We start from the raw sequence: 57,671 nt of genomic DNA on the forward strand, positions 1-57,671 counted from the left end.
GACCGGGCGGTGGCGGAATTGGAAAAAAAGCGTTGTCCGCGGCTCATTGGTGTTGCCTTCTCTTGCCAAGAGGTTGCATGTGTGCCACAGGAGACGCATGACAAGCGGTTGGACGGGGTTCTTTGTGAAACCGGTTATCGCGATTTTTCTGCTTAAGAGGACAATGGAATGAGGCTGCTTTTTCTGGGGGATCTGGTTGGTCGTGCGGGCCGCAATGCGGTTATAGAGCGTTTGCCAGAGCTTATTGAAGAAAACCGGCTGGATTTTGTTGTTGTTAATGGCGAGAATGCAGCCGCAGGTTTTGGTATTACCGAAGAAATACTGCAAGACTTACTTGATGCCGGTGCAGACGTTGTCACCACAGGCAACCATGCATGGGACCAACGCGATACGCTGGTGTATATTGAACGTCATGATGCATTGCTGCGTCCGGCCAATTATCCGGCGGGTTCACCTGGTCGCGGTGCGCACCTTTATCGGGCGCGCAATGGGGCGAACGTTCTGGTCGCCAATGTGATGGGCCGCGTTTACATGGACGCGCTCGACGATCCATTTGCCAGTGCTGAACGTATTCTAGACGAATGCCCCCTTGGTCAGGTAGCGGATGCAATCATTATTGATATGCACGCAGAAGCGACCAGCGAGAAACAAGCGATGGGTCATTTTTGCGATGGGCGGGCGTCGTTGGTTGTCGGCACACATACACATACTCCTACGGCTGACCATCAGATTCTGGACGGTGGAACGGCCTATTTGTCGGATGCCGGCATGTGCGGCGATTACAATTCCGTATTGGGAATGGACAAGGAAGAGCCGGTCAACCGTTTCTTGCGTAAAATTCCCGGTGGCCGCTACACACCTTCCCTAGGGCCTGCGACTATTTGTGGTGTTGCTGTTGAAACCGATGATGCCACAGGGCTTGCCCTACAGGTTTCTCCGGTGCGTATTGGTGGGCGGCTTGAGCAAGTTATCCCTAAATTCTGGCGCTAAATGCGTTTTTCTGGCGTTCGTCCCGTGACTACCTCGTAACCCGAAGAGTATTCACAGGCTCATTGGCGAAACCTAATGGGGAGCGCTTAATGGGCTTGGGGACTTTATTTTGTCCGCGTTGCCCACTATAAGCGGCAATCGATAGATTTTGTGTCGTGGTAGGCAGATGGTGAGACGCTTCGCTGGTGTTTCATGGAACCCAAGTCTTTACAAAGCCAAACTGTAAAGCTACGGCCGTTTCAACACAATGAGATACAAAGCCGGGAAGATCTATGGCAGGACATTCAAAATTCAAGAACATCATGCATCGCAAAGGGCGTCAGGACGCAGTTCGTTCCAAACTGTTTTCTCGCCTTTCTAAAGAAATTACTGTTGCTGCCAAAATGGGTGATCCTGATCCGGACAAAAACCCGCGCCTTCGTTTAGCGGTTCAAAACGCTAAAGGGCAATCTATGCCCAAGGATAACATCCAGCGGGCTATTGCCAAAGCAACCGGTGGCGATGCGGCTAACTACGATGAAATTCGCTACGAGGGCTATGGCCCGGCAGGTACGGCAATTATTGTGGAAGTGCTGACGGATAACAAAAACCGCTCGGCGGCAAATGTTCGCTCATACTTCACAAAATATGGCGGCTCTTTGGGGGAAACAGGTTCAGTTTCATTCATGTTCGACCGTGTGGGCGAGATTGTTTACAAGCTTGAGTCAGGGGACGCGGACAGCTTAATGGAAGCTGGTATTGAAGCGGGCGCTGATGATGTGGAAACCGATGAAGACAACCACACCATTACCTGTGCTTTTGAAGACCTTTCTGAAGTGAGTAAAGCGCTTGAAGCGTCCTTGGGTGAAGCGGAATCTGTGAAGACAATCTGGAAACCGCAAAACCTGATCGAAGTGAACGAAGAAAAAGCCGGCACCATCATGAAGTTGATGGACGCTTTTGAAGATGATGACGATGTGCAGAATGTTTACTCGAACTTCGATATTTCCGAGGAAGTTCTGGCCAAATTGGGCTAACAGCACAAATTGACTCCATAAAAAAGGCGGCTTCTGGTGAGGCCGCCTTTTTTGTTTCGCATGCTTGAGCAATACTATTAGCTGTCGCGTTCCAAGTCCTCTAAGTGTCCTAGGGGCAATGGTCCGTTGGATTTTACCGTGCGAATTGCAAAGTTGGAACGCACATCCTCAACGCCTTCAAGCGCCATGAGGAAGTCGGAGAGCAAGTGGTCATAGGCATCTAACGTTGGAACGACAACCTCGGCCAGAATGTCCGATTGCCCCGAGACTAAATGGCAAGAGACAACTTCTTCACGTGCCACGACACGCTCCAATATATTTTGAATGCGATTACGATTTTGTTTTGAAATGCGCATTTCAACGAAGATTGTCATTTCCAAACCAACAGCCTTGCGGTTTACCGCCGCCCGGTAGCCGGTGATGACTTCAGCTTCCTCAAGATTTTTGACACGTCGCAAGCAGGGGGAAGGCGATAGTGCTACATTATTGGCCAGCTCAACATTGGTGAGGCGACCGTCTTTTTGTAAGTTTTTGAGTATTTCAAAGTCGATTGTGTCAAGTGATGTCTTTGGCATGAATTCGCTGTTTCTCTGGTTTTATAGGTGTTTTATTGCGAACATCAAGGTGATTAGATGATAAAAAAGCAGGTGGCAAGGCGTCAAAGTGACATAGACTGGTTTCGAGGGGTTAAATCCGCAGATATTGTAAATAGCCATCAACTACAGGTAGGCTTGTGATGCCCGTAATCATTATAATTGTAAGGGCAATACCTTTGTAGATCTTGGGTGGTGCGAAGCGAAAACATTTGCTGCCTAGATATAAAGAGAGTGCATAAACGGGGATACCTAAAGTAAGTAAAGGAATGAGCTCGGCCGTGAAAAGGTTGTTGAGCCAAAATGAAACTATAGCGATACAGCTGGTGAGGGCAAAATAAATAATCAGATTGGCGCGAATGGTTTGCGGCTCATTTGGGCCTGAAAGCCAGAAGGATACGACGGGTGGTCCGGACATCTGGCAGAGCCCGCTTAAAAAGCCGGAGGTTAAGCCAACAGCATAAGATGCCATGGGTTTCGGGTGTTTTTTGTATGTCCAGCCTGAAACCAAGAGCATGACCAAAGCTAAAACAATAAGCGATACGGCCCAACGCACAGCAACTGGGTTGGAAATTGAAAGAATATAGTTGCCAAGAAAAACGGTAGGAATAGCGCCAACAAAAACATAGAAAACGGTTTTGGCCTCAAAGCTTTGATATGCTGTTTTGATTAGGGGGAGAGTGATTAGAGAGTCAAGAAGAAGAAAAAGAGTAGCAACGAGTGCCGGGGGCATAACGGTTGCAGCTGCTGGGATAAAGATCATGCCAGAGCCAAAACCTGCAAACCCACGGGTCAGCCCTGCAATGAAAAGAATGCAGAGCACAAAAATGCTATCTGTATTGACTGAGATTTCTGCCATGAAGCCCTGTAAAGATAAAAGTAATAATAATTGTGGGTATCACGGCGCTGGTGATAACACTAGTTCGACCAGTATATTTCTATCAAGGCTAGCATCTCGTGATAACTTTTGTTAGCGGTTTGTTCTTATGAAGCAACCGATTCGAATACTGGGTATTGACCCGGGTTTACGCCGTACGGGCTGGGGCGTGATTGATGCTGTTGGCAACAGAATGAGTTTTGTTGGCAGTGGTACTTTGACATCCAGCGCCGACAAATCTTTGGCCGAGCGTTTAAAGCAACTGCATGATGGCCTGCAAAATGTTATTGAGCGTATGCAGCCACATGAAACAGCTGTTGAGAATACGTTTGTCAACAAAGACGCCGGCGCAACGCTAAAACTGGGGCAAGCACGCGGCATTGCCTTGTTAGTACCATCACTTCATGAGCTGGCAGTAGCGGAATATGCCCCGAACCTGGTTAAGAAAACGGTGGTGGGTACAGGGCACGCGGATAAAGAGCAAATTCGTATGATGGTGAAGGTGCTTATGCCTCGAGCAACATTTAATTCGGATGATGCGGCAGATGCGCTGGCAATTGCCATTTGTCACGCACAGCACCGCGGGGCGGCATCATCACGGCTGGCAGAAGCGGGAGTGCGGACGAAATGATTGGTAAACTAAAAGGCATTGTTGATAGCTATGGTGATGATTACGTCCTGCTGGACGTGCAGGGTGTTTGTTACCAGGTGCATTGCCCCTCGCGTGTTCTGCAACATTTGCCTAGGGTCGGCGAAGCGGGGAGCGTTTCTATTGAAACGGTTGTGCGTGAAGATATGATCCGCCTTTATGGTTTTGCCAATGACAGCGAGCGCGAATGGTTTCGTCTGCTTACAACGGTGCAAGGGGTTGGTGCCAAGGTTGCGCTGGCCATTTTGGGTATTATGCCAGCAAATGAAGTTGCCAATGCCATTGCGCTGGGCGATAAGGCGAGTGTTATGCGCGCGCCGGGCGTGGGTAAGAAAGTTGCCGAGCGTATTGTGGCCGAGCTGAAGGATAAAGCACCTAACTTTGCCAGCGTTGATCAAGGTAGTATTGAGGTAGCGCAGGCCGCCCAAGCCGATCTTGGCTCCAGTGCAGTTGCTGACGCTGTTTCTGCCCTGAGCAACTTGGGCTATCAAAGCGCGCAGGCATCCGCTGCGGTGGCCGCAGCACTTAAAACAGCCGGAGAAGATGCCCCGGCCGAAAAATTAATTCGCCTTGGACTTAAGGAACTTGCACAATGACAACTGACGGCCAACGTCTGGTGACCCCTGAAATTCTCGGCGATGAAATTGACGGCAGCATGCGGCCGCAAACACTGGATGATTTTACCGGTCAAAAGCTGGCGCGAGAGAATCTTAAGGTATTTATTGGTGCAGCCAAAGCCCGACAGGAAGCGTTAGACCACGTTTTGTTTGTAGGGCCTCCGGGGTTGGGGAAAACCACTTTGGCGCAGATTATGGCGCGTGAATTGGGTGTTAACTTCCGTGCTACATCCGGTCCGGTGATTGCCAAGTCTGGTGACCTTGCCGCCCTGTTGACCAATCTGGAAGATCGGGATGTGTTGTTCATTGACGAGATTCACCGTTTGAACCCCGCTGTTGAAGAAGTCCTTTATCCGGCGATGGAAGATTATCAGCTGGACTTGATTATTGGCGAGGGACCTGCGGCGCGATCTGTCAAAATCGATCTGGCCAAGTTCACGCTTGTGGCGGCAACAACGCGTTTGGGACTGCTGACAACCCCTTTGCGCGACCGTTTTGGCATTCCTGTGCGGTTGGAGTTTTATACGCCGGAAGAACTGGAGCTGATTGTCAAGCGTGGGGCGCGTTTGTTGGGCATTGGTATGAGCGAAGAGGGTGCGCGGGAAATTGCCAAACGCTCACGAGGGACACCGCGTATTGCCGGGCGACTTTTGCGCCGGGTCCGTGATTTTGCCATCGTGGCAGGAGACGCAGAAATTGATAGAGGTTTGGCGGACCGTGCATTGGGACAGCTTGAAGTAGATAAAGCGGGCCTTGATAGTTTGGACCGTCGTTATTTGAATCAGGTCGCGCGCAACTTCGGTGGAGGACCAGTGGGAATTGAAACCATCGCCGCTGCACTTTCCGAACCGCGTGATGCTATTGAAGAAATTGTCGAGCCGTACCTTATTCAAAATGGCTTTTTACAACGCACTCCGCGCGGCAGGATTTTAACGCGTATTGCCTTTGCCCATTTAGGGCTTGCTGTTCCAGATGACGTGTCCATACCACAAATGCAATTATTTGGTGACGAGGATACAAATTTATAATGAGCGATATTAAAGAGTTTGAATGCAATAAAACGCAGAATATTGGCGGGGGATTCGAAGGCAAAATCCACAAGCTTCCGATACGGGTTTATTATGAAGATACCGATTTTACCGGCATCGTTTACCATGCCGCTTTTTTGCGGTTTATCGAACGTGGGCGTACTGAGTTCCTGCGTTTAAGCGGGGTACATCACCATGAGCTTGATGCAGGTGTCCATGGAGAAAAGCTGGCATTTGCTGTGCGTCATATGGATATTAATTACATTAGCCCCGCGAAAATAGATGATTTGCTTGAAGTGCATACTTCTATGACCCTACTTAAAGGTGCGCGTATTGTTATGGAGCAGTGCATTAAGCGCCAAGATACAACGCTGTTTACGGCTGTGGTAACGATAGCAGTAATAAACGAGGACGCACGCCCCAGACGTTTACCAGCAGAGTTGGTGGCACTACTACCAGAGGTGCATTCGCAATTTTAGCGTCCCTTTGACACCAAATTAATGAACTCTAGAGAGTCGCTTCTAAAAAATAGTTGGTCATTAAGTATTCAGTAACCTTAACGGGTTCTTTTTATTTGTAAGTTATTTGTTGGTTAAGTCGAAGTTTTGCCAAATTCGGCAGGCAGATAGGCAACAACTCAATAATTCATGCGTATTGCAAAAGTGGTTTGCAATACCAACGTGCTTTTTCGGGCGAAAGGTCCTTTGTCAATGGGTTCTGATGGAGTTGCACAAGTTGCGCTGAGTGCACCAGTTGAAGGGGTGTCTTACCTCTCGCTGTTTTTCGAAGCGGATATTGTGGTCAAGGTGGTTATGCTCGGGCTTATGGCTGCATCCATTTGGAGCTGGGCGATTATTTTTGACAAGGTGATTTTATATCGACGCACCAAGCGGCAAATGGATCGCTTTGAAAATGTGTTTTGGTCCGGTCAGTCTCTTGAAGAGCTTTACAAGTCCTTATCAACTCGGGCCAATGATGGCATGGCGGCATTGTTTGTAGCTGCCATGCGTGAATGGAAACGCTCACTGGAAGGGCAAAAGCCCGCAATTGCCAGTTTGCAACAACGTATTGACAGGGTGATGGATTTAACCATTTCCCGCGAAGTGGAAGCTTTGGAAAAACGGTTGTTGTTCTTGGCGACAATCGGTAGCGCTGCCCCGTTTATTGGGCTGTTTGGAACCGTTTGGGGCATTATGGGGTCTTTCACCTCTATTGCTGCTTCTAAAAACACCAGTCTGGCCGTTGTTGCGCCGGGTATTGCTGAGGCACTATTCGCCACCGGTATTGGTCTCGTGGCCGCTATTCCGGCGGTTATCGCCTACAATAAATTGCAGTCTGATGCGGGTAAACTTGGAGCTCGTATGGAGGGGTTTGCCGACGAGTTTTCGGCTATTCTTTCGCGCCGTATTGATGAGCGGGTGTCGTAAATGGGCATGGCAGCAGGGACAAACTCAAGCGGGCCCAAAAAGCGGCGGGGGCGTTCTCGCCATGCGCATGCGCCCATGAGCGAGATAAACGTTACACCCATGGTGGATGTGATGTTGGTTCTCCTGATTATTTTCATGGTTTCTGCGCCGCTATTAACCGTGGGCGTGCCAATTGACCTGCCTGAAACGCGGGCCAAACAGCTTGACGGTGATACCGAGCCCATAGCCATTTCTGTCAATAGCTCGGGGCAGGTGTTTATTCAAGATACCGAAATTCCGCTTGATGAACTGATTCCAAAACTGACAGCGATTGCCAAGGGGGGATATGACGAGCGCATTTATGTGCGCGGTGATCAAGATGCCGACTATGGCGTTATCATGAAGGTGATGGGGCGTATCAACGCGGCTGGTTTTAAGCGTATTGGTATGGTGACGCGGGAAGAGCAGGGCGGTTCTTAGATGCGCAAGGCTTTGATCGCTTCTGTTTCAGCTCACGTTTTATTGTTAGGCGCAGGGTTTATTGCGCTGCCGGATGTGGATAGTCTAACGGCTGAGCCAGTGGAATCGCTACCTGTTGATTTGGTGAGTATAGAAGAGCTGACCAAGCTGCAACAAGGTGCTGCCCAAGCGAAAAAAGTAAAAGAATCATCAATTGCACCGGCGAAAAAGCCGCGCCCTCCTGTCAAAAAAGAGCAGCCCAAAGGGCAAAGTAACAACGATAATAATAAAAACGCCCCGCAAAAGAAGGCTCGAAACGAGAATGCAAGAGCTCCCGAACCGCAACCCGCACCTCCTCAAAAAATTGAGCCAAAGCAACCAAGTCCGAAGTTAGAAACGGCTGATAGTCAGGCGGAAGTTGGGCCGGAAGCAAAAAAAGAAGATAAACCGAAGCAGCTTGTCAAAGTTCGGCCACGGGTTAAGCCTAGATTCCAACCGCAAAAGCAAGAGAAGCCGAAGAAAAATAACTTCGACCCAAATAAAATTGCAGCTCTATTGAACAAAACGACCCCAAGTGGTGGCGGGGTGGCACAAGATACCACGCCGACCTCGTTGGGCGTGCAGAGCGGACAGCAAAACGTGAAGTTATCTCTATCCGAGCTAGATGCTTTACGTGGCCAGATTGCCCGTTGTTGGAACCCGCCCGTCGGTGCTGTTGGTGCTGAAACTTTGATTGTGAGTTTGCAATTTGATCTGTCCAGAAATGGCGAAGTTCAAGGTTCGCCAATGGTGTTGAATTCGATATCGCATCCGGCTTTCGGGGCTGCCGCACAAAGTGCGATACGAGCTGTTTATCGCTGTGCCCCCTATAATTTGCCAGTGGCTAAATATCAGTCGTGGCAGACCGTGAAAATTAATTTTGATCCAAGAGCAATGCTTGGTTACTAGGAATTGGAAAGGGAACCCTAGAATATGTCAAAGGCCTTTTCGCTGATAAAAGCGCAAAGTTCAAAGCGCTTGTTTTATAAAATGCGCTGTTTTGCTGGTGGTGCCCTTGCTTTGCTTGCAAGTAGTTTTGTCACGCAGCCCGCATTTGCGTTGTTAGAACTGGATATTACACAGGGTAATGTTCAGCCTATGCCTATTGCACTCCCCTTTTTGGCGGGCGTAGGTACTCAGACAGGTATGGCTGAAGATATCAGCAATGTAATCTGGGCGGATTTGCAACGTTCCGGCTTATTTGCACCCATTGATCGCCAAGCCTACATTCAAAAGGGCATGAATGCCAATAGCATGCCACGATTTGGCGACTGGCGTACCATTGGCTCGCAAGCCTTGGTGAGTGGCTCGATTGTGGCACAGCCTGACGGGCAAATTAAAGCCGAGTTTCGCCTTTGGGATGTATTTGCAGGACAACAGCTGATTGGTCAGCAGTTTTTTACGCGGCCGGATAACTGGCGCCGCCTTGCGCACATCATAGCTGATTCCATTTATCAACGGTTGACGGGGGAAAAAGGGTATTTCGATACCCGCATTGTGTTCATTGATGAAACGGGGCCTAAAGACAAACGCCGCAAAAGGTTGGCGATTATGGATCAGGACGGGGCCAATGTGCGCTACCTCACACGCGGGGATAACCTTGTGCTCACGCCGCGGTTTTCGCCAGTGCGCCAAGAAGTGACGTACATGTCCTATCAAGGGCAGAATCCGCAGGTGTATCTGTTTAATATTGAAACTGGACAGCGGGAAATGCTGGGCCATTTTCCCGGTATGACATTTGCGCCGCGATTCTCGCCAGATGGGCAAAGCGTGATTATGAGTTTGCAGCAGGGCAGTAATGCCAATCTGTTTTTAATGGATTTGCGCTCACGGCGGACAACACGGCTCACCAATACACCGGCCATTGACACCAGTCCCTCTTTCTCTCCTGATGGCCGGCAAGTGGTCTTTGAGAGCGATCGTGGGGGAACACAGCAGCTTTACGTGATGAACTCGGATGGTAGCAATGCACATCGCATTAGCTTTGGGCCAGGGCGATATTCAACGCCGGTATGGTCTCCACGTGGTGACTTGATTGCTTTTACCAAGGTGAATCAAGGGCGTTTTATGATTGGAGTTATGCGCCCTGATGGTAAGGGTGAGCGAATCTTGACCGAGGGCTACCATAATGAAGGCCCGGCATGGGCACCGAATGGGCGGGTGCTTATCTTTTTCCGCGATACACCGGGAGAAAAAGGCGGGCCAAAGGTTTGGACTGTGGACTTAACAGGGTACAATGAGCGCGAATTGCAAACACCGGGATTCGCCTCTGATCCGGCGTGGTCACCTGTACTTGAGTGATAAGAGGATAAACAGTACTCGCAGATTGCCAATCTGCTAGGGGAAGCGAGTGCTGAGTTGATAAATCGTCTGAAAAGACAGTGAATTGGACAAACGCGTATTCTATCCCCTTTAAAGGGGGATATTTCAGCGTTTCGCACTGAGGATTTTAGGAGTTTAAAATGTTGAAAAAAAGTTGGCAGGGCAAACAGTTAAAAATAGCTGGAGTTATTGCCTTTGGTTTGTTGGCAACAGCTTGTTCGCAAACGCGGCCGGAACTTGCCGCGAGTGCGAATGGTAGCGTTGCAGCGGGGACAAGTCAGGACTTTGTTGTCAATGTGGGCGATCGAATTTACTTCCTCAATGACCAGACTGCTTTAAGCGGTGAAGCGCGGATGGTATTGGATAAGCAAGCCATGTGGTTGAACAATTACGGTGCATACACTGTAACAATTGAAGGCCATGCGGATGAGCGCGGTACACGCCAATACAATATTGCATTGGGTGCACGCCGTGCAGCGGCAACCAAAGACTATTTAGTATCGCGCGGCGTGAGTCCTTCGCGAATTAAAACAATATCTTATGGTAAAGAGCGGCCTGTTGCTGTTTGTAATGCAGAAAGCTGCTGGAGCCAGAATCGCCGTGCTGTAACTGTTTTGAATGGCGCTGGTAGTTAATTATCACTACTTAATGTAGTGTTTAGATTGTCTGGCCTGCGGTTTTAGGCACAGGAGTTTAATTATGGCATTTGGCCTGAAAAAAGTAAGTGTTGCCTTGTTGGTGAGCACTTGTCTTGCTTGTTCAGTTGCACCGGCATCGGCGCAACTGTTTGGAAAGTCTAATGAAGAGACGGCCCAAAATACGGCCCGTCTGGTTCAGCTTGAAGATCAAGTGCGCCAGTTAACGGGGCGGATTGAAGAGATGGGACACCAGATTCGAACTCTTGAAGACCAAAACCGCCGTATGCAGGAAGATAATGAATACCGTTTGCAACAGTTGGAGGAAAAAGCGGGGATAAGCCCGCCTGTTGCTTTAAAACAGCCTGAAGCAACGGCCGTTTCTCCAGGCCCTAATGGGCAATCCCAAGCAAATTCAGGGGCTGCTTTAAAGCAAAATCCAGCTGTAAACACGCAGGGCCAAGGTGGTAACGGCGGACCGCTTGATCTTTCGGCACTGGGAGGACAGGCTAATGTGGCGGTACAGGGTGGACAGAGCGATGTTGCGAGCGGTCAATTCAGCGGTGACGTGAATAGTTTGCTCACCGGAGATGCCAAAGCCGATTATAATGCCATCTACGGCTTGTTGGTTGACGGGCATTATGCGGCAGCAGCTAAGGGTTTTGATACATATTTGGGAATGTATCCCGATTTCGAAATGGCCCCCAACGCACAGCATTGGCTCGGGGAAAGCTATTTGGCACAAAAGAACTATCAAAAAGCTGCGGAAGCATTTTTGAAAAGCTACACGGACTACCCCGAGAGCGAGCTTGCGCCAAATAGCCTGTTAAAGCTGGGTAACTCATTGATTGCTTTGGGTAATAAAGATACAGCATGTGCGACCTTTGACGAGCTGCTGAAAGTTTACCCCTTTGCGCAGCCGAATATTTTACAGCGCACTAAAGAAGAGAAAAAACAAGCACAATGCTCCTAGGAGAATTGTGCTTAAGATATTGAAAGATAAGCCCCCTTTGGGGAGATATGATGGAAAACACTGCCTTGTCCGCACAAGAGGTTGATGCGTTATTCGCGCCTTTAAAGGGTGAACAACGCATTGCTATTGGTGTGTCTGGTGGGGGCGATTCCCTAGCACTTCTCATATTATGTTATGAATGGTCTAACCGGTTGAAAACCGGTCCAGAAATAGTTGTTTTCACCGTTGACCATGGATTACGTCAAGAGGCAGCACAAGAGGCAAAAGGGGTTGCCGATCTATGCAATACGCTTGGTATCACGCATAGGACTTTGATCTGGCAGCATAATAATGACATTGGTAGTGTGCAAACCAGTGCACGTGAAGCACGTTTGAACCTTTTGGAAAATGCGGCCTTTGATGCCGGGTGTGCACGGTTGTTATTGGCGCATCACCTTGAAGATCAAGCAGAAACTTTCCTTTCGCGTTTGGCGCGTGGCAGTGGCGTTTATGGGCTGAGCGCTATGGCATTTGAGCGCGACGGAGCGCTTGTTAAAATAACAAGGCCTTTACTCAAAATATCAAAAGATAAACTATTACAGTGCCTTAGGGAACGCGGAGTTGATTGGGTGGAAGACCCTAGCAATCAAGACAGGGCTTATTCACGGGTGCGGATTCGCCAGCTACAGCCAAAACTGGATGAAATCGGGCTCAGCGTTGCACGGGTTACAGCGACTGCAAAAGCGATGAATCGTGTACGAGAAACGGTTCAATACTATGTCAAAAAGCACCTAAATGATTGTACGGTGGTGCATGCTAGTGGGGCGGTGCGTGTCGAATTGCCAACGCTGATGCAAGCGCCGCTTGAAATACAGTTGCGCTCCTTGGCGCAATTACTACAAGGTGTGAGTGGTGCAACCTTTACCGCAAGGCTTGAATCATTGGAGCGCACCCTTGAAGAGATTGCTCACCCCTCATTTAGAGGAGGGACACTTTCCGGGGTACAAATCAAGCGCGGACGCGCGAAAAAAAATATGGCTGCCTTAAAAACTGACCCTGCGAAATATTTGTACTTTTACAAAGAGCGGGGGCGTGTCGAAATTCCATCGCTATATTTTAACAGATGTGAAGATATAGTCGCTTTAACTCCTGGCAGGAATTTGGTTTGGGATAAGCGATTTTCTATCAATAATAATAGTGAAGCGCACATTTGCAGATACATGAATGCTGACCCTAAGCAAGCGCAGTGCGATATGATTCGTGCCTTGGGCGAGGAGGATTGGGTAAAGTTTGGGCTAAAAGCCCCAGAAGAATGGCCTCGAGAAGCTTTTTTTACAGCTCCTCTTGTTGTTTTTGCAGGACAACTACCCTACATCCCATGGGATAAAGAGTTTGATAGGCAATTGCGCAATTCCTTAAGCGAGGAAGAGTTGCAATTGCGAGAGTTGAGAGTTGAAGAGGGGCTTACACTGGAGCTTATAAAAAGGTTTTAAATTATCGCTGGTTCGCTTTGAGTATTTAAAGTTGCTACTGCGCTTATTTACAGTCGGATTAAGATCTACAGAAGTGCTTTTTAAATTCAATTAGAATGCGCCTCGGTTTACGGCTGGAAAACCAAATCACGTTAGAATGCCAGACTAAGACTTTTCTCTTTTATAGTGGACACCTTGGCAGATGCGACAATGCTGCCTATGTTAGTGTTCAGTAAACTAGGACGTGAAGACTGCCGCCCATAGCGGTAAAGGGATCGAAATGAACACAAATTTCCGGAATTTTGCCCTATGGGTGATTATCGGTCTGTTATTAATCGCATTATTCCAAATGATGCAGGGAGCAGGTTCGAACCGTGCTTCTGATGAAGTTGCATTCTCGCAGTTCCTGTCGCAGGTTGAAGGCAGCGAAGTACGCGATGTAACCATTCAGGAACAGAAAATAACCGGCACTTATAACACCGGAGGCAAGTTCCAGACTTATGCGCCTCAAGGTGCGCAATATGTTGAATTGCTGCGGGCCAAAAATGTTATTGTTAAAGCGGAGCCACCCGCTGAAAACTCTACACTGGTAAATGTGCTCATTTCCTGGTTCCCGATGCTGCTTATTCTGGCTATCTGGATTTTTGTCATGCGCCAGATGCAAGGTTCCGGTGGCAAGGCGATGGGCTTTGGTAAATCCAAGGCCAAGCTACTCACCGAAACCGCTGGTAAGGTGACGTTTGAAGATGTTGCCGGTATTGACGAAGCCAAAGAAGACCTACAAGAAATTGTCGAGTTCTTGCGTGATCCGCAAAAATTCCAACGTCTTGGTGGCCGCATTCCACGTGGTGTTTTGCTGGTTGGCCCTCCAGGTACTGGTAAAACCCTGACAGCACGCGCTGTTGCCGGTGAAGCGGAAGTACCCTTCTTTACGATCTCCGGTTCTGACTTTGTTGAGATGTTTGTGGGTGTTGGTGCTTCTCGCGTGCGCGATATGTTCGAGCAAGCCAAGAAAAACTCGCCCTGCATTATCTTTATTGACGAGATTGACGCCGTGGGCCGCCATCGTGGTGCCGGCCTTGGCGGTGGTAACGACGAGCGCGAGCAAACCTTGAACCAGTTGCTGGTTGAAATGGATGGTTTTGAGGCGAACGAAGGCGTTATCATTATTGCTGCGACCAACCGTCCTGATGTTCTGGACCCTGCATTGCTGCGTCCGGGCCGTTTTGACCGTCAAATCGTGGTGCCTAATCCGGATATCATGGGCCGTGAAAAAATCTTGAAAGTGCACATGCGTAAAGTGCCGTTGGCACCGGACGTTGACGTACACACCTTGGCGCGCGGTACGCCGGGCTTCTCGGGTGCTGATTTGATGAACCTCGTGAACGAGGCCGCACTACTGGCCGCACGCCGTAACAAGCGCCTTGTTACCATGAGCGAATTTGAGGACGCTAAAGATAAGGTAATGATGGGTGCGGAGCGGCGTACATTGGTGATGAGCGAAGAAGAGAAAAAACTGACCGCTTATCACGAGGCTGGCCATGCTTTGGTGGCCAAACATATGCCAGCGTCTGACCCGATTCACAAAGCAACTATCATTCCGCGTGGCCGTGCACTGGGTATGGTGATGCGTTTGCCGGAGAAAGACCAGGTTTCCCTGACACGCGCCAAGTGCCGCGCTGATTTGGCGGTGGCAATGGGTGGCCGTGTGGCAGAAGAAATGATTTTTGGTTACGAAAAAGTGACTTCTGGTGCGGGTGGTGACATTCAGATGGCGACCCGCCTCGCCAAAGCCATGGCGACGCAATACGGTATGTCTGACGCGTTGGGGCCACTTTTGTATGGTGAAAACCAAGAGGAAGTCTTCTTGGGGCACTCTGTAGCCAAGAACCAGAATATTTCCGATGAAACACAAAAGCTTGTTGATTCAGAAGTGAAGCGGTTTGTGACTGAAGGGCTTGAGAAAGCCGAGCAGATTTTGAAAGATCACGAAGACCAGCTACACGCTATTGCACAAGGGTTGCTTGAATATGAAACCCTAAGCGGCGATGAAATTGACAAGCTGCTGCAAGGTGAGCAACCGGTGCGTGATATGGGGGAAAGTGTTAAAACTTCCCGCCCTGCCTCCGGTGTGCCGAATGCGGGTGCAAAAGCTTCTGAAGGAGATAGCGAGCAACCGGCAACGGAAGCGCCGAAGACCGAGGATAGCGAGGGTGAGGCTCCCAAGCCGCAACCTGAGAGCTAACGCGCTTTTAAAAACGTGATTTAAAAAACCCGGCCAATGTGCCGGGTTTTTTGTGCCGTGTAACATATAAACATAAAATTTGAGAGGAAACCGACAATAAGAAGGGGAATTGCAAGGAGTTTCAGTGTAAGAAATGCACAAAACGAGGCAAGGGTTTACCCTTCACAAGCATTGTATGACTGCGAGTAAAACGTAAGGAAAATGAATGACACGGGCGTATTTTGGAACCGATGGAATCCGTGGCAAGGCAAACAGTTGGCCCATAACGCCTGAGGTTGCTTTAAAGCTCGGGATGGCAGCCGGTATAGTGTTTCGCCGTGGCAAACATCAGCACCGTGTCGTGATTGGTAAAGATACCCGCCTCTCTGGTTATATGATTGAAAATGCACTCGTGGCCGGTTTTACAGCCGTTGGCGTTGACGCTTATGTGCTAGGCCCCATGCCAACACCGGGCGTTGCCATGTTGACTCAATCGTTACGTGCCGATTTGGGCGTGATGATTTCGGCAAGCCATAACCCGTTTTATGACAATGGTATCAAGTTTTTTGGACCAGACGGCTTTAAGCTTTCCGATGCGGTTGAGCTGGAAATCGAACGCTTGTTGGAAACCGATTTGGCCTCCCAATTGGCAGGCTCTGAGGGACTGGGCCGCGCAACCCGTATTGAAGGTATGCGTGATCGTTATATGGAATTTGCCAAGCGCACCATGCCGCGTGGTATATCGTTGGAAGGGATGCGCATTGTTATCGATTGCGCCCATGGCGCGGCTTACAAAGTAGCCCCTGATGTATTGTGGGAGCTGGGTGCAGAAGTCTTCCCGATGGGGGTGGAGCCAAACGGCTTCAACATCAACCGCGACTGCGGCTCGACATCGCCACAAGCCCTTTGCGACAAGGTGCATGAAGTGCGTGCGGATATTGGTATCGCCCTTGATGGTGACGCCGACCGGGTGATTATTGTTGACGAGAACAGCAAGATTATTGATGGCGACCAGCTCATGGCTGCCATTGCCCAATCGTGGAAACAGGATGAGCGCTTGTCGGCTCCCGGTATTGTGGCCACTGTCATGTCGAACCTTGGGCTTGAACGCTTTTTACAAGGCGAAGGCTTGCATCTGGCGCGGACAAAAGTGGGCGATCGTTATGTGGTCGAACATATGCGGGCGCATGGCTATAATGTGGGCGGCGAGCAGTCTGGCCATATTGTGATGTCTGATTTTGCAACAACGGGTGACGGCCTTGTTGCCGCGTTGCAATTGCTTGCTTGTGTGAAGCGCATGAACAAGCCGGTTTCGCAAGTATGTAAACGCTTTGAACCGGTGCCGCAGATTCTCAAAAACGTGCGTTATGCCGGTGGCAAACCTTTGGAGCACAAAAAGGTGCAGGAAGCGATTAAAGCCGGTGAAGAAAAACTGGGCGAAAATGGCCGTCTTGTTATCCGTGCTTCTGGTACAGAGCCACTTATTCGCGTGATGGGTGAAGCAGATAACCGCGATACGCTGGTATCGGTAATAGACGATATTGTCGGGGCCGTTGAAAAAGCGAGCGTTTAAAATACTTTAGCGCTGTAAATATTACGCTCAAAAAATAGTAATGTTGAAACGGGGTGTTGCGTGCGATGCCCCGTTTTATATGCAATGGAGCAATTGCTTATAAAACAGTTTGCGATTTCATAGAAGCATACAAACTGCTTTAGTTTATTATTTTGACGCGTATTCTTAACCGAAAACCGGTATCCACTTTTCGGGAATACGCTCTAGTGTAACGATTGCTGGTATTGGCTTTGCGTTATTTATGGTTAAGAAACTCCTAGTTGGTTAACATCTAGGTAATCTAATATTGTTAGAAATACCTTGAGCTACTGTAGGTCATGCAGTAATTGAGGTTAATATATGCGTTTTAATTTGGGCTATTTATTTGGATTCCTAGGCTTTTTGGTGAGTCAGCATGCGCTGGCTGTGGATTTGCCCGAGCCTATGATTGCGCATGACCCGATACTGCCGCAGGTGAATACAAGTGGTTGGTATTTGCGTGGCGATATCGGCTTTGCAAAACAGACTGGTCCGCGTATCTCTTCGCTAACACGCCATGTTGATGCTGACAGCCAATTAACTGCCAGCGGTAATTTTGGCGTGGGCTACCGGCTTGGCGAGAGTTTTCGTGTCGATTTAGGTGTGCAAGCCTTATTTCCCCGTGAGGTTTCGGCATTACAGCCGTGCGCGTTGGCTTGCGCGCGGACCTCTAAAGATCATCTGCAGGTCAGTGCGGTTGCTTCGCTGGTTAACATTTATGCTGATTTAGGAAACTATGGCGGCTTTACCCCATATGTGGGGGCGGGGCTTGGTGCTGCTTATGTGCGTACTGCGGATGTGCTTGCGCATAACAGCGATAATAGTGAGGTCCGGGCGCGCGGTGCTGGCAAATGGAATTTTGCTTATGCGCTGATGGCGGGGACCAGCTATGAAATAGATCAGGCATGGTCCGTTGATGCCGGTTACCAGTATCTTGCACTTGGAAGCGGTGAAACCGAGGCCTACACACTGGACGGACAGCAGACACGAATGCAGCTGAAAAATTTAAACACCCATAACGTGCGGTTGGGGCTGCGCTATCAATTTGGCGGCAGTGAGGTTCATCAGCCCGGTGTGTTCCCCAATAGCTATATGCCAGTGCGTTAAGCTGTAATTGCAGCCGATCTGCAATTACCCACAGCGTGTAAACCGGCAAATCCTGTCGTGATTACTGCTTTACGCCCCAATGTTTTGAGGGGCTTATGTATTACTTAAAAATATTTCGTGGTTTTGAAAATATAATCGCATTCGAGTTGCACTTTTTTAGTTGACCTCACTTCAAGTTTGGCCTAGTTCTGTTGGTGGGACACCCCTCCCCAACGAGGGGCGCCTATCTGTGAGGGTAGCTACATGGCTAATATTGAAGTACCGGCTGTTAAGCCGATGAATCCGCATTTCTCTTCGGGTCCGTGCGCGAAGCGTCCGGGTTGGGAACCTGCCATATTGGCAGACGCGCCTTTGGGCCGCTCCCACCGCGCTAAAATTGGTAAGGCGAAACTGCAAGAAGCAATCGACCTGACCCGCGAAGTTCTCGAAGTTCCTTCAGACTACAAAATCGGTATTGTTCCTGCATCCGACACTGGTGCCGTTGAAATGGCATTGTGGTCTTTGCTTGGCGCGCGCCCTGTCGATATGCTGGCATGGGAAAGCTTTGGCGCTGGCTGGGTGACAGATGTTGTTAAGCAGTTGAAGCTTGCCGATGTACGCCGCCTTGAAGCCGACTACGGTGTCTTGCCTGACCTGTCTCAGGTTAATTTTGACCATGATGTTGTATTTACTTGGAATGGCACAACTTCTGGCGTTCGTGTTCCTAACGCTGAGTGGATCCCGGCGGACCGTCAGGGCTTAACCATTTGTGATGCAACTTCCGCAGCATTCGCCCAAGAGCTGGACTTTGCCAAGCTTGATGTGGTTACTTTCTCTTGGCAGAAGGTACTTGGCGGTGAAGGCGCACACGGTATTATTATTCTCTCTCCGCGTGCTGTTGAACGCTTGGAAAGCTATACACCAGCGTGGCCGTTGCCGAAGATTTTCCGCCTGACCAAAGGTGGCAAGCTGATCGATGGTATCTTTACCGGTGCAACGATCAACACACCAAGCATGTTGTGTGTTGAAGACTATCTGGACGCGCTGAAATGGGCGAAAAACATCGGTGGTCTTGAAGCCATGGTTGGCCGTGCCAATGCAAACGCTGGTGCCATTGCCAACTGGGTTGCCAAAACCGACTGGATCGACTTCCTGGCTGTTGCCGAAGATACCCGTTCCAATACTTCAGTTTGTCTCAAGATTGTTGATAGCGACATTCAAGCGCTGGACGATGCTGCCCAAGCCGCTTTTGCTAAAGCATTGGTTGCGGCACTGGATAAGCAGGGCGTTGCCTATGACATTGGCGCTTACCGCGATGCGCCATCTGGTTTGCGTATCTGGACCGGTGCGACTGTTGAGCTGGCAAATGTCGAAGCGTTGCTTCCGTGGCTTGACTGGGCGTTCGCCAGTGAAAAGGCAAAACTGAGCGCATAAGCTGCGCAATCGTCTTTATCTATTACCGTCTATATTAGACGACGAGATGCCCCCGGTCGCAGACATGCGGCCGCTCCTCCTATCCCTATGCACGAAGGATTAGATCCGTGGCACCTAAAGTACTCATTTCCGATAAGCTCTCCGAACGCGCCGTTCAGATTTTCAAAGATCGTGGCTGCGATGTCGACTTCATGCCAGAAGTTGGCAAAGACAAAGAAAAACTTGCTGAAATTATTGGCCAGTATGATGGCTTGGCGATTCGCTCTGCAACCAAAGCGACCGAAAAAATTATTGCAGCGGCAACCAACTTGAAGGTTATTGGCCGCGCAGGTATTGGTGTGGACAATGTGGATATCCCAGCAGCGACCGCTAAGGGTATCATTGTCATGAACACCCCGTTCGGTAACGCGATCACCACAGCAGAGCATGCCATTGCAATGATGTTCTCTGTTGCCCGTCAGGTGCCTGCTGCAGATGCATCAACCCAAGCTGGCAAGTGGGAAAAATCCCGCTTTATGGGGACTGAAATCACTTCTAAAACGTTGGGTTTGATTGGCTGTGGTAACATTGGTTCTATCGTTGCCGAGCGTGCCATTGGCCTGAAAATGAAAGTGGTTGCTTTCGATCCTTTCCTCTCTCCAGAGCGTGCTGTTCAGTTGGGCGTGGAAAAGGTTGAGCTTGAAGAGCTCTTCAAGCGTGCAGATTTTATTACCCTGCATACACCGCTCACTGATAAAACCCGCAATATCATTGATGGCGATGCGATCGCCACTATGAAAGACGGTGTTTACATCATCAACTGTGCTCGTGGTGGTCTGGTTGATGAAGTTGCGCTGCGTGCGGCATTGGATAGCGGTAAAGTTGCCGGCGCCGGTTTCGACGTGTTCACCGAAGAGCCTGCAAAAGAAAACGTTCTGTTTGGTGCGCCTAATCTGGTTTGTACACCACACCTTGGCGCTTCTACCGACGAAGCGCAGGAAAATGTGGCGCTGCAAGTTGCTGAACAGATGTCTGACTATTTGCTGAACGGTGCTGTAACCAACGCACTAAACATGCCGTCAATTTCTGCTGAAGAAGCACCGCGCCTCGCACCATTTGTAAAACTGGCTGAACAGCTTGGTTCCTTTGCGGGTCAAGCAACCGAAACCGGTCTTAAAGGTATTCGCATTGAATACGAAGGCGATGTTGCGGAAATGAACGTTAAGGCGTTGACCGCAGCCGCTGTGACCGGTGTGCTGAAGCCTTTGCTACAAACTGTTAACATGGTTTCGGCTCCTGCCATGGCCAAAGAACGCGGTATCCAGATTGAAGAAGTTCGCCGCGAGCGCCAAGGTGCCTACGAGAATTACATTCGTTTGTCAGTGATCACCGAGCGTCAGGAGCGTTCTGTTGCGGGTACCGTGTTTGCTGATGGCAAACCGCGTGTTATCCAGATTAAAGGCATCAACATGGAAGCCGAGCTTGGCGAAAACATGTTGTACGTGACCAACGAAGATAAGCCGGGCTTTATCGGCCAGCTGGGTATGATCCTTGGTAATGCCGGTGTGAACATTGCAACCTTTAACTTGGGCCGTATGACAGCCGGTGACGAAGCGATTTGTCTGGTTGAGGTTGATGGCGAAGTTAGTGAAGATGTAACCGCACAGATTGAAGCGATTTCACAGGTGAAACAGGCGAAGGTTTTGAAGTTCGCTTAAGCGAACTTCACTGAAACACGCTTGTAAAAATAATAAAATCACCTTCCAGAAAGCCGGCCTATTGGTCGGCTTTTTGTATTTGGCTAAGCTCTTTTCCAAAATAGTTTACGTGGTAGTTTGCCTGAAATGAGTAGTAGCGCAAAGAAGATAAATGCACCGCCTATCCAGTGGTTTTGCTGTAATTGCTCGCCTAAAAAAACATAGCCAAGAACAATGGCTGAAAGCGGTATGATAAGTGTTACCAAAGAGGTGTTGGTGCTACCGGCATCGCGGACCAGTTTAAAGTAAATCAGAAAGCAAGCAGCCGTGCAGACAATAGCCAGTACGGCTACAGCTATCCAAACTGTGAGCGAGATATTTGCCAGTTCAAACAGGAACATTGACTGGCCAGGTGCCCAACCTACGAAAAGGCTTGGCGAAAGTATGAGCGTTGATGCCGACAGCTGCCCTGTTGCAAGGGTGTATGTAGAGTATTGCTGCATGCGCTTGGCCAGCATAAAGGCAAAGGCATAGGAAAGTGCTGCTGTGAGGCATAAAATTTGCGGCAGCAGCATGCCATTGCTTTTGGAAAAAGCATCTTGCCCCATCAATATGGCCACACCGGCAATACCAAATAAAGCCGCCACTAGTTTTGCGGCTGTCAGGCGTTCGTCACTGGTGGCGAGTTGCGCCAGTAGCATGGTAAATATTGGCGTAAATGCATTTAAAACAGCTGCCAGACCGGAGGGAATATACTGCTGGCTCCAAAAAAGCAGCGTAAACGGCACCACGTTGTTAATGAGACCAAGTAAAAGGAAAATCGGAATGTCTTTGATAGTTAGGCGCAAGGCAATGCCGGCGATAGCGGCGTAAAGCCAAAGGGCAATTGCTGCGAAAAACACCCTTAGAAACACAAGGGGGAGTGCCGGAATTTCCATAACGGCAATTTTAGCGGTGAAGAAGGCACCGCCCCATAGGGTCCCCAGTGTGAGTAAAAGAGCCCAGCTTAAAAGCGTCATTTGTTTTGGCAAGGCTGGTGCATTGGGAGTGCGCATTATTTTTTGCCCTTAAATAAATTTGAGAAACTTCGCGATTTTTTTAAGCACTTGCCAAAGAGCACACAACCCGTTTTGCGAGGGCTTATGGTGCGGGCAAATAATGATGATAACACACGAAAAATTGCCAGGAAATATGCTAGTAAGACTCGTCATTTTCACTAGGCTTCTATATAAGGTTTAGGGATAAACTCACCTGCGTGAGTGTGCTGTGACTTTGCCGTGGCGCTTGCCAGCCGTATCCATTCGTTCTGATACGTTAAAGTTGATAGCGTCCAGAAATCACAAAAAGAATTTAATACGCCGCAGGAGGGCGAATATTTCATGGCCAACGTGGTTGTCGTAGGATCGCAATGGGGTGATGAAGGTAAGGGGAAGCTGGTTGACTGGCTCTCTGAACAGGCTGATGTTGTTATCCGCTATCAAGGTGGACACAATGCCGGTCATACCCTTGTAATTGATGGCGAAAGCTACAAGTTGGCATTGCTACCTTCTGGTGTCGTACGTGGTAAACTATCTGTTATTGGTAATGGTGTTGTTATCGACCCACATGCACTTGTTGCGGAGATCGAACGCCTGGGCGCGCAGGGTGTTACAGTAACCCCTGAAATTTTGCGTATTGCCGATAACGCAACACTAATTTTGTCTTTGCACCGTGAGCTGGATGCGTTGCGTGAAAATGCAAGCCCGGAAGGTACAAAGATTGGTACCACCAAGCGTGGTATTGGCCCTGCTTACGAGGATAAAGTGGGCCGCCGCGCTATCCGCGTGATGGACTTGGCGAATTTGAACACTTTGCCTGCAAAGATTGACCGGTTGCTCACCCACCATAATGCTTTGCTGCGTGGCTTGGGCCTTGAGGAAATTTCTGCGCAGACCATTTATGACGAATTGGCAAGTGTTGCGGATAAAATTCTGCCGTTTATGGATAAGAGCTGGTATTTGCTGGACCAGGCGCGCCGTGAAGGCAAGCGCTTGTTGTTTGAAGGTGCGCAAGGTGCACTATTGGACAACGACCACGGCACTTACCCGTTTGTGACTTCCTCTAATACGGTTTCGGGCCAAGCGACAACCGGTTGTGGTTTGGGTCCTAATTCTATTGACTATGTTTTGGGTATTACCAAAGCTTATACCACACGTGTGGGCGAGGGGCCTTTCCCGACCGAACAGCAAAACGAAGTCGGTGAGTTCTTGGGTACCAAAGGTCATGAGTTTGGCACCAACACGGGACGCCGTCGCCGTTGCGGCTGGTTTGATTCTGTTATTGTACGTCAAACAGTTTGTACCAGCGGTATCACTGGGATTGCATTAACAAAGCTTGACGTATTAGATGGTCTGGAAGAAATTAAGATTTGTGTTGGCTATGAATTGGATGGCGAGCGCATTGATTATCTGCCAGCTTCGCAAGGTGCTCAAGCACGGGTTGTGCCAATTTATGAGAGCTTCCCTGGATGGAAAGAAACCACTCAAGGGGCACGTTCGTGGGCAGAGTTGCCAGCACAAGCAATTAAGTATGTGCGGCGGATTGAAGAGTTGATTGGTGCGCCGGTGGCGGTTCTTTCAACCAGCCCGGAACGTGATGACACAATTTTGGTGCAAAATCCGTTCCAAGACTAAGAGTTAAGGAAGTGCCTGGGGGCTAGAGGCGAATTATGGCGGACTATTATTCCGTTTTAAAAAAGACCATTGCTGGTCTTCAGGAAAACACCGGTTCAGCACGGCGCGCTGTTTATCAGCGCGCCCGAAAAGCTATTGCAAAACAGCTTAAAAATTATGATCCGCCTTTATCTCCCTCGCAGATAACGGAGGAGCAGCTTCGACTTGAAGAATGCATCCGAAAAGTTGAAGCGGAAGCTGCGCGAGAAACATTGGGCTTGCCAGCCAAGGAAGCCGATGCCAACAGCCAGCGATATGAAGCGATTAAAGCTGCATATATAAATGAAAAGCAAAACCTGCCCACACAGGACGCTGCCGCTAAGCCCGTTGCAAACAAGCAGGACGGCGTAGCAGAAGGGCAAGAAGTGCCCGTAGGTAGCGATGTGGCAAGTAGCAATGGCGATGATGTATTCAAGCAAGCTGTCGCTGCCGCCGAGACACTAGGCGAAGCGGCTGGAGCAACCGAGAGCCCGCAAACGACAGCGCCCGCAGATGCTGCGAATAATGAAGTGGCGCAAGATGCCAAGCAAGCCGCTTGGAAGAAGTTCGTTAAAAAAGAAGAGAAGTGGGTCCCGGGTCAAAAAACTAACCAGCGGGATAACAATCAAAAGCTTGAGGCTAAAGAAACGCCGGATACCAATGGACGTCGACGCCGCGCCGATCCACGATTGGATAAACTCGACGAGGAAATGGCTCAAGAGCCCGCCTATGGCTACATGAATGAAGGGTTGCAGCCTTCCAAAGGTCCGCAAGTTGCCGGTTTTGGTATTGTGGCCCTTATTGCCGTTGTTGTTGTTGCCGGTGTTTTCTATTTTCAAAAAGATGACCTTGCCAAGCTATTTTCCAGATCAGGTAGCGACAACACTCAGGTGGTTACCAAGGATAGTTCGCAGGGCGCAGCAACTTCATCTGGTAGCAAAAAACGTGAAGACCGTCTGCTTGGCGGGGCTTCGCACCAAGCAGACGAAGTGCGCAATGTTTCTTCAAGTACTGTCACTTCACAAAGCGAGATAGCCAGCACGGATTTGGCTGAAAATGGCCAGGTCCAGCCAGTTAATAGTGCGCAGGTAACAAATAGCGTACCGACTGCGAACAACCTGCAGGCCAGCAACCCGCTACCAGAGCAAAGCGAGGCCAGCTTCCTTTACGAAGAAGGGGCTGACAATAAATTGGCCGTCCGCAAAGGCAATGTTGTTTGGCGTTTGGAAAAAGACGCTAGTGGAGTGGCCAGTGTCATTGCCAAGGCGCAGGTGCCGGATCGTGGCATTACTGTAACAATGAGTTTGAAGCCAAATTCTGATAGCTCGTTGCCAGCCAGTCACTTGTTAGAGCTTACATTCGAGCTTCCCGAGGGATTTGATGGACAGGGTATTGCTAAGGTACCGGCACTGGTGCTGAAAGCGAGTGAAGAGGCATCCGGTGACCCACTCAATGGTGCTGCGGTACAAGTCTCGCAAGATTTGTTCTGGATTGCTCTTTCCGATTTAAAAGAGGAGCTGAATGCGAATATGCAGCTGCTCAAGGAGCGTGAGTGGGTGGATGTGCCTTTACTTTATGCCAATGGCAAGCGGGCGACACTGACCTTCCAAAAAGGGGAAAGCGGTCAGCGGGTTATCGAAGAAGCAATGCAGACCTGGTAATTTTGTTGGTTTATGAACAGCCCCTCGTGCTTAAGTATGAGGGGTTTTTATTGGGCTGTGCGTTGAACAGCTCGTATTTGGGGGCTTTTAGCTATAGGCACAGCTCTGGGTTGTCCATATAATTTTGCCAATTAAGTTCTTCATTTATAAAAAGCACTTGCATATCAAAAGCAATCGCTGCAAATTACCAAAATTCCGAGGGGTGCTCTTTAAAAGAGCTGAGATGGTGTTCGTGCCGGACCCTTTGAACCTGATCCGGGTCATGCCGGCGAAGGGACTGGAACCTGAGCCCAAATCCCGGGTCTTCCATTAGATTTCCGCAGTGCGGAGATGGGAGATCCTGCTATGAAAACTGCGCTATTGGCGCGAGCCTCCAGAAGCTCTGCGCAAATTCGGCACTTACTAGAAGTGCTGCTGATTGCCTTGGTGTTTGTCACCGCTTGGCATTTCTTCGTGATCCTGAGCGAAGTTCCCCCCTACATGTTGCCGGGGCCCAAAGCTGTTTTTGAACGGCTTGTTTCACAATGGGCGTTTTTGATGGGGCATGCCTACATTACGGCGGTTGAAACCCTGCTTGGCTTTGTTATCGGGGTGAGTGCGGGGGCGTTTCTCGCCATTGTTATGGCGTTTTCTCCGCTGCTATGCCGGGTTATTCAGCCACCAATTACCGCCAGTCAATCGCTGCCGGTATTTGCCATTGCGCCATTATTGGTGTTGTGGTTTGGCTTTGGCTTGGGATCTAAAATCATTATGGCAGTTTTGGTTATCTTTTTCTCGGTGACCTCGACCTTTCATGATGGTTTGCGCAGAACATCGCCGGAGCTGTTGGACCTTGGCGGCCTGCATCGGCTTTCACGCTGGCAAATACTACGGTTTATTCGTATTCCAGCGGCCATGCCATCGCTCGCTTCTGGCATTCGTATTGCAGCGGTTTTTGCGCCCATAGGTGCCATTGTCGGCGAGTGGGTGGGGGCTAAAGGTGGGCTTGCTTTTATCATGTTGCAGTCCAATGCCCGCATGCAAACGGCAACAATGTTTGCCGCCCTGTTGATATTGGCTGTCATGGTGCTTTTGCTGCGCTACATGGCCGAAAAGCTGACACGCCTAATTGTGCCCTGGCAGGATATCACCAATTAATCTCCATAATCTAGGTTTTGCGCGGGGACCTTCGCGCTTTCAAGCCCTTGGTTTATCTAAAAAACTCTCAATAACGAGGATACTCATGAAAAAACTAGCAGGTATTGCACTGGCAGCGTTTACGCTGTTATCCCAGCCAACATACGCCAGTGAAAAACTGACTGTATTGCTGGATTGGTTTGCAAACCCAGACCATGCGCCAATTGTGGTTGCCAAGCAGCGTGGCTTTTTTGAAAAAAACGGTTTGGATGTAGAGTTGATTGAACCTGCTGATCCGGCCATGCCACCAAAGCTGGTTGCAGCGGGGCAGGGGGATATTGCTATTTCCTACCAACCAACTTTCCATGCGCAGATTGATGAGGGCATGCCATTGGTGCGTATTGGTAGTTTGGTTACCACTCCTTTAAACACACTGACAGTTCTGGCTGATGGCCCGATCAAAACCCTTGCCGACTTAAAAGGCAAACGTATTGGTTATTCTGTTTCCGGTTTCGAAGATGCCATGCTTGGGGCCATGTTGAAAAAAGCGGGCCTGACACTGGATGATGTTGAATTGATTAATGTGAACTTCTCGCTCTCACCAAGTTTGTTGGCGGGGCAAGTGGATGCGGTAATTGGTGGTTACCGTAATTTTGAGCTCAACCAGATGCATATTGAAGGTGTGGAGGGCAAGGCCTTTTACCCGGAAGAAAATGGTGTGCCTTCCTATGACGAGCTGATTTATGTGGCTCACAAAGACCGTGTAAATGACAAAAAACTGTCTGCTTTTATGGCCGCAATTGAAGAGGCAACGATTTATCTGCTCAACCATCCGCAAGACAGTTGGAAGGCATTCCTTGAAGCATATCCTTCTTTGGATGATGAGCTGAACCGCTTGGCATGGAAAGATACATTGCCACGCTTTGCCAGCCGTCCAGCAGCGTTGGATACCGGCCGTTATGAGCGTTTCGCAGCATTTTTGAAGAAAAACGGCTTGATTAAAAATACGCCGCCGGTTGAAAGCTATGCGATGGAAATTCGCTAATGAATATAAGAGGCGCTGCTGCTTCAGCGCCTCTTGTTCGCTGCTGCCTGATTAATCCCAATTCAAGCGAATATCGTGCTTAAAGCGCAACTCGCGCGGTAATGTCGGGGCTGTGGCTTCATCAATATGCGGGTGCACATTATGTGGCGGCTTCACAGTTGCATCGCGGCCATAGATGAAACTTTGTTCCTGTACAATAACGCGGTAGGCTTTGTTAAGTTGAAGCGCACGCTCAACAGTGGGCGTGATAAGTTGGTAAACATCTTTGCCTTCAAATGCTGCCGGCTTGATGGAACCATCCCTATTAAAAAACTTGTGTTGCATTTCATCATTTGAGCGAAACTCATCACCACCACCAACACGCTGGAGGTAGGTTGCGATTTCGCCTAGCGCCTTTTCATCGGCACCGAGATTCTTTGCATCTTTCATACCGTGTAAGTTAATATAGCCCCATCCGGCTGCACCTCTGACCTTGCGCGGAAAAGCCCAGGTTTGGTCGATGTTACCGCCGACAGAGGCATGGCAGCCACGGCAGAAAAAGTTTTCTTCATTGGTTTGCGGGCGTAACTCACCATTGGCATCTTCAATAAAGCCAAGCAGGGTCCAACCCTGACCACTATCAAAGCCCTTATCGCCCAAGTCGATGTAGCGTGGCAGGTTTTCGTCGACTTTTTCTTGTAGTTCATTGCCATAACGACTGGCAATCTGGCTGGTTGAAAGTCGGGTGGTTTTGACCATATAACGCAACTCTTTCATGCGCTTGGGAACGGTAATTTCCTCTCCCTCGATACCAACATAACGCACCGAATGTAAAAACTCTGTCCCTTTGGGATAACTCATGCGCACAACAGCAATATCACTTGCGGCACCCAGATAGCTATCACGGCGGATTATGCTTTGGGTTTTTGTGAGCTTGCCGTCGCCATCAATATCCTGGCCGATTTTTTGCTCATCAACGGTGGGGAGTGATACGCTTTGCAGGTCTTGAAACGCGATTTCTGTCAGGGCGAGGTTGGCCATGTAAACATCGCGGGATGGGTTGCCATCCACAGTTTGGCGAAACTCTTTGGGAAGTCGGATCAATACATCATCGGTGCTGCCATTGGTGGGCCAGAAAGTTGAAGGTTGCGGCTTGTAATTGAACGCCACCCAATTGGAACCATCTTTGGCAAAGCCGTTTTTATCAAAGGCTTCTGCAGCCAGAGCGTAGTTTTGTAAATCCGGTATCCAGCCTTGCCATTCATTTTTTTTAAGGTTTGCGGCCAGTGCTTGGTAATTATCTTTATTGATGTAATCAAGGATTTCTTGATCGCCGATCTGGGCAACAGCAAGGCTACGGTCGACAAAGAGATTTAGGTAATGGTTGGTAAGACCTTGCTCTGAAAATTCATAGGCCTGCTGTAATGAACCGTCCTGCATGAAATTGGGGCGTGTTGGATCGGCATTGTCCTGATGGCAAACGTAGCAAGGGTTATATTTCCCTTCAATTCTGGTGTAGCACATGGGGGGAACAGGTGCTTCATTATTATAAATCTTGCCAGTTTTGGCCAAATCAAGCGAGTTTCCGAGCGCTTGCATTTTCTTTAATGCATCTGGGGTGGCGGTTGCTGCTTGCGAGAGCAAAAGTGTAATCGAAGTGACCGTGAATGTGGTTAAAAGAGGGCGCATCGGTTTTTTCCGTAACTGAGTAGAACGCAAGAAAGCGGCACAGGGCCGCTTTCCAAGTTTGATGCATCAACGCATTAGCGCTGTGGCTGCCAAACCCACATGGCGTTGTTTTCGTGCTTGCTGGTGTCCTCACCAATCAACACATTGCCATTTGCCAGAACGACGAGGTTATCCGGGTTAGAAATGCCATTGATATCGCAAGAGTTTGCAGCGTTGCTCTTGTCGTATTTACCGCCAGCAACAACAGGGTTCATGGTCGCAACATCGAAGTTGGCGTCCAGCTTCATTTCATAGACAACACCACACTTGTTTGTGCCTACTTGAATGTCGCCTTTGTCGTCTGACATACCTTTTTCAACGGCTGACATAGCCATGTACATGTAAGGCACAGAACCGTCAGCAGCTGCTTTCAGGTTAATGTTAACGCCTTCCATTTTACGGAATTCAGCAGTTGCGCCTTTTGCAGCAGCAGCACGACGGCTTTCCAAGAATGCGACACGGTTGTCTTTTGCTTCACCGCGCGCCCAAGCGGCAACTTCTTCATCGCTGATGTAGTTGGTTGCATCGGCTTTGAAGTCTTTTTGTGTGATGCCGTTATAGTCGGCTACCCATTTGCTGATTTCTTCGTTGCTGCCATGCGCCAGCTCGATCCAGGAAACTTTAAAGCCAGCTTCTGCAGCTGGAGTGCCAGCAGGGGCCTGCTGATCCATTTTAGCGGCAAAAAGTGTACCAGCGGAAAGATCGCCAGCTTTGTCGGCAACAAACTTGAAGAAGACAACGTTGGTGCCATCGTCAGACAGATAAACTGTTTTCTCATCTGGCATTACCACAGAGTTTTCGTGGCTGAAGCGACCAAGAGCCATTTGTTTTACAGGTGTTGCACTACCTGCTGGATCGGTGATTTCAACAATGTAACCGTAATCATATGGGTTTGGATAGGAACCCAGGTAGCTGGCCAAGTTATTGACACCGCCAATGTATTTATATTCGCTGTTATTCCAGTCTTTGGTGTTGTCAAAGTACAGCTCTTCTGAGGTCAGCGGGGTGCCCCATGGGCTTAATGTACCAAAGCAGTTTACCCACGTGCCTTTAACAGAAGTAAAGTCCAGCATTTTGGCGTCTTGAGCGTCAGCGGTCCAAGTGCCGTCAGCAGCGCGGCTTAATTTAACGCGCGACATACCGCCCGGACGGTCTTCCCAGTTGGTAAACAGGTAACCTTCGTTCGTACCAGTTGGAACAAAAGCGTTGAAGTCAGGGTCGTTAGAAACCTTGATTTCGCCAGAAGCACCGGTGATATGGCCAATTTTACCATAGGAACCTTCTTGGAAAAGGACCTGGTATTTACCAAGGGTAGAGGTAACGGTTTGCTTATCTTCGGTTTTTGTTGGGGCAGCAAGCTCTGCAGCTTTGAAGTTGGCATTGGAAATAACGCCGACAGCAGCTTTAGCATATTCGTTTGGTAGGTCATCTGAAGGATGCTGAACGTTGAAGAACAGATCATCGCCTTCCAGATACATGCCGGTGATTTCGCCGCCAACCGGAACTGTCACAACACGTGTGAGGTTATCTGCAAGGGCAACAGTAGAAAGACAAGTTGTTGCTGTAAGTGCAACAAGAAGCGATTTGAATGACATTTGGGTCTCCTGACTCTTATATGGTCAGGTGCTGGATAGTGTTTGTTTGTAACAGTTATATCTCGGTAAATGCCGGTATCGCAGTTCTTTAAGGTTTGGTTACATCTTTGAAATAGATGAACATAAAAGTAACCTTTAAAAAAATAAGTATTCGCGAAATTATACTTAATTTCTCATATTTTAGAGTTATTGTAAAATATGGAATTTTCCTGACAGGAGATTTTTATAGATGATAATTTGTAGGGTTTCCTTTTGAAATTTGTGTAAGACCGGTACACGTAGTTTCTGAAATTTTCTTTGTGTATATGTTATTCAGCAGCCAACCCTTGCTCTAGGGCGCCATAAGCATCGAGCTTGGCAATTTGAGCTTCGAAAGCGTCATAAACTGGGTCCATTTTCAGTGTTGCGCGATTACGGCATCTCGAAAGCTGAATTTCTGCCTGCTTTAAATTTCGTGCCTCGAGTGCATCTATCATTTTTCTATGAATAAGCTTGAGCTCCAGAAAGTCCTCTGAAAATGCCAGGGCAGAATCGCCGAGCAGGGCATAAACGCGCTGGTGGGGTTTGGGTGTATTTTCTGTAACGGGAACGGTTTCTAGAAATGCAAATTCGGTTGCTTCTTCAACGGTTCGCGGACACACAAGGATGTTAGCACCTGCTTTGGCGCAATGAAGCAGTAGGCTATCAGTGTCATCGACGCAGTTTCCAAGCGCGGCGTAACGAAACTTGTTTCGATTGCCGATGTTACCGATTTTGGCGCGGCCAGTGCAAATAGATATGCGTAATGGCATGTCTATATTATTAAAGCCACGTGCAACCAGGTGAAAACGGTCCCTGTCGTGGTAGGTTTGCATCAACTCCTGCATGGCAAGGGCGGCACGGCACGCACAGGAGCCATGGTCCGGCTGGAATAACGGCGCATTCCAAAAACCGGTTATCTGGCCGCGGCCCATGCGGTTTATGGTTGCATGATTTTGCATCATCAGTTGGGATTGTGCGTCGATGAAGGTGCGCGAGACGGAAATAAGCTCTTCAGCGCTCAGACGGTCATAAAGGCTGCGAAAGCCGTCCAGCTTGGCATTCAAGAAAGACAAGCGCCGTTCCATACCTTCTAACTTGGCTTGTTCCGGCTCTTCGAGTAGTTCGGGCATGTTACCTGCCCCTAAGGAGCCTTTAAACGCACTTACCAGTAAATTCCTGTCTCGATTGAGTGTTAAAGAATATACCAGAGCCCAAACAACAAAACTGACAAGTGCAGCAAAACACGGGTAGAGCGGGTCAAGCACCACATGAGCGTTGGCGAACTGATAAATACAAAGGGCAATAAAGAAAAACGAGCTGCCAATACCCACATAAAAGCCCGAGGAAATGCCATAGTTGCTGGTTGCTATTAAAAATACAAGGGCTAGAGCCAACGTCGCCATGAACTCCAGACGGCCAGTCCAGGGTTGACGGGATAGTGTTGCGCCTTGAATGGCCTGTTCTGCAGCCAGCGCATGTTTGGCGGTGGCGCGGGCACTTGTGCCTACAAAAACGAGGGCGCCGTTAATTAATGGCTTTAAAACCTGCCTATCAGCAGTTTCAATTTCTCTTTGCCCTACAAGGTTAACCTGCGAGTTTTTGGGGCGGTGCAAAAGCATCAGGCCGTCTTGGCTCAGCTGTAAGTCCGGTGCGCGGGTTAGGCCGGCGACTGTGAGCGAGGCTGCAGCCAGCGACATGTAGCCCGGTGCTTTGCGGTTGACATCATAAGCATAGAGCCAAGGATTTTGCAGTTGGGCGCTGCCATCAACGTTTAGGGAGTTGTAGGCAATTGCGCTTGCATTCTCAGCCAGGGGCGTAAATGGCAGTTTGGGATAACGCTCTGCTGTGGTTTGCTTGACAATATCCGGTTGGGCGGAAAGCACAACGGGGTACTTGGCAATTGTGCGGGCTAAAATGGCGTCATGATCCGGCAGGCGGGTGAGTGTTTCGGCTATTAAATAGTGGCTGCCGGGTTTTTCTGCCTTGTCAAACTGCGAAATGTAGTCGCTGATGTGTGCACGTGGCGAGGTCGGGTCAATATCGGTTAGATCAACATCAAGCGCGATGGTTTTGGCACCTGCTTTACCAATACGTTCCACCAGACTGGCCAACCGTGTGCGTGGCCAATCAACTGGAGTATAGGCCTTGATTATGTTCGCATGAGCATCTGTTTCATCAAGCAGAACGGTTAAAGTATGTTGGCCGGCAACCTCACGCGGCCAAACCCACTCGTAGAAACCTAGCGAGAAATTGGTGAAGTTATCGGATATATGCGGGTTGGTTAGACGCAATAGTGCAAGAATAACGATGACGACACTTGCCAAAATTGTGGCCAGTGCACGCCTCTCGTGCAAAATCCGCCCTGGCTCCGCCATTGGTGCCCCCCAACTTAGTATCTGGAGTTGTTCCAGTTTTTACCCTTAAACCTACTTTAAGCGCGGGTAGAAGGTAGAGCAACTCCAATCATACTAATGCGGTATTTTCTCAATAGAACTGGCTTAAACCCCTAGGTGAAGTTGGGGATTATCGATCAATCGGTTTCCGCGGGGGCTACAGAACCATTATCCATTGCGCTCGCTTTGACGGCTTTTTGTACTTTTTCGAAGGCTCTTACCTCGATTTGGCGTATGCGTTCACGGCTTACACCGAACTCCTCAGAAAGTTCTTCTAAAGTTAAGGGTTTTTCCAAAAGTCGGCGTGCTTTGAATATGCGTTCTTCCCGCTCGTTCAAGACATCCATAGCATCGTTAAGCATGGAGCTACGTGCTTGCATTTCTTGACGTTCTGCCAGCTCGTGCTCATGGCTATCGCTATCATCTACCAGCCAGTCTTGCCACTCGCCTGATTCTCCATCCGTTGAGCGCAGAGGTGCGTTGAGTGAGGCATCGCCGCTTAACCGGCGGTTCATGGAAACCACTTCACTTTCACTAACGCCTAAATTCGTGGCGATTTTGGCAATTTGATCCGGTTTTAAATCGCCATCCTCAAAGGCTTGGATTTTGCCTTTCATGCGGCGCAAATTAAAAAAGAGCCGCTTTTGATTGGCAGTGGTGCCCATTTTAACCAGCGACCACGTACGCAAGATGTACTCTTGTATGGCCGCTTTAATCCACCACATGGCATAGGTGGCGAGACGAAAGCCCTTATCGGGTTCAAAACGCTTGACTGCTTGCATTAAGCCCACATTGCCTTCGGAGATGACTTCGCCCAATGGCAGCCCGTAGCCGCGATAGCCCATTGCGATTTTGGCAACGAGGCGTAAATGGGATTGAACCAGCTTTTCGGCTGATTTGGTTTCGTCATGCTCGCGGAAGCTTTTTGCCAGCATGTACTCTTCTTGTGGTTGCAGCATGGGGTATTTGCGTATTTCATCTAAATACCGCGATAATCCCCCTTCATCCTGTGAAATGGCAGGTAAACTGCGGGCCATAATATGTGCACCCCCTCAAAAAATGTTGTGCTCCCGATAAAAACAATCGTGTAGCAAGCGCATTCCGGTACCTAGCTCAGCATACCGGAAGTTCTCATATGGGGGCAATGTGTCGAAAACACCACCTAATTGCGAAAAAAAATGACTTAAACTTGGCGTAATCCTTGCAAGATGCCTTGAAAGTCATCGGGAAGAGGGGATTCAAAGCGCATAATTTGGCCATTTCTAGGGTGTTCAATGACCAATAGGCCAGCATGCAATGCCTGGCGTTTGAAGTTGGCTATGAGGCTGCACAATGGTTCTTCAAACTTGTTATGCTTGGTTTTGAAACCGGCACCGTATTCTTGGTCACCTATGAGAGGGTGACCAATATGGGCCATGTGGACGCGTATTTGATGAGTACGTCCTGTTTCCAGCCGACACTCAATGAGGCTGGCGAGGGCGGGTTTGTCTTCTGGTCCAAAGCGCTCTTGCAATTGCCAGTGGGTGATGGCGTGGCGGCCCTGGTCCGCTTTGACGACGGCGATTTTTTGGCGATTGGCGGTGGCGCGTGCCAAATTGGCATCTATTGTGCCTTTTAGCCCAATAGGAGCCCCCCAAACAAGCGCCTGATAGGCACGCTCTAAAGGGCCATTGCGGCCATGGTCGGCAAATTGTTCGGCCAAGCCTTTGTGGGTGAAATCATTTTTAGCCACAATCAGCACGCCAGAGGTATCTTTATCAATGCGATGGACAATGCCAGGGCGCTTGACCCCGCCAATGCCAGAGAGGGAATCGCCGCAGTGATGCAATAGAGCATTGACAAGTGTGCCAGTGTGATTGCCAGCCCCTGGATGAACAACCAGCCCGACAGGTTTATCAATAACAATCAGGTCATCATCTTCGTAAACAATGGAGAGGGGAATATCCTCTGGCTGGGGTTCTGCCTCTTCTGGCTCTGGAAGGGTGAGAGAAAAAACATCTCCTTCGTTGACCCTGTATTTGACAGCTACTATTTTGCTCTCACCGAGAAGAACACTTCCGGCCTTAATGAGGCTTTGCAAGCGGTTGCGGCTGAACTGGGGTAATTGCGCTGCTAAGGCGGCGTCCAGTCTTTGTCCTGCTTGCTCTGCTGTGATGGTGACAGCGGCACTGTTATCATTTTCTATATCAACCTGAGGGGTGCTTACTGCCCCCTGTGGAGAGTTATTATTCATGCGTGATCCTGTCGCTGACGACCAAAGGGACGAAGAAAAACCACTTGATCCGGCAAGTTTGGAAATTCAACAGAAGTTGCGGCGTCTTCTTCTGCGCTCCAGCCTTGTTATGGGTGTTGGTTTTCTGGCCGTAATTGCTGTTATTGTTTATAAGGTTGCAAGCGGCAAGTCCAATGATGGGTTTGAACACATAGCAGCAACTGTTGCTTTGGAAAAAAATGAAAAAATCCTCGATATCGAGGTGATGAATGGCAAACTGGCAGTGCTTGTGGATCAAAATGGGGCGCAATCGCTTGTGTATATCGACCCTGTAACAGGGAAAAAGCTAGGGAAAACAGTATTTTTGGCACGATGACGTGGAAAAAGTTCCCTTTCTTATGCAAAGGGGGCTTGCCAAGGCCAAAGAATGCCATTAAACACCCGCTCATCGCAAACGCGAAGCGCAGGCGCCCATCGTCTAGCGGTTAGGACGCCGCCCTTTCACGGCGGAAACAGGGGTTCGATTCCCCTTGGGCGTACCAACGCTTCGGTTGCGAAAATACGAGCTGATCTAAAGCTCAATAAAGTGTGCGCCCATCGTCTAGCGGTTAGGACGCCGCCCTTTCACGGCGGAAACAGGGGTTCGATTCCCCTTGGGCGTACCATTTATTTTCCCTGAAAAATTGAAGTGCTTTTCCATGTGCATGGCATGGAATTAGTCGTTGTCTTGATTGTTTTGAAGAACAGGCAAGACGATTCCTGTCTTATTCTTTAGTTAAATTGACCCTACGTAAAATTGGCATAATATGCTAAAGGCATGCATTTTACAACTCTAGATAAATTTTACTAAAGAAGGAGGGGATGCCATTAGGTTACTGTTGGCACTGTTTTTGCCATTTGTGGTGTTTTTTACCATCAAGCGGCCACTCCAAGGGATAGCCTGTTTATTATTGCAAATGACGCTTATTGGATGGATACCGGCGGCCATTTGGGCTGTCTATGCTTTATCACAGTATAAGACGGACAAGAAAATACAGAAAATGCAAGAGCAACAGGCTGCTAAAGCTGTTTAGAGTTCGTGTTTCGCGATTTAAGCTAAAGGTCGATCATACAGATAAACAGTTTATGGGGCTGTTGAGCTCCATAAACTGGCTTTTAAAGCTAGGGCAGTGTGTGCACTATTTTGTGGTTTGGCGCCTGAATTAAGGTTTTAGAACCACCGCCCGCCTAGGCCAGCGCCCAAGTGGTGGTCTTCTTTTTTGCCTTCAACCTCATTCCAAAGCGGCTCATCCGAGTGGGAAGAACTTTGCTCTGGCGTTAATGATGACCAGCTGGCCTTCATTTGGTTATTCAGCTCGCGTAGTTCGTCGATGCCATCAATGCAAAACCCGGTTTCGGCTGGTTGTGCGCTAGGCATTGAACTCTTAGCCCCATTATTATCTTGTTTTCTAGAGCTTAGAGTTGACTGTTGGTGCTTTACTTGCACATGCATTGCAACTTCTACTCCTCTAAGCGTGATCTCGTTAGGAGAGCTTGCAGCAAACCGAACATCATGAAAATGGTTGGGAGGCCAAAATTCATATTGTTTACGAGATCGGAGCGTATTATTACGCACGATGATTGGGGGTCTGCAAGTGGAAAATCATGAAATATTCATGACCCATAAATTTGCTTTTTCCAATCAATGACATCCTAGAAGAAAAACTATTTAAAGCAATCGGAGTAATTTGCTTAACGTAACGTATTCGTTGTTTCTACTTACTAAAATACAATGGATAATCGCCCAAAAATTCACAGGAGAATGAGTTTTGCTGATTGCACGCCATTTAACGATTCTTGATTTAGCCAGAGAAAACGGCACCGTTCTTGTTGACGATTTAGCAAAGCGATTTCAGGTTAGCCCGCAAACGATCCGCAAGGATTTGAACCAGCTTTGCGATGAGGGCGTTTTGGCCCGTGTGCATGGAGGGGCAATTCTTAACTTCGGTGGGCAGAATGTTGGCTATGGTGCGCGCCAGTCACTTGCTGGTATGGAGAAGGAGAGTATTGGAAGGCGTGCTGCAGAGCAAATACCAAATGGTGCTTCACTTATTATCAATATCGGAACAACAACAGAAGCGGTTGCGCAGGCGCTGAAGACGCATCACCAGTTAATGGTGATAACAAACAACTTGAATGTGGCGGCGACGCTGCGGGTGTGCCCGGAAATCGAAGTTGTGGTTGCAGGAGGGGTGGTGCGAACGAGTGATGGCGGTATTGTGGGGGAGGCAGCGGTCGACTTTATCAAGCAGTTTAAAGTTGATTATGCGATCATCGGGGCTTCTGCTTTGGACCGGGAAGGGGCATTGCTAGACTATGATTATCGGGAGGTAAAGGTAGCACAGGCCATTATTGAGAATGCGCGCCATGTTATTCTTGTGGCCGACCAGAGCAAGTTTGAGCGCACTGCACCTGTGCGCATTGGCAGCCTTGCCCAAGTGGATACTTTAATAATGGATACAAGGCCTGAGTGGCTGAAAGACAGTTGGCTTGAGCGCTTTGATCTCACACTCATCGAAGCTTGCTTGTAATTTGAGTGGTAAGTTATTTTTTGCCTGACGCTGCAGATTTGCTGCGATATTTTTCAATGCGTTGTGCCAAGTTATCTTGGTGATCACGTTTCGATTGCGATGTTCTAGAGCCGACTTTTTTCAGATCATTTATATTATTCATAATCCCGTCAATCTTCTTCTCAAGATCGGGGTTCGCGCTTAATGCCTTAACAGCTAATTGGGCTGCAAGGTCTTTAAGCTCTTCACGCACAATTCTATCTTCTTCCGGTGTCGGTTGTTTTTCTGATAGCTCGGTGAGCTCGATAGCAACGGCAGGTAACTCTGTTTTTTCTTCTTCTTGTGTTCCCAGTGGCTGTTGTTTGTCATCCAAAGCAGGGGCATTATTGTTATCGCTGGTACCTGCTAGAGTAGGAGTGCTATTTTCGTCACTATCTGGGGAAGATGCTGGTGCTTGTAGCTGGGTAGGCAAGTTTTCGTCCATAGCGTTATCGTTTGTGCTTTGCACCGCGGTGTGCAAAGCGTGATTGGCGATTGGTTTTTCGTCATGCCCCTCTACAAGTATGATTTCTTTAATTAGGTTCGATGTTTCCTCAAGTTTTTGGGCCGTTTGTTGCTCTTCATCATTTGCTTCTTGCATTATTTGTTGGGGCTGCTCGTTTGAAGATACCGGAGCTGTTAGAGAAGGGGTATCAGTGCCCTTTGAAGTTTCAAGTTCTTCCGCCTCTATGCTTGTGGAAGTCAAATCACTCGGTGGTGTTAGCGCAATCTTTGTGCTTTTAGCTACAGATCCCTTGTTAGCATCTTGCTGGCTTGCCTTGGTTACCACTTCCGTCTTTTGGGCCTGCGCTGATTCGTTTTCTTCCAGTTTTATAGGCTGGTTGTTCTTCTGGGTACCTATAGTCGCTTCAACGGCAGCTGGTTCAATTTTCTCCAGCCTATTTGTATGAGTCTGCTGGGTAGCAAGTGTGAAGCTTTCCCGGGCTTTTTGAATGCGGCTGCGTATCGTTGCCAGTGCATTTTCAAACTTCTCTTTGGCTTTCGGGGCTTTGTCTGTCGTTTTTTTTGTGTTGGCCAGTGTGTTCTTCTTGCTGGCTGCAGCCTTCACCTTGGTGTTTGGTTGTTTTGTATTGCGTGGGTGTAATTGCTTTTTGTTATTCTTACTGCGCCTGTTGTTACTCTCTTGTGCACGCCGGTCCCTGCGGCTCATGTCTGCTGTATGCGGTTTTGATTTTCGGGCTGGTGACGCCTTTAGAGGCTTGGCTTTTGGTGTATTTTCTTGCTCGTTACTCTTGGTTTCTTGCTGTAGCTCAGGTGCCTTACTCAAGCTATCAATGAGTGTACGCACGCGGCCCTTGTTAGCGCCACCTTGAGTTTTGAGGTTATCTATCTCTTGTTGGGCGTTGATTATTTCTTGTTTGAGTTTTTTTATTTCCATCTGCATTTCTGCAGCATGTGCCTCGGCGCGCCCCGTTTGTGCGCGTTGTAAAGCTAGTTTATCGGCTGTGTGGCGCAAACGTGTATTTAGCTTATGTTCGCTAATCGCGGCTTGTGCCCGCATATAATCGCGGGCCATTGTCGCGCGTGAATGGGTTACCGGATTCGCAGCCTCGAGTGCATTGCGCGTTAGCCTTACCGCACGGCCCCAGACAAACGGGAGTGCGGCAAGGCCAAGGATACTGGCGGTTAAAAAGCCGAGCGAAATATATAGTACTGTCTCAATCACTAAGCGAACCCAATCTGTTTTTTGTCGCTGCCAAACAAAATCTACTTCCCTGTGCCAAACTGGCCAGAGATGTTTTAGCTTAAACAGCCAAACCTAAATAAAGGTTATTGGGTTTCTTATATCAGAACGGGTTCCAGGTTGGCTCCCTAGTAAATTTCAAATATCCCATATTTACACCGAGTCTTGCACCCATACCGGTTCTAACAGGTACAATATTGATTTTGTTGTTGGAAAGAACCTGCATAGAGAAGCCGCCAACAAGGTATGCAGCGCCTTTAATGCCCACATAACGGCGATAGAGTGCATCAATTGAGGGTAAGTTGTACACGAGCATCATGACACGGTTGCCGTCGCCCCCCATATCCCAGCCCAGAGAAGGACCTTGCCAGAATACTGTATGATTGCCTGCATTTCTTGTGTATAGCACACCCTCGCCATAGCTTGCGCCGGCAAAAAAGGCGGCCGAACCTTCTTCGCCAAGTATATAGCCGTTTGGTTCGCCATATTTGCTCATGGCCGACTGAACCACTTCGGCCAACCCGGAAGAGAGGCTTCCAAAGAACCGGTGTCCTGCATTCACAATATCATTTTGATGATATGTCTGTGCATTTTGCTGGTTGGCATATTGCGCCCAAGCAGGCGCTTGTATTGAAAAAAAGGCCAAGCAAAACGCGAAAGCTATGGCCATATTTGTTTTCCATGAATAAATTAACGCCTTAAATACCATAGGGCATTACTCCTTATGAGAGAAGCGTCGGGGTTTTCTGCTTCTACAAAATGTGGTTTTCAATGTTATCTGCTGCCTAAAATTATGCCAGAATCATGAATTTGACCAAGAGTTACGGGCAGCTCGTGTGCACACTGTTTAAGCGGTTAAATATACAACTAGCACAAGTGATGGGGTTGATGGACAATACTCGAAAACTGGGTTTAGATTTCTACAGATTATTGGCGAAACTGTGGTGGGCTCTAGTTATTTGCATAATAATAACTCTTCCGATCAGCGGGTTTGCGTATAGTGCACCCAGAGCGCAGCGGCTTGCGCTTCATGGTTACGACCCGGTTGCCTATCAATTACAAAAGGCGGCGGTGAGCGGGTCACGAGAGTATGAACTCAGTTGGCAAAATGTTTTGTGGCGGTTCCGCTCGGAAGGCAATATGGCTGCGTTTATGCAAGCTCCCCGGGTTTATGCGCCAGTATTTGCAGGATGTGACCCCTTTGCTTTGGCGGATGGACATGTTGCGCAGGGTAATCCACGCATTTTTGCCATTTACCAGAAACGATTGCTCTTGTTTTATTCCCGTGCGAACAGGTATCTTTTTTTCTCAGACCCGCATGATTTTTGGAATTCGGCTGTAAGAGATAAAAAGCACGATGGGTGCCGTTATGGGCAATAAATTTAAACTATGACCTTCTGCTATGCAGTGGCAAAACTGAACCAATCGAAACAGGGAACAGGATCGTTAATGGCGCATTACCAAAAGTTAACTTCACTGGATTTGGCTGCATTAATTGCCAGCCGAGTTTGTCATGACATTATTAGCCCTGTAGGCGCTATTTCGAATGGTCTTGAAGTTCTTGATGAAGACAGTGGTGCAGACATGGCAGAGTTTGCCATGGACTTAATTCGCAAGTCCGCAGCTCAAGCGTCGGCCAAACTTCAATTTGCCCGCATTGCATTTGGCGCCGCCGGATCAGCAGGTGCTGAAATCGACAGCGGTGATGCCGAATCAGTGGCTCTGGGCTACATGAATAGCGAGAAAGCGGAGTTGAATTGGCAGGTGCCGCGAAAGCTGTTGCCGAAAAATCAAATCAAACTGATTCTAAATATTGTTTTGATTGCAACCGCAAGTATCCCCAGAGGAGGCTTAATAACTGTTAGCGAAGAAGCGGGAGACAGTTTGAGTGGTTATAAAGTAACAGTTGAGGGGAAAAACGCTCGTATACCAGCCGTAGTTGCGGAAGTTTTTGGCGGAAATGAGCCAGAACGTATTGATGCCCATACGATACAACCAGTTTACACATACTTGCTTGCGCGCGAGGAAAACATACAGCTTGAGGCAATAAAGACAGAGGAAACTATTGTTTATACGGCAAATTCTGCAGTGTGAATACAATTATTTTAAAACCCTAATTCACCCTGCTTTCAACCTGTGTTAAATAGTTGTAAAAGTATAAACACTGCTGGTTTTATCTGGTGAATTTAGTCAAGGTCTGTTTTGGCTGGATATCCCTAAAAGAATTGAGTGAGAAAAGGCCATGGACGAGCTTCTCAGTGAGTTCCTTACCGAGACAAACGAGAGTCTTGATGTTGTTGACGTTGAGCTGGTGAAGTTTGAGCAAGAGCCAAACAACGCCAAGATCCTCAATAACATTTTTCGCCTCGTACATACAATTAAAGGTACCTGCGGCTTTCTGGGGCTGCCACGCCTAGAAGCGCTGGCGCATGCCTCAGAAACCTTGATGGGGAAATTTCGCGATGGCGCGACCGTTACCCCAGAGGCGGTGACGTTGGTTTTAACAACCATTGACCGTATTAAAGAAATCCTCGCAGAGCTTGAGGCGTCAGGGGGGCAAGAGCCTCAGGGCGAAGACCGCGATTTGATTGATAAACTTGAGTTCCTTTCGGAAAATGCTGTTATGGCAGAGGCCCCAGCCGCTGCTGCTCCGGCATCTGGAGGGCAATCAATTGAACGTCCGCTACGCCCCGGTGAAGTTTCGCTTGAAGAGTTGGAGCGCGCATTCCAAGAGGCCGAGGTTGAAGAGGTTAAGCCGGTTGTGGCAGCCAATTCAAATGATGCCGATCACGATCATGACCATGATCATGAGCACGAAACTAAGGTAAATACCAGCGCTGCAGGCTCTGGTAAAAGTGTTTCCAGCCAGTCTATTCGTGTCGCTGTTGATACGCTTGAAGACCTGATGACTATGGTTTCCGAGCTGGTGTTAACCCGAAATCAGCTGTTGGAAATCTCCCGTCGTCAAGAAGAGAGTGAATTCAAGGTTCCGCTACAACGACTGTCTAATGTCACCGCCGAGTTGCAAGAAGGGGTGATGAAAACCCGCATGCAGCCGATTGGTTCGGCATGGCAGAAATTGCCACGAATTGTGCGTGACTTGCAGCAAGATCTCAATAAAACCATTGAGCTGGATATGCAAGGTGCCGATACCGAGCTGGATCGGCAGGTGCTGGAGCTGATTAAAGATCCTCTCACACACATGATTCGCAATTCGGCAGATCATGGTCTTGAAACAACGCCTGAGCGTATTGCTGCCGGCAAGCCGGAAAAGGGTAAAATCACCCTGTCAGCGTATCACGAAGGTGGCCATATTCTTATTGAAGTGGCTGACGATGGGCGTGGGCTTAACCTTGATGGGATTAAGGCCAAGGCACTGAAGAACGGTTTGGTCACTGAGGCTGAACTGGAGAAAATGTCGGATCCACAGATCCAGAAGTTCATTTTCGCCGCCGGTTTCTCGACAGCAAGCTCTGTCACCAGCGTTTCTGGGCGTGGCGTGGGCATGGATGTGGTGCGTACCAATGTGGAGCAGATTGGTGGGACCATTGATTTGCGCTCTGTTCAGGGTAAGGGCACAACGTTCACCATTAAGATTCCACTGACATTGGCCATTGTTTCCTCACTGATTGTTGAAGTGAGTGGTGACCGGTTTGCTATTCCGCAATTGTCCGTTGTCGAGTTGGTTCGGGTGCATAACAATTCCGAGCATCGCATCGAACGTATTAAGGATCGTCCGGTGCTGCGCTTGCGTAACAAGCTGTTGCCGCTGGTTCATATGTCAACCTTGCTCGGTTTCGATGACCACGAAGAAGAGCTGGATGCGGACAATGGCTTCATCGTCGTGATGCAGGTTGGTAGCCATACTTACGGTGTGGTGGTTGACGGTGTCTTCCATACAGAAGAAATCGTTGTGAAACCTATGTCGTCCATGTTGCGTAACTTGGATATGTTCTCGGGCAACACCATTTTGGGTGATGGCTCGGTGATCATGATTATTGACCCGAATGGTGTTGCGGCTGCTATGGCAAGCGATGCTTCTTCTGGTATGGTTGATAATAGTGTCGATGCAATCGCCGAGAAGTCCATGGCGGTAAGTGAAGAGGATGGCAAAGTATCACTGCTGCTATTCCGCGCTGGTACACATGAGCCAAAAGCTGTGCCGCTATCACTTGTCACACGTCTTGAAGAGTTTGACGTGGCGCAGATTGAGCGCTCCAATGGACGTGATCTCGTTCAGTACCGCGGTACATTGATGCCACTGGTTTACGTGAATGAAACGGCCAGCCATAAAGACGAAGGTACGCAGCCTATGTTGGTGTTCTCTGATAGTGGCCGCTCAATGGGGCTGGTTGTTGACGAGATTGTCGATATTGTTGAAGACCGCTTGAACATCGAAGTGGTCTCGGAGCGTCCAGGCGTCCTTGGTTCTGCGGTTATCAAAGAAAAAGCGACCGAAGTGCTGGATCTTGGTCATTATCTGCCATTGGCCTTTGAAGACTGGTTCATGCGTAAGCAAATCGAATCTGCCGATCCAATACGTGAGATTTTGTTTGTTGATGACAGCTCGTTCTTTAGAAATATGCTAACGCCAGTATTAAAAGCAGCGGGTTACGATGTCACAGTTTGTGCAAGCGCTGAAGAGGCCCTTGAGACACTCTCGCAAGGCATAACCTTTGGTGCTGTGGTGACAGATATCGAGATGCCTGAAATTAATGGCTATGACTTCTGTGAGGCGGTACGACGCGATCCGAAGAACCGTCATCTACCGATTATAGCCCTGTCTGCTGTTGTGACACCAGCATCTATCGAAAAGGGTCGTCAGGCTGGGTTTGATGATTATGTGGCGAAGTTTGATCGTCCAGGTCTTATTGCAGCGCTTAAAGATGCGTTGACAGGTGAAATGGGAGTTGCCGCGTGAGTAACAATTTAGGTGCTGAAGTCATTGACGTTGTTCAAGGTGCTGGCGAACACATTCAATATGTGACGGTAATGATTGGCGGGCAGTTGTTTGGACTGCCCATCTCACGCGTTCATGACGTTTTTGTTCCCGAACAAGTCACCCGCGTACCTTTAGCTCCGCGAGAAGTGGAGGGGGTTTTGAATCTGCGCGGCAGAATTGTAACAGCAATCAATATGCGTCGCAGGTTGCAATTGCCGCCGCTCGAGGACACAAAAGATATAATGGCTGTGGGAATTGAGCATAAAGGCGAATCCTTTGGTCTTGTCATCGACACGGTTGGGGAAGTATTGAATCTTCCTAAGCGCGAGCAAGAAGCGAATCCTTCAAACCTTGATAAGCGTTGGGCAGAAATCTCTGGTGGTGTTCACCGCCTCTCTGGCCAGCTAATGGTTATTATTGATGTTGATCGTTTGCTTTCTTCGCTTATCGAGCCTAAAGCCGCATAAGCTGGCGGTAGAGCTATTATATCAAAGGTAATAATTGATGAAGCAATGTCTCGTCGTTGACGATTCTACAGTAATCCGTAAAGTTGCCCGCCGAATTCTTGAGGATATGGGGTTTGAAGTGGTCGAAGCGGCTGATGGTCAACAGGCATTAGATGCGTGTTTGAACAAAATGCCGGAAGCGGTACTGCTGGATTGGAATATGCCAGTGATGGATGGCATGGAGTTCCTGCAAAAGCTAAGAACTCTCGAGGCTGGTGCGGCACCTGTGGTTGTATTTTGTACTACAGAAAATGATATGTCGCATATTGTACAGGCCATGAACGCCGGTGCTAATGAGTATATTATGAAACCCTTCGATAAGGAGATTATGGAAGCTAAGTTTCAAGAGGTTGGTCTTATTTAGCTGGGTGTGGGCCCTTGGGAATGTTGGAATCTAAAAAAGCTTCAACCGGTGGTGATGCTGCGCCCATCCGGGTTATGATTGTGGACGATTCCGTTGTTATTCGGGGGCTGTTTAGCCGCTGGATCGGGGAAGAGCCAGAGTTGAGCGTTGTTGCAACGTTCCGCAATGGGCAGCTTGCTGTTGATGGTTTAGAGCAAGCTGCGCCTGATGTTGTCGTGCTTGACATCGAAATGCCGGTAATGGACGGGCTGACAGCCTTGCCGTTGCTGTTGAAAAAACAACCGGATTTAACCGTTGTTATGGCCTCCACGTTAACGCATCGCAATGCGGCGGTGAGTTTGCGCGCCCTTTCTTTAGGAGCGACGGACTATGTGGGGAAACCTGAAACAACGGCACAAACCAGCACGTCCTTAGAGTTTCGCCGTGAATTAATTGAAAAGCTTAAAGGACTGGGGCGCATTAAAGGACGACGCGCCGAAAAGCGTCGTGCTTTGCAATCCTCAAGGCGGATGCGTGTTGAAACCAGTGCAGGGCAGAAAACCCAGCAAAGCACAGCCGCTTCTCCGGTGCGGGCCAGCCGGATTGACGCCCGCCAAGCTCTGCAAATGGCAAAAGCCCGCGCAGAGGCCGAGGGTCCGAATTTCACCACCCGTCCTTACGGGCGTACTGTGCCGCGCATTGTGGCCATTGGAAGTTCAACGGGGGGGCCGCAAGCTCTTTTAAAAGTCCTTGGCGATATGAAGGGTGCAATCTCGCGTGTTCCGGTGGTGATTACGCAGCATATGCCACGAACTTTTACGACAATTTTGGCAGAGCATTTGCAAAAAAGTGTCGGCGTTCCGGCTAAAGAGGCGGAAAATGACGAGCTGCTGCAAAACGGGGTTATCTATGTGGCTCCGGGCGGTATCCATTTGTCTGTGGCACAAAGCGCGCACGGTGTTGTTGCACGTTTGAGCGATAGTGCACCCATTAATTTTTGTCGCCCTTCTGTTGAGCCATTGTTCCAAAGCGTTGCCGAAGTATATGGCTCATCTTCTCTGGCGCTCATGCTGACTGGCATGGGGGCAGATGGTGCAGAGGGGGTTAACCACATTGCAGCACAGGGCGGTGCAATTATTGCGCAAGATGAATATTCCAGTGTTGTCTGGGGTATGCCGGGTGCTGCAGCAAGAACAGGGAACTGCAACGAAGTGTTACCGCTTGACCAAATTGGTGGACGTGTATCAGGAATACTTGAGGGAGCGCTGCGTTGATTACTTCTGAATATGAATTTTTAAGAGGTTTTCTAAAGAGTCGCTCGGGCTTGGTTTTATCCAATGAAAAGCAATATTTGGTTGAAAGCCGCCTTGTTCCTGTCGCGCGTCGTCACGATCTTGCTTCTTTAAGCGAGTTGATCAATAGCCTGCGTAAGCCGGGTACAAAACAGCTTCAAGAAGACGTTGTTGAAGCAATGACGACAAATGAATCGTTTTTCTTTCGGGATAAAACGCCATTTGAGCACTTTAAAGAAGAAATGCTGCCCAAGCTTTTGGAAAAGCGTGCAGCACGCAAGAAAATACGTATTTGGTGTTCGGCCGCATCAACCGGTCAAGAGCCATATTCGCTTGCGATGATCTTGCGTGAGAACAAGATTAAAACGAGCAGCTATCAATTCGATATTTTGGGCACCGACATCTCCAAGGAAGTGCTAGATAAAGCACGACTTGGGCAGTATAGCCAATTTGAAGTACAGCGCGGGCTACCTATTCAGATGCTCATGAAGTACTTTACGCAACAAGGGGAAATCTGGCAGGTTTCAAACGATTTGCGGGCTATGGTGCAATGGAAGTTTTTGAATTTGTTAGAGAACTTCTCGCATTTGGGTGAATTCGATATCGTGTTTTGCCGAAATGTGCTGATCTATTTTGATCAACCCACGAAAATTGATATCCTCAATCGGTTGGCCAAGCTTATTCCTGCGGATGGTTATTTGGTTTTGGGTGCTGCAGAAACGGTTGTTGGTCTTACCGACCAGTTTGAGCCGGTGCCACATATGCGCGGGCTTTACAGGCCAAAACAAAGTGCAGGCAAGCAACCAGAGCCACAAAAGATGGCAAATAGCTTAAAGGCGGAACCGATATCTGCACGGCCTGCTGTTGGCAAACCACACGTACCTTCTTTTAGCAGTCCTGCAACAAATACGCCTGCTACACAAAATACTATGCGGACGAATTCAGCCAGTGCACCTGATAAGCCTCAAAAATTTGACCGTGAGAAGCTGAATGCCAGTTTAGATAGCTTGCGGCGTTTAAATGCGCAAAGCAGTAATAAAGGCTAGTCTGCCCTTTTAATAGTTATTTTGAACTCAAAAGGGCCGCTTCGAATGCGGCCCTTTGTTGATAGTCAGCAAGTATTTAACTTAAGCTGCTTTTTCTTCAGGTTCACGTAAAACGTACCCGCGGCCCCAGACGGTTTCGATGTAGTTTTTGCCAGATGCAGCAGAAGCCAGCTTTTTACGCAGCTTACAAATAAACACATCGATAATCTTCAGTTCCGGTTCGTCCATGCCACCATAAAGGTGATTTAAGAACATTTCCTTGGTGAGCGTTGTGCCTTTGCGCAAGGAAAGCAACTCCAACATCTGATACTCTTTGCCGGTCAAATGGACACGTTGGCCATTGACCTCAACAGTTTTGGTATCAAGATTAACGGTTAGATCTCCGGTCACAATAACCGATTGCGCATGGCCTTTAGAACGGCGCACAATGGCATGGATTCGGGCAATCAACTCGTCTTTATGAAACGGTTTGGTCATATAGTCATCAGCACCAAAGCCAAGACCTCTAACCTTGTCTTCAATTCCTGCCAAACCTGACAGGATTAGAATTGGCGTCTTCACCTTTGACAGCCTTAGCGTTCTTAAAACCTCATAGCCGGACATATCCGGTAGGTTCAGATCAAGCATGATGATGTCGTAATCATACAGCTTGCCAAGGTCGATACCTTCTTCGCCTAGGTCTGTTGTGTAGACGTTGAAATTTTCTGACTTGAGCATTAGCTCAATGCTTTGTGCCGTGGCACTGTCATCTTCAATCAACAATACACGCATATTAATCCCCTCGTGTTGCCTTTCCGGGCTGTCGCGCCGGCCATAAACGCGTACCGTTGCGAAGGAATGCTTTTAACCGACTCACTGAATGAGCTTATGGTTAACAGAACTTGATTCGCACTAGCAAGCCTTTTGAAAAGCAGCCTGTCAGTCTTCTGGGTACAACTGGCAAGGTCCTGTGGAGACCGTGAAAAACAAGGGATACACTGAGGTCCGCTACGTTACACCAATGAGCGGGCTAAGCTTTTACGTATCCGGTATTCATCACGATTTACCCGTTGCAAAAAACTTTCCCCAATAACATTCACCAGAAGCGTAAACGATAAGTTACCAAGCGAAAAAAAATATTAATAGGGAATCAGTTTTGGACGCATTGCTGGCAGAAGTTGAAGCCACCCTCCCAACCGAAATTTACGGGCGTGTTGAAGCAGTTAAAGGGCTTTTGATAGAAGTGTGCGGACCGGTACATGAAATGAGTGTCGGTTCACGTTTACTAATAGAATTAAGGGAGGGTTTTGCTCGCATTCAGGCCGAAGTTGTTGGCTTTCGAGGGGGCATTGCATTGTGTATGCCCTTTGAAAGTATTGAGGGTATTCGACAGGGGGCCAAGGCATATCTCGACCAGCGTGATTCTATGGTGCATCCGGCACCTTCTTGGCTTGGGCGAGTGGTTAACGCATTGGGCCAACCGATCGATGGCAAGGGACCATTGGTAAATGGGTCAACCCCAAAAATGCTCCGTGAAAAACCACCGGGAGCGGCTGAAAGGGCCCGTGTGGGCGGTGTTTTGGACCTTGGCGTGCGGGCTCTTAACAGTTTCGTAACTTGTTGTCAGGGACAGCGCCTTGGTATTTTTGCCGGGTCTGGCGTTGGTAAATCGGTGCTCATGTCCATGTTGGCACGCAATGCGCAGGCGGAAGTTTCGGTTATCGGGCTGATTGGCGAGCGCGGGCGCGAAGTCCAAGAATTCATAGAAGATGATTTGGGGCCGGAAGGGCTGGCCCGTTCAGTTGTTGTTGTGGCCACATCCGATGAAAGCGTGCTGATGCGCCGTCAGGCGGCCTATTTAACCATGAGTGTAGCCGAATATTTTCGAGACCAGGGGCAGCAAGTGTTGTGTATGATGGACTCGGTGACACGCTTTGCCATGGCGCAGCGTGAAATCGGTCTTTCTATCGGCGAGCCGCCCACCTCCAAAGGTTATACGCCAACAGTGTTTACCGAACTTCCCAAGCTTTTGGAGCGCGCCGGACCGGGGCGGGTCGGCGAGGGGGCGATTACGGCTTTATTTACGGTGCTGGTTGAGGGCGACAACCACAACGAACCGGTCGCCGATGCGGTGCGCGGTATTTTAGATGGTCACGTGGTGATGGAACGGGCCATTGCCGAGCGGGGCCGGTATCCTGCCATCAATGTGCTTAAATCGGTTTCCCGCACCATGCCGCGTTGTGTACCAGAGAATGTGTTACCCGTATTGCGGCGGGCCAAAATGTTAATGGCTACTTACTCGGATATGGAAGAATTGATTCGATTAGGTGCCTATAAGGCAGGTAGTGACCCGCAAGTTGATGAGGCAATTGCACTGCACAATGGTTTAGAGGCCTATTTAACCCAACAAAAGACCGAGAAAACGAGTTTATCAGATGGTTATTTTCAACTTGCCAACCTTTTGGAAATGACTCTGGCCTAGATTCCCCTCAAACAAGGGAGTGAACTATGAAGAATCGCGAAGGTTTGTTGAAGCTGAAGAAATTTGCCGTAGATGAAAAGCGGCGTCATGTAACACAAATTGAATCTATGCTGGCAGATTTTGACCGCATGGCGCTGGAGCTTGAACAGCAAATAGAATCTGAACAAAAGCGTGTGGGGATTGATGATGTCAGCCACTTTGCTTACCCAACTTTTGCACGTGCAGCCTCGCAAAGGCGCGATAACATTTTAACATCAGCCGAAGAGCTCAAAGAGCAACTGGGTAAAGCTCAGGATGATTTGATGGAAGCTGTGGCCGATTTGAAGAAAATCGAACTCATGGAACAACGTGAACAAGCACGCCATCGTCAGGCGATTGAAGTCGCCGAACAAGAAGATATGGACGAAGTTGCCGGCCGCTATGCCAATAGGTAATAGCGGCAATACACTCCCTATATAAACTCGATGGAGTTATCTTCGTATTCGTGGTGTATCATTCTATTGCGTGGACATTTGTATTTTAAGTTAGCCCGAGCTGATTGATATCCTGTTCTAGGGAAGCGAAGGGCTTGCATTTGCTTGTAGCACCTCCTAGTTTTATTGGGCTTTGCATCATATACTGTTAAATTATTTGAGGTTACATGCAAATACTGCTGGGGCTTTTGTTGCCAATTACCGGTTTTTTATTTGCCCTAGGCATTACCCAACCCTTATTGCAATTGGAACGGCTGTATTTTCTTGAGGAAACGCCCTCGTTAATTCAGATTATTCATGGCCTTTTTAAAGATGGCGAAGCCCTTTTGGCAGCATTGGTGCTGTTGTTTTCCATTGTATTACCGGCATTGAAGATCATAGCTTTGGGCCTGGTAGGGGTTGAAGGGCGTAAACAGCATTGGCTGCGTGTGTTATCGGTGGTGAATAAGTGGTCGATGATGGACGTTATGCTGGTTGCTCTGGTCATTTTTGCTGCAAAAACAACAGGCTTGGCTGTAGCCCATGTGCAAACCGGCCTTTGGTTTTATGCGGGCGCAACGCTGTTGAGCGCGATTGCAGCTTTTCTATGCCAAAGACAAAGTGAATAAAGCAAACGCTGCTCGGAATATGTGTTGGTTTAATGAGTAATCGTTGGTTTTCAAGAATTGCATAAATCGCTATAGCTAAAACCTGTGGTTTATAGCTATAGCGGTGGGTTGCGGTTGATGCGTCTCTTTTTACAAACGTATTGTCTTATTGTTGCTTTTTTTCTTTCTTTGGTTCCAGCAGTGGCAGAAACAGCCAGCTCTCAGCAGGGAAACGATATTAGTCCCGCTGTTCGGGAACAATTACAGCAAATTCTAGGGACGAAAGAAGGGCAACAAGCACTGGTTGGCCTGTTGCAAGCGCAAGCGGGAAAAGGGCAACCATTAAAAACGACCAGTGATGAAAGCGCTGGAGGCGGTAACTCCGTTAAGGCAGTTGAAGCCGATGCACAAAGCGCCAAGCAGGCCGAAGATGCGCAGCCTCCGGAGAACGAGGCAGACGAAGTCGTTCAAGAAGCCCCCGCCAAGCCTTTGATTAACCTGAAGCCAAAGAGCGATAGCTTTGCCTCGAAACTGGGCGATGGTCTCCATGGGATTTTTCAGCAGATAAGCTATATTGGCCAACAAGTTCTAGGGGACCTCTCCGGTTATAAAACCCTGATTTCGGGCGAAGTTCCAGGCAGTTACAAGCGCTTTTTGAGTGGTTTGCAGTCAGTTTTCGTTGTTTTACTGGCAGCTTATGTTGCAGCATTTTTATTGCGTGGCATTGCAAAAAAGCTTTTTTCCAGAGCAGAAAGATTCGCAGAAGGGCGCAGCAGTTTCTTCAAAGGTTTTTTGCTGGTGCTCACCAGTTTGGTTGATGCGGGACTTGTGGTTTTTGCATCTGGCGTGGGGTTGGTCGCAGCACTGATTATGAATGAGGGTGAAACGGTTAAGTATGTAGATACATTAACCCTTGATAGCTTCATGTTGATAGAGATGGTGCGGGTTGGGTTAAAATTTGCGTTCGCGCCTTACCGCCCTCAGTTGCGATTGCTACCATTTTCAGAAAAAGAAGCGCGTTTTTGGGTGCGCCACCTGCTGTTTGCGGTCGGTATATATGGCTTTGGGGTGCAGCTGCTGGTGCCACTTATCAATATTAATGTGAACTGGAGTTTGGGTAATAGTGTGCGTATTACCTGTGTTCTCATTACGCTTGTTTATTTGGTCGTTACTATTTTGCGTTCACGTGAACGTGTGCAGCAGTCTATTCGTACATATGCAGCACAAAGCATTACGACAACATTTTCAAGAACACTGATGAAAATTTTGGGCACACTCTGGCACTGGGTCGCTTTGGCTTATGTGCTCGGTTTGTTTATTGTCTGGATCAAACAGCCATATGAAGCGGCTGCAATTATTGGGGTACAGAGTGTTTTAAGCCTTGTAGTCATTCTAATTTCGTCCATTGCTATTGTCTCACTCAATGCAATTGGCCGTAGAGGGATACGCCTTTCTGCCGATATTTCACGCGCCTTACCGGCGCTGGAAGGGCACCTTAACCGGTTGTTGCCTATTGCACTTACTTTTGCACGCGGGGCGGTTGCCTTGGCCGGTTTGCTTGGCCTGTTGGAAATTTGGGGGCTTGTAAGCGCCTTCGCCTGGATGGCGACAGAGGAGGGAAGCGGTTTTACAGGGGCTATTATTTCTGCATTGCTTATAATCGTGCTGGGGCTTGGAGCATGGGTGGTTGCCATGAGCTGGGTTGATTTAAGTATTAATGAGGCCAGAGCCAGCGGCGTTACTGCCAGAAAACGCACATTATACAAGCTGTTTAGTAATGCGTTCTCAATTCTTTTGGTGGTGATAATTGTCTTAATGGTACTTTCCGAGTTGGGTGTAGAAATTGCACCGCTTATAGCGGGTGCCGGTGTGCTTGGTTTGGCTGTATCTTTTGGCTCGCAAAAGCTGGTGCAAGATGTGATTAACGGCGCTTTTATCCAGCTGGAAAATGCCATGAATGAGGGCGATTTTGTTACGGTTGCCGGCATTAGCGGAACAGTTGAGCGCTTGAACCTACGTTCTGTCAGACTACGCGACCTTTCGGGCACCACACATATTATTCCGTTTTCCGCGGTCGATAGTGTTTCCAATGCTATGAAAGACTTTGCCTACCACGTGGCGGTTATCGGCGTGAGTTATGATACCGATATCGATTTGGCGAAAAAAGGTATGCATGAGGCCTTTACCCGCCTGGTGGCGAGTGGTGAGGCTGGAGCTGTTATTGGTGAGTTGGAAATGCAGGGCATCATCAGCTTTGGGGCCTCTTCGGTAGATCTACGCGCCCGCATTAAAACAGTCCCGGGAAGCCAGTGGGCTATTGGCCGGGCTTATAATGAAAAGCTCAAGCAGGTATTTGACGAGTGGGGTATCGAAATCCCGTTCCCACAAGTGACCTATCATAGCGCTAAATCCGAGAGTGAATTTATGATACCTCAAGAGGCTGAACGTAAGCTGTCGGCACCGAGTTCCGTACAAACTGATAACGAGGCTGAATAGCTTAAGCTTGAATGACGTTCTGCTAAAAGGAGCGGGTGCATAAAATGCGCTCGCTCCTTTTACTTTGTGATGTTGGTTTCAGTTTGAATGTCAGGATTTGTTGCAGCCCACTTAGTTTCGTTGACTTTCATATAATTTCGTTATATTTCATATTTATGTGATATCACGTAAAACGAATATTATTGATAGTTGTAGAGCTGTTTCTATGTCTCAAGTTTTTGATCTGTTTATTATTGGTGGCGGTGTGAATGGCTGCGGGATTGCCCGCGATGCGGCTGGCCGTGGTGCTTCGGTTTATTTGGCTGAAAAAAATGATTTTGCCAGCGCCACCTCTTCCGCTTCTACCAAGCTTATTCATGGGGGACTTCGATATTTAGAGTACTATGCGTTTCGCTTGGTACGTGAAGCATTGATTGAACGTGAAGTCCTGCTGAATGCTGCACCTCATATTGCATGGCCATTACGTTTCATCTTACCGCACCATAAAGAGCTGCGTCCGGCCTGGCTCATTCGCTTGGGTTTGTTTCTCTACGACCATCTTGGGGGGCGCAAGTTATTAGCCGCCACATCATCGGTTAAGCTCAACGAAGGCCCCTACGCGCAGGGCCTGCAAGAGCTGTTTACCCATGGTTTTGAATACTCTGATTGCTGGGTAGACGATGCCCGCCTTGTTGTACTGAACGCACGAGATGCCGCCAGTAAAGGTGCACAGTTGCAGCGCAACTGCGAGGTTGTTGCTGCGCAACGGGTAAGCGGACTTTGGCATATCAAAGTGCGCCATAACCTAACGGGTGTAGAGGAGACCATTCAAGCTCGCGGCCTAGTAAATGCTGCTGGCCCATGGGTTGCGCAGTTGCTGCAAAGTACGTTGAAAGGAAACAGCAAGGGCAAGGTACGTCTGGTTCAGGGCAGCCATATTATTGTTCCCAAACTTTATGAACATGACCGTTGTTTCATTTTTCAGCAAGGGGACGGCCGCATCGTATTTGCTATTCCCTACGAGCACAACTTCACCTTGATCGGCACCACAGATAATGACTTTAACGATGATCTGGATAAGATACAGATATCGCAAGATGAAATCGTTTATCTTTGTAATGCTGTGAGTGGCTATTTTAAAAAAACCGTAGCACCTGCTGATGTGGTGCATAGTTATTCCGGCGTACGCCCGCTATACGATGACGGGGCCAGCGAAGCCAAATCGGCCACGCGCGATTATGTGCTTGAGCTTGAGGGCGCATCTGGCGATGCACCACTATTGAATATCTTTGGCGGTAAAATAACCACCTACCGCCGCTTGGCTGAAAGCGCTCTTGGCAAGCTTTCGCCGTTGCTACCTAAGGGGCACAAACCCTGGACAGCACAGGCAGCATTGCCAGGCGGTGCGTTTGCGCCGCAAGATTTTGACATCAAACTGAAAGAGCTGGAAGCGAACTATCCTTTCTTAACTCCAACATTGGCAAAACGTTTGCTACGCGCTTATGGACTTGATGCCTATCAACTCTTGGGGAAGGCGAAGACTATTCATGATCTGGGGACGCATTTTGGCAGCGAACTATATGAGTGTGAGGTGCGCTGGATGCAGACAAAGGAGTGGGCGCAAACACTGGAGGATGTTTTGTGGCGGCGCAGCAAGTTGGGCCTGCATATAAGTGCATGCGATCAAACCAGACTCAAAGATTACCTTGAACAGCAGGGGGAGCCTAAGAATAACTAGGGATCTTTTGTTTCTTCTCATTTAGGCCTATTACAACAACAAGTGGATTCTAACATGCAATGCAGGAGGGCGCATGAGCGGTTGGGTTTTGGCTGTTGATCAGGGAACAACATCAACAAGAGCCATTGTGTTTAATGATCGGTTTGAAGCTATTGGTCGCAGCCAAAAGGAAATACCGCAGCACTTTCCCCATCAAGGGTGGGTTGAGCATAACCCGCAGGACTTGCTGAGCTCAGTTATTCATAGTTGTAATGAAGCAATTGCTGCCTCAGGGCGGGCAGCGGGCGACATCGCAGCAATTGGCATTACCAACCAACGTGAAACGACCGTTATTTGGGACCGGCACACGGGCGAACCGGTTTATAACGCCATTGTTTGGCAGGACCGGCGCACTGCCGAATTATGCGCCGAGCTAAAACAACAGGGGCTGGAGCCTTTGTTTCGACAAAAAACCGGCTTGCTGCTTGACCCCTATTTTTCCGGCACCAAGATTGCTTGGATTTTAGACCATGTGCCGGGGGCACGCCAAAGGGCGCAAGCGGGTGATTTGCTGTTTGGTACTGTAGAAAGCTGGCTGATCTGGAAGCTCACAAACGGGCAAGCCCATGTGAGCGACGCAACCAACGCCTCGCGCACCCTGATTTATAATATTGCCGAGAACTGTTGGGATCAGGAATTGCTGGAGATACTGAATATCCCGCAGGGCATGTTGCCGGAGGTGAAAGATTGTGCGGCTGAGTTTGGTGTTGTGGCGCCCGAGTATCTGGGTGCTGCCTTGCCTATTTTGGGTGTGGCTGGCGACCAGCAGGCGGCCACCGTTGGCCAAGCCTGCTTCAAGCCCGGCATGGTAAAATCGACCTATGGCACTGGCTGCTTTGCATTACAGAACACGGGTAACGAGCTGGTTTATTCGGAAAACCGCTTGCTTTCGACCATTGCCTATCGTTTGAACGGGCAAACCACCTATGCGCTGGAGGGTTCGATTTTTGTGGCTGGAGCCGCGGTGCAGTGGCTGCGCGATGAGTTAAAGCTCATTGAAACGGCAGCGCAATCGGAAGAGATGGCCCGCAAAGCCGACCCGGAATCCAACGTTTATATGGTTCCCGCTTTTGTGGGCCTTGGTGCCCCCTATTGGGACCCGGAAGCACAAGGGGCAATATTTGGGTTAACGCGCTCCACCGGTCCGAATGAAATTGCCCGCGCAACACTAGAAAGCGTTGGCTACCAGACAGTGGACTTAATGCGCTCGAAAGCGTGTGATAGTGGCTATGAACTGACTGGCGATAGTGTTTTGCGGGTGGATGGCGGCATGACCGCCTCGGATTGGACCATGCAGTTCCTCTCCGATATTTTGGGGGCAAGCGTGGATCGACCGCAGGTTTTGGAAACCACGGCTTTGGGTGCTGCCTGGCTGGCGGGCATGTATGCTGGCGTTTGGCCGGATATGGAAGAATTCTCACGGCGCTGGCGGTTGCAGCGACGGTTCGAGCCGCAAATGTCAGCAAAGGAACGCACCACAAAGTTGGAGGGGTGGGCACGTGCTGTAGCACGCACCCGAACGCAGTAATTAATCAATAGCATCCAATAGCTGGAACAGCTCATCATCACTATTCAACTGTTTGTTAGGGGTGGTGAGCAGCTTTTCGCCATAAAACACCGAGTTCGCCCCCGCCATAAAGCATAGGATTTGCTCGCTGGCGCTCATATCTTCACGCCCCGCAGAAAGGCGTAGTGTGGTTTGCGGCATTATAATACGTGCCGCAGCGATTACCCGGCACATATCGAGCGTGGAGATGGGCTCTAAATGCTCTAGTGGGGTTCCTGCAACGGGTACCAGCTTGTTAATGGGTACACTCTCGGGCTGGGGCGCGAAGTTGGCAAGAACCGTGAGCATTTCTGCCCGGTCATACCAACTCTCGCCCATACCGATAATACCACCGCAACAAATATCTATGCCTGCTTTGCGAATGTGATCCAGAGTTTTAATCCGATCGCGATAACTACGGGTG

51 protein-coding genes, 2 tRNA genes, 1 pseudogene and 1 riboswitch (2 of these 55 only partly in view) are annotated in these 57,671 nt (G+C 48.9%); of the genes and pseudogenes, 41 read left to right on the plus strand and 13 right to left on the minus strand.

Annotation, left to right across the window (positions count from 1 at the left end; genetic code table 11):
* The 3 genes from AYK67_RS12330 to AYK67_RS12340 form a co-directional block, all read left to right on the plus strand.
* Nucleotides 1-156: the end of a 5-formyltetrahydrofolate cyclo-ligase gene (locus tag AYK67_RS12330; protein ID WP_068087106.1), read on the plus strand. Its footprint begins 414 nt before the window's first position; only the last 156 of its 570 coding nucleotides appear in the window; the start codon falls outside the window, past its left edge; it ends in the stop codon at nt 154-156.
* Nucleotides 157-168: 12 nt separating this feature from the next.
* Nucleotides 169-990 carry a TIGR00282 family metallophosphoesterase gene (locus AYK67_RS12335; protein WP_068087109.1) on the plus strand — a complete coding sequence of 274 codons (822 nt, stop codon included), beginning with the start codon at nt 169-171 and terminating at the stop codon, nt 988-990.
* A gap of 272 nt (nt 991-1,262) precedes the next feature.
* Entirely contained in the window at nt 1,263-2,006 is a 744-nt protein-coding gene (locus tag AYK67_RS12340; RefSeq protein WP_068087112.1) for a YebC/PmpR family DNA-binding transcriptional regulator, read from the plus strand.
* 77 nt (nt 2,007-2,083) lie between these two features.
* On the opposite strand, the gene AYK67_RS12345 is transcribed toward AYK67_RS12340, so the two are convergent.
* Nucleotides 2,084-2,581, minus strand: a complete 498-nt coding sequence (locus AYK67_RS12345) for an Lrp/AsnC family transcriptional regulator (RefSeq protein WP_068087115.1) — start codon at nt 2,579-2,581, stop codon at nt 2,084-2,086.
* 112 nt (nt 2,582-2,693) lie between these two features.
* Nucleotides 2,694-3,458, minus strand: coding sequence for a sulfite exporter TauE/SafE family protein (locus tag AYK67_RS12350; RefSeq protein WP_068087118.1), 765 nt, complete (start codon nt 3,456-3,458; stop codon nt 2,694-2,696).
* A 127-nt stretch (nt 3,459-3,585) separates the two neighbouring features.
* Here AYK67_RS12350 and ruvC point away from each other — a divergent pair, with 127 nt between their 5' ends.
* The 16 genes from ruvC (at nt 3,586) to serA (ending at nt 21,087) form a co-directional block, all read left to right on the plus strand.
* Nucleotides 3,586-4,107 carry a crossover junction endodeoxyribonuclease RuvC gene (gene ruvC, locus AYK67_RS12355; protein WP_082735791.1) on the plus strand — a complete coding sequence of 174 codons (522 nt, stop codon included), beginning with the start codon at nt 3,586-3,588 and terminating at the stop codon, nt 4,105-4,107.
* Nucleotides 4,104-4,721, plus strand: a complete 618-nt coding sequence (ruvA, locus tag AYK67_RS12360) for a Holliday junction branch migration protein RuvA (protein ID WP_068087121.1) — start codon at nt 4,104-4,106, stop codon at nt 4,719-4,721. Before ruvC ends, ruvA begins: the two co-directional genes overlap by 4 nt.
* Complete coding sequence (ruvB, locus tag AYK67_RS12365) at nt 4,718-5,770, plus strand: Holliday junction branch migration DNA helicase RuvB (RefSeq protein ID WP_068087123.1); 1,053 nt, start codon at nt 4,718-4,720, stop codon at nt 5,768-5,770. Before ruvA ends, ruvB begins: the two co-directional genes overlap by 4 nt.
* On the plus strand, nt 5,770-6,249 hold the full coding sequence (ybgC, locus tag AYK67_RS12370; RefSeq protein WP_068087125.1) for a tol-pal system-associated acyl-CoA thioesterase: 480 nt from the start codon (nt 5,770-5,772) through the stop codon (nt 6,247-6,249). Before ruvB ends, ybgC begins: the two co-directional genes overlap by 1 nt.
* Nucleotides 6,250-6,480: 231 nt before the next feature.
* The gene (gene tolQ / locus AYK67_RS12375) at nt 6,481-7,197 is read left to right on the plus strand and encodes a protein TolQ (RefSeq protein WP_068087340.1); all 717 of its coding nucleotides are present in this window, start codon (nt 6,481-6,483) and stop codon (nt 7,195-7,197) included.
* Nucleotides 7,198-7,656, plus strand: a complete 459-nt coding sequence (tolR, locus tag AYK67_RS12380; RefSeq protein WP_068087126.1) for a protein TolR — start codon at nt 7,198-7,200, stop codon at nt 7,654-7,656.
* A complete protein-coding gene (locus AYK67_RS12385) occupies nt 7,657-8,583 on the plus strand; it encodes an energy transducer TonB (RefSeq protein ID WP_068087129.1) in 927 nt (308 codons plus the stop codon). It abuts the gene before it with no gap.
* An 81-nt stretch (nt 8,584-8,664) separates the two neighbouring features.
* Nucleotides 8,665-9,975 (plus strand): Tol-Pal system beta propeller repeat protein TolB, encoded by a 1,311-nt coding sequence (gene tolB / locus AYK67_RS12390; protein WP_173645119.1) that lies wholly within the window; start codon nt 8,665-8,667, stop codon nt 9,973-9,975.
* Between the two features lie 161 nt (nt 9,976-10,136).
* Nucleotides 10,137-10,631: a peptidoglycan-associated lipoprotein Pal gene (gene pal / locus AYK67_RS12395; RefSeq protein ID WP_068087134.1), complete on the plus strand. Its 495-nt coding sequence runs from the start codon at nt 10,137-10,139 to the stop codon at nt 10,629-10,631.
* Between the two features lie 64 nt (nt 10,632-10,695).
* Nucleotides 10,696-11,604 carry a tol-pal system protein YbgF gene (ybgF, locus tag AYK67_RS12400; protein WP_068087137.1) on the plus strand — a complete coding sequence of 303 codons (909 nt, stop codon included), beginning with the start codon at nt 10,696-10,698 and terminating at the stop codon, nt 11,602-11,604.
* 50 nt (nt 11,605-11,654) lie between these two features.
* Nucleotides 11,655-13,076, plus strand: a complete 1,422-nt coding sequence (gene tilS / locus AYK67_RS12405) for a tRNA lysidine(34) synthetase TilS (protein ID WP_068087140.1) — start codon at nt 11,655-11,657, stop codon at nt 13,074-13,076.
* A 259-nt stretch (nt 13,077-13,335) separates the two neighbouring features.
* Entirely contained in the window at nt 13,336-15,300 is a 1,965-nt protein-coding gene (gene ftsH, locus AYK67_RS12410) for an ATP-dependent zinc metalloprotease FtsH (RefSeq protein WP_068087146.1), read from the plus strand.
* Between the two features lie 205 nt (nt 15,301-15,505).
* Nucleotides 15,506-16,852, plus strand: coding sequence for a phosphoglucosamine mutase (gene glmM / locus AYK67_RS12415; protein ID WP_068087149.1), 1,347 nt, complete (start codon nt 15,506-15,508; stop codon nt 16,850-16,852).
* Nucleotides 16,853-17,191: 339 nt separating this feature from the next.
* Entirely contained in the window at nt 17,192-17,977 is a 786-nt protein-coding gene (locus AYK67_RS12420) for an outer membrane protein (RefSeq protein ID WP_068087152.1), read from the plus strand.
* Between the two features lie 243 nt (nt 17,978-18,220).
* On the plus strand, nt 18,221-19,390 hold the full coding sequence (locus AYK67_RS12425; protein WP_068087155.1) for a phosphoserine transaminase: 1,170 nt from the start codon (nt 18,221-18,223) through the stop codon (nt 19,388-19,390).
* Nucleotides 19,391-19,497: 107 nt separating this feature from the next.
* Nucleotides 19,498-21,087 carry a phosphoglycerate dehydrogenase gene (gene serA, locus AYK67_RS12430; protein ID WP_068087158.1) on the plus strand — a complete coding sequence of 530 codons (1,590 nt, stop codon included), beginning with the start codon at nt 19,498-19,500 and terminating at the stop codon, nt 21,085-21,087.
* An 83-nt stretch (nt 21,088-21,170) separates the two neighbouring features.
* Here serA and AYK67_RS12435 read toward each other — a convergent pair whose 3' ends face one another.
* A complete protein-coding gene (locus tag AYK67_RS12435; RefSeq protein WP_208976291.1) occupies nt 21,171-22,121 on the minus strand; it encodes a DMT family transporter in 951 nt (316 codons plus the stop codon).
* A gap of 324 nt (nt 22,122-22,445) precedes the next feature.
* Here AYK67_RS12435 and AYK67_RS12440 point away from each other — a divergent pair, with 324 nt between their 5' ends.
* The 4 genes from AYK67_RS12440 (at nt 22,446) to AYK67_RS12455 (ending at nt 27,578) form a co-directional block, all read left to right on the plus strand.
* The gene (locus tag AYK67_RS12440; protein ID WP_068087161.1) at nt 22,446-23,738 is read left to right on the plus strand and encodes an adenylosuccinate synthase; all 1,293 of its coding nucleotides are present in this window, start codon (nt 22,446-22,448) and stop codon (nt 23,736-23,738) included.
* 35 nt (nt 23,739-23,773) lie between these two features.
* A complete protein-coding gene (locus tag AYK67_RS12445; RefSeq protein WP_068087166.1) occupies nt 23,774-25,417 on the plus strand; it encodes a hypothetical protein in 1,644 nt (547 codons plus the stop codon).
* Nucleotides 25,418-25,605: 188 nt separating this feature from the next.
* Nucleotides 25,606-25,712: riboswitch (TPP riboswitch) on the plus strand.
* A 50-nt stretch (nt 25,713-25,762) separates the two neighbouring features.
* A complete protein-coding gene (locus tag AYK67_RS12450; protein ID WP_173645117.1) occupies nt 25,763-26,554 on the plus strand; it encodes an ABC transporter permease in 792 nt (263 codons plus the stop codon).
* 85 nt (nt 26,555-26,639) lie between these two features.
* The gene (locus tag AYK67_RS12455; protein WP_068087169.1) at nt 26,640-27,578 is read left to right on the plus strand and encodes an ABC transporter substrate-binding protein; all 939 of its coding nucleotides are present in this window, start codon (nt 26,640-26,642) and stop codon (nt 27,576-27,578) included.
* 51 nt (nt 27,579-27,629) lie between these two features.
* On the opposite strand, the gene AYK67_RS12460 is transcribed toward AYK67_RS12455, so the two are convergent.
* The 5 genes from AYK67_RS12460 to AYK67_RS12480 all read right to left on the minus strand — a co-directional run bounded on the left by AYK67_RS12460 (nt 27,630) and on the right by AYK67_RS12480 (nt 35,527).
* Nucleotides 27,630-29,246 (minus strand): hypothetical protein, encoded by a 1,617-nt coding sequence (locus AYK67_RS12460; RefSeq protein WP_068087172.1) that lies wholly within the window; start codon nt 29,244-29,246, stop codon nt 27,630-27,632.
* Between the two features lie 74 nt (nt 29,247-29,320).
* On the minus strand, nt 29,321-30,880 hold the full coding sequence (locus AYK67_RS12465; protein ID WP_068087175.1) for a PhoX family protein: 1,560 nt from the start codon (nt 30,878-30,880) through the stop codon (nt 29,321-29,323).
* Between the two features lie 308 nt (nt 30,881-31,188).
* On the minus strand, nt 31,189-33,276 hold the full coding sequence (locus AYK67_RS12470; RefSeq protein ID WP_068087178.1) for a CHASE2 domain-containing protein: 2,088 nt from the start codon (nt 33,274-33,276) through the stop codon (nt 31,189-31,191).
* 155 nt (nt 33,277-33,431) lie between these two features.
* The gene (gene rpoH, locus AYK67_RS12475; protein WP_068087182.1) at nt 33,432-34,331 is read right to left on the minus strand and encodes an RNA polymerase sigma factor RpoH; all 900 of its coding nucleotides are present in this window, start codon (nt 34,329-34,331) and stop codon (nt 33,432-33,434) included.
* Nucleotides 34,332-34,477: 146 nt separating this feature from the next.
* The gene (locus AYK67_RS12480; protein ID WP_068087185.1) at nt 34,478-35,527 is read right to left on the minus strand and encodes an RluA family pseudouridine synthase; all 1,050 of its coding nucleotides are present in this window, start codon (nt 35,525-35,527) and stop codon (nt 34,478-34,480) included.
* Between AYK67_RS12480 and AYK67_RS12485 the strand changes: the two genes are divergently transcribed.
* The 4 genes from AYK67_RS12485 to AYK67_RS12500 all read left to right on the plus strand — a co-directional run bounded on the left by AYK67_RS12485 (nt 35,526) and on the right by AYK67_RS12500 (nt 36,579).
* Nucleotides 35,526-35,882, plus strand: a complete 357-nt coding sequence (locus tag AYK67_RS12485) for a hypothetical protein (protein WP_068087188.1) — start codon at nt 35,526-35,528, stop codon at nt 35,880-35,882. The two genes, AYK67_RS12480 and AYK67_RS12485, sit on opposite strands and share 2 nt — an antisense overlap.
* A 91-nt stretch (nt 35,883-35,973) precedes the next feature.
* Nucleotides 35,974-36,048 (plus strand) — tRNA-Glu (locus AYK67_RS12490).
* 48 nt (nt 36,049-36,096) lie between these two features.
* Nucleotides 36,097-36,171, plus strand: a tRNA-Glu gene (locus tag AYK67_RS12495).
* Between the two features lie 210 nt (nt 36,172-36,381).
* A complete protein-coding gene (locus tag AYK67_RS12500) occupies nt 36,382-36,579 on the plus strand; it encodes a YqaE/Pmp3 family membrane protein (protein ID WP_338012337.1) in 198 nt (65 codons plus the stop codon).
* Nucleotides 36,580-36,716: 137 nt separating this feature from the next.
* Here AYK67_RS12500 and AYK67_RS12505 read toward each other — a convergent pair whose 3' ends face one another.
* Complete coding sequence (locus AYK67_RS12505; RefSeq protein WP_156453145.1) at nt 36,717-36,923, minus strand: hypothetical protein; 207 nt, start codon at nt 36,921-36,923, stop codon at nt 36,717-36,719.
* 391 nt (nt 36,924-37,314) lie between these two features.
* On the opposite strand from AYK67_RS12505, the gene AYK67_RS12510 reads away from it, so the two are divergent.
* On the plus strand, nt 37,315-38,076 hold the full coding sequence (locus AYK67_RS12510; RefSeq protein ID WP_068087198.1) for a DeoR/GlpR family DNA-binding transcription regulator: 762 nt from the start codon (nt 37,315-37,317) through the stop codon (nt 38,074-38,076).
* Nucleotides 38,077-38,089: 13 nt separating this feature from the next.
* Here AYK67_RS12510 and AYK67_RS12515 read toward each other — a convergent pair whose 3' ends face one another.
* Nucleotides 38,090-39,781 carry a hypothetical protein gene (locus AYK67_RS12515; RefSeq protein ID WP_068087201.1) on the minus strand — a complete coding sequence of 564 codons (1,692 nt, stop codon included), beginning with the start codon at nt 39,779-39,781 and terminating at the stop codon, nt 38,090-38,092.
* A gap of 121 nt (nt 39,782-39,902) precedes the next feature.
* Complete coding sequence (locus tag AYK67_RS12520; protein WP_068087349.1) at nt 39,903-40,469, minus strand: DUF1134 domain-containing protein; 567 nt, start codon at nt 40,467-40,469, stop codon at nt 39,903-39,905.
* Nucleotides 40,470-40,687: 218 nt separating this feature from the next.
* On the opposite strand from AYK67_RS12520, the gene AYK67_RS12525 reads away from it, so the two are divergent.
* The 7 genes and pseudogenes from AYK67_RS12525 to AYK67_RS12555 all read left to right on the plus strand — a co-directional run.
* The gene (locus AYK67_RS12525) at nt 40,688-41,179 is read left to right on the plus strand and encodes a YHS domain-containing (seleno)protein (protein ID WP_162265106.1); all 492 of its coding nucleotides are present in this window, start codon (nt 40,688-40,690) and stop codon (nt 41,177-41,179) included.
* Between the two features lie 69 nt (nt 41,180-41,248).
* The gene (gene chpT, locus AYK67_RS12530) at nt 41,249-41,893 is read left to right on the plus strand and encodes a histidine phosphotransferase ChpT (RefSeq protein ID WP_068087207.1); all 645 of its coding nucleotides are present in this window, start codon (nt 41,249-41,251) and stop codon (nt 41,891-41,893) included.
* Nucleotides 41,894-42,041: 148 nt separating this feature from the next.
* Nucleotides 42,042-44,720 (plus strand): hybrid sensor histidine kinase/response regulator, encoded by a 2,679-nt coding sequence (locus AYK67_RS12535; RefSeq protein WP_068087210.1) that lies wholly within the window; start codon nt 42,042-42,044, stop codon nt 44,718-44,720.
* Nucleotides 44,717-45,208 (plus strand): chemotaxis protein CheW, encoded by a 492-nt coding sequence (locus AYK67_RS12540; RefSeq protein WP_068087213.1) that lies wholly within the window; start codon nt 44,717-44,719, stop codon nt 45,206-45,208. Before AYK67_RS12535 ends, AYK67_RS12540 begins: the two co-directional genes overlap by 4 nt.
* Nucleotides 45,209-45,245: 37 nt before the next feature.
* Entirely contained in the window at nt 45,246-45,611 is a 366-nt protein-coding gene (locus AYK67_RS12545; RefSeq protein ID WP_068087216.1) for a response regulator, read from the plus strand.
* Between the two features lie 20 nt (nt 45,612-45,631).
* Nucleotides 45,632-46,864 (plus strand): protein-glutamate methylesterase/protein-glutamine glutaminase, encoded by a 1,233-nt coding sequence (locus AYK67_RS12550; protein WP_068087219.1) that lies wholly within the window; start codon nt 45,632-45,634, stop codon nt 46,862-46,864.
* Nucleotides 46,861-47,694: pseudogene (locus AYK67_RS12555) on the plus strand (CheR family methyltransferase); the annotation flags it as partial. The gene AYK67_RS12550 and the pseudogene AYK67_RS12555, both read left to right, overlap by 4 nt.
* Nucleotides 47,695-48,009: 315 nt before the next feature.
* Here the strand turns inward: AYK67_RS12555 and ctrA are convergent.
* Nucleotides 48,010-48,699, minus strand: coding sequence for a response regulator transcription factor CtrA (ctrA, locus tag AYK67_RS12560; RefSeq protein ID WP_068087222.1), 690 nt, complete (start codon nt 48,697-48,699; stop codon nt 48,010-48,012).
* Nucleotides 48,700-49,063: 364 nt separating this feature from the next.
* Here ctrA and fliI point away from each other — a divergent pair, with 364 nt between their 5' ends.
* The 6 genes from fliI (at nt 49,064) to glpK (ending at nt 57,229) form a co-directional block, all read left to right on the plus strand.
* A complete protein-coding gene (gene fliI / locus AYK67_RS12565; protein ID WP_068087225.1) occupies nt 49,064-50,389 on the plus strand; it encodes a flagellar protein export ATPase FliI in 1,326 nt (441 codons plus the stop codon).
* 26 nt (nt 50,390-50,415) lie between these two features.
* Nucleotides 50,416-50,823 (plus strand): flagellar export protein FliJ, encoded by a 408-nt coding sequence (fliJ, locus tag AYK67_RS12570; protein WP_068087228.1) that lies wholly within the window; start codon nt 50,416-50,418, stop codon nt 50,821-50,823.
* 206 nt (nt 50,824-51,029) lie between these two features.
* Nucleotides 51,030-51,470 carry a paraquat-inducible protein A gene (locus tag AYK67_RS12575; RefSeq protein ID WP_068087231.1) on the plus strand — a complete coding sequence of 147 codons (441 nt, stop codon included), beginning with the start codon at nt 51,030-51,032 and terminating at the stop codon, nt 51,468-51,470.
* Nucleotides 51,471-51,587: 117 nt separating this feature from the next.
* Nucleotides 51,588-53,945, plus strand: a complete 2,358-nt coding sequence (locus AYK67_RS12580; RefSeq protein ID WP_068087234.1) for a mechanosensitive ion channel domain-containing protein — start codon at nt 51,588-51,590, stop codon at nt 53,943-53,945.
* 205 nt (nt 53,946-54,150) lie between these two features.
* Nucleotides 54,151-55,662: a glycerol-3-phosphate dehydrogenase gene (gene glpD, locus AYK67_RS12585; protein WP_068087237.1), complete on the plus strand. Its 1,512-nt coding sequence runs from the start codon at nt 54,151-54,153 to the stop codon at nt 55,660-55,662.
* A 73-nt stretch (nt 55,663-55,735) separates the two neighbouring features.
* A complete protein-coding gene (gene glpK / locus AYK67_RS12590; protein ID WP_068087240.1) occupies nt 55,736-57,229 on the plus strand; it encodes a glycerol kinase GlpK in 1,494 nt (497 codons plus the stop codon).
* On the opposite strand, the gene bioB is transcribed toward glpK, so the two are convergent.
* Nucleotides 57,230-57,671: the 3' end of a biotin synthase BioB gene (bioB, locus tag AYK67_RS12595; protein ID WP_068087243.1), read on the minus strand. It continues 548 nt past the right edge of the window; only the last 442 of its 990 coding nucleotides appear in the window; its start codon lies off the right edge, out of view; the stop codon is at nt 57,230-57,232.

Origin of the sequence: Polycladidibacter stylochi, from assembly GCF_001562055.1 — a bacterium.
Classification (GTDB): Bacteria; Pseudomonadota; Alphaproteobacteria; order Rhizobiales; family Stappiaceae; genus Pseudovibrio; species Pseudovibrio stylochi.

Bases quoted from the DNA above. Each gene is read 5' to 3' on its own strand.
- glpD (WP_068087237.1), top strand. From the start codon at position 54,151: ATGTCTCAAGTTTTTGATCTGTTTATTATTGGTGGCGGTGTGAATGGC.
- AYK67_RS12550 (WP_068087219.1), top strand. From the start codon at position 45,632: ATGTTGGAATCTAAAAAAGCTTCAACCGGTGGTGATGCTGCGCCCATC.
- AYK67_RS12520 (WP_068087349.1), bottom strand. From the start codon at position 40,469: ATGGCCATAGCTTTCGCGTTTTGCTTGGCCTTTTTTTCAATACAAGCG.
- ruvB (WP_068087123.1), top strand. From the start codon at position 4,718: ATGACAACTGACGGCCAACGTCTGGTGACCCCTGAAATTCTCGGCGAT.
- AYK67_RS12420 (WP_068087152.1), top strand. From the start codon at position 17,192: ATGCGTTTTAATTTGGGCTATTTATTTGGATTCCTAGGCTTTTTGGTG.
- glmM (WP_068087149.1), top strand. From the start codon at position 15,506: ATGACACGGGCGTATTTTGGAACCGATGGAATCCGTGGCAAGGCAAAC.
- AYK67_RS12445 (WP_068087166.1), top strand. From the start codon at position 23,774: ATGGCGGACTATTATTCCGTTTTAAAAAAGACCATTGCTGGTCTTCAG.
- tolB (WP_173645119.1), top strand. From the start codon at position 8,665: ATGCGCTGTTTTGCTGGTGGTGCCCTTGCTTTGCTTGCAAGTAGTTTT.
- AYK67_RS12470 (WP_068087178.1), bottom strand. From the start codon at position 33,276: ATGGCGGAGCCAGGGCGGATTTTGCACGAGAGGCGTGCACTGGCCACA.
- ybgF (WP_068087137.1), top strand. From the start codon at position 10,696: ATGGCATTTGGCCTGAAAAAAGTAAGTGTTGCCTTGTTGGTGAGCACT.
- AYK67_RS12460 (WP_068087172.1), bottom strand. From the start codon at position 29,246: ATGCGCCCTCTTTTAACCACATTCACGGTCACTTCGATTACACTTTTG.
- AYK67_RS12385 (WP_068087129.1), top strand. From the start codon at position 7,657: ATGCGCAAGGCTTTGATCGCTTCTGTTTCAGCTCACGTTTTATTGTTA.
- pal (WP_068087134.1), top strand. From the start codon at position 10,137: ATGTTGAAAAAAAGTTGGCAGGGCAAACAGTTAAAAATAGCTGGAGTT.
- glpK (WP_068087240.1), top strand. From the start codon at position 55,736: ATGAGCGGTTGGGTTTTGGCTGTTGATCAGGGAACAACATCAACAAGA.
- chpT (WP_068087207.1), top strand. From the start codon at position 41,249: ATGGCGCATTACCAAAAGTTAACTTCACTGGATTTGGCTGCATTAATT.
- AYK67_RS12485 (WP_068087188.1), top strand. From the start codon at position 35,526: ATGCGTGATCCTGTCGCTGACGACCAAAGGGACGAAGAAAAACCACTT.
- ftsH (WP_068087146.1), top strand. From the start codon at position 13,336: ATGAACACAAATTTCCGGAATTTTGCCCTATGGGTGATTATCGGTCTG.
- rpoH (WP_068087182.1), bottom strand. From the start codon at position 34,331: ATGGCCCGCAGTTTACCTGCCATTTCACAGGATGAAGGGGGATTATCG.
- tolQ (WP_068087340.1), top strand. From the start codon at position 6,481: ATGGGTTCTGATGGAGTTGCACAAGTTGCGCTGAGTGCACCAGTTGAA.
- AYK67_RS12340 (WP_068087112.1), top strand. From the start codon at position 1,263: ATGGCAGGACATTCAAAATTCAAGAACATCATGCATCGCAAAGGGCGT.
- AYK67_RS12455 (WP_068087169.1), top strand. From the start codon at position 26,640: ATGAAAAAACTAGCAGGTATTGCACTGGCAGCGTTTACGCTGTTATCC.
- AYK67_RS12480 (WP_068087185.1), bottom strand. From the start codon at position 35,527: ATGAATAATAACTCTCCACAGGGGGCAGTAAGCACCCCTCAGGTTGAT.
- AYK67_RS12425 (WP_068087155.1), top strand. From the start codon at position 18,221: ATGGCTAATATTGAAGTACCGGCTGTTAAGCCGATGAATCCGCATTTC.
- tolR (WP_068087126.1), top strand. From the start codon at position 7,198: ATGGGCATGGCAGCAGGGACAAACTCAAGCGGGCCCAAAAAGCGGCGG.
- AYK67_RS12580 (WP_068087234.1), top strand. From the start codon at position 51,588: ATGCGTCTCTTTTTACAAACGTATTGTCTTATTGTTGCTTTTTTTCTT.
- ruvA (WP_068087121.1), top strand. From the start codon at position 4,104: ATGATTGGTAAACTAAAAGGCATTGTTGATAGCTATGGTGATGATTAC.
- AYK67_RS12465 (WP_068087175.1), bottom strand. From the start codon at position 30,880: ATGTCATTCAAATCGCTTCTTGTTGCACTTACAGCAACAACTTGTCTT.
- AYK67_RS12440 (WP_068087161.1), top strand. From the start codon at position 22,446: ATGGCCAACGTGGTTGTCGTAGGATCGCAATGGGGTGATGAAGGTAAG.
- AYK67_RS12505 (WP_156453145.1), bottom strand. From the start codon at position 36,923: ATGCCTAGCGCACAACCAGCCGAAACCGGGTTTTGCATTGATGGCATC.
- tilS (WP_068087140.1), top strand. From the start codon at position 11,655: ATGGAAAACACTGCCTTGTCCGCACAAGAGGTTGATGCGTTATTCGCG.
- AYK67_RS12545 (WP_068087216.1), top strand. From the start codon at position 45,246: ATGAAGCAATGTCTCGTCGTTGACGATTCTACAGTAATCCGTAAAGTT.
- AYK67_RS12525 (WP_162265106.1), top strand. From the start codon at position 40,688: ATGGACAATACTCGAAAACTGGGTTTAGATTTCTACAGATTATTGGCG.
- AYK67_RS12450 (WP_173645117.1), top strand. From the start codon at position 25,763: ATGAAAACTGCGCTATTGGCGCGAGCCTCCAGAAGCTCTGCGCAAATT.
- fliJ (WP_068087228.1), top strand. From the start codon at position 50,416: ATGAAGAATCGCGAAGGTTTGTTGAAGCTGAAGAAATTTGCCGTAGAT.
- AYK67_RS12335 (WP_068087109.1), top strand. From the start codon at position 169: ATGAGGCTGCTTTTTCTGGGGGATCTGGTTGGTCGTGCGGGCCGCAAT.
- ruvC (WP_082735791.1), top strand. From the start codon at position 3,586: ATGAAGCAACCGATTCGAATACTGGGTATTGACCCGGGTTTACGCCGT.
- AYK67_RS12535 (WP_068087210.1), top strand. From the start codon at position 42,042: ATGGACGAGCTTCTCAGTGAGTTCCTTACCGAGACAAACGAGAGTCTT.
- AYK67_RS12350 (WP_068087118.1), bottom strand. From the start codon at position 3,458: ATGGCAGAAATCTCAGTCAATACAGATAGCATTTTTGTGCTCTGCATT.
- AYK67_RS12435 (WP_208976291.1), bottom strand. From the start codon at position 22,121: ATGCGCACTCCCAATGCACCAGCCTTGCCAAAACAAATGACGCTTTTA.
- AYK67_RS12345 (WP_068087115.1), bottom strand. From the start codon at position 2,581: ATGCCAAAGACATCACTTGACACAATCGACTTTGAAATACTCAAAAAC.
- AYK67_RS12575 (WP_068087231.1), top strand. From the start codon at position 51,030: ATGCAAATACTGCTGGGGCTTTTGTTGCCAATTACCGGTTTTTTATTT.
- ctrA (WP_068087222.1), bottom strand. From the start codon at position 48,699: ATGCGTGTATTGTTGATTGAAGATGACAGTGCCACGGCACAAAGCATT.
- ybgC (WP_068087125.1), top strand. From the start codon at position 5,770: ATGAGCGATATTAAAGAGTTTGAATGCAATAAAACGCAGAATATTGGC.